This is a genomic window from Dokdonia ponticola (assembly GCF_042653865.1).
Lineage (GTDB): Bacteria > Bacteroidota > Bacteroidia > Flavobacteriales > Flavobacteriaceae > Dokdonia > Dokdonia ponticola.
In genome coordinates this window covers 1-57671 of the sequence record NZ_JBHSFV010000011.1, presented here as the reverse complement: position 1 = coordinate 57671, position 57671 = coordinate 1, and the positions used below count along the sequence as shown (strand labels likewise).

At 38.1% G+C, this 57671-nt stretch carries 46 protein-coding genes (1 of these 46 running past the window's edge); 14 read left to right on the top strand and 32 right to left on the bottom strand.

Translation table 11 applies throughout. The features are described from left to right. The 3 genes from ACFO3O_RS16675 to ACFO3O_RS16665 form a co-directional block, all read right to left on the bottom strand. Positions 1 to 237, bottom strand: the start of a protein-coding gene (locus ACFO3O_RS16675; RefSeq protein WP_379980888.1) for a Xaa-Pro dipeptidyl-peptidase. It extends 1605 nt beyond the left edge of the window; only the first 237 of its 1842 coding nucleotides appear in the window; its start codon is at positions 235 to 237; its stop codon lies beyond the left edge, outside the window. A gap of 67 nt (positions 238 to 304) precedes the next feature. Next, positions 305 to 607 (bottom strand): peptidyl-tRNA hydrolase, encoded by a 303-nt coding sequence (locus tag ACFO3O_RS16670; RefSeq protein WP_379980886.1) that lies wholly within the window; start codon positions 605 to 607, stop codon positions 305 to 307. Positions 608 to 616: 9 nt separating this feature from the next. After that, positions 617 to 1573, bottom strand: a complete 957-nt coding sequence (locus tag ACFO3O_RS16665) for an ion channel (RefSeq protein WP_379980884.1) — start codon at positions 1571 to 1573, stop codon at positions 617 to 619. A 325-nt stretch (positions 1574 to 1898) separates the two neighbouring features. Between ACFO3O_RS16665 and ACFO3O_RS16660 the strand changes: the two genes are divergently transcribed. After that, the gene (locus tag ACFO3O_RS16660) at positions 1899 to 6539 is read left to right on the top strand and encodes a M36 family metallopeptidase (protein WP_379980882.1); all 4641 of its coding nucleotides are present in this window, start codon (positions 1899 to 1901) and stop codon (positions 6537 to 6539) included. 185 nt (positions 6540 to 6724) lie between these two features. On the opposite strand, the gene ACFO3O_RS16655 is transcribed toward ACFO3O_RS16660, so the two are convergent. The 6 genes from ACFO3O_RS16655 to ACFO3O_RS16630 all read right to left on the bottom strand — a co-directional run bounded on the left by ACFO3O_RS16655 (position 6725) and on the right by ACFO3O_RS16630 (position 17248). Then, positions 6725 to 6964 carry a DUF1059 domain-containing protein gene (locus ACFO3O_RS16655; RefSeq protein WP_379980880.1) on the bottom strand — a complete coding sequence of 80 codons (240 nt, stop codon included), beginning with the start codon at positions 6962 to 6964 and terminating at the stop codon, positions 6725 to 6727. Positions 6965 to 7019: 55 nt separating this feature from the next. Further along, positions 7020 to 8324: a threonine synthase gene (thrC, locus tag ACFO3O_RS16650; protein ID WP_379980878.1), complete on the bottom strand. Its 1305-nt coding sequence runs from the start codon at positions 8322 to 8324 to the stop codon at positions 7020 to 7022. Positions 8325 to 8671: 347 nt separating this feature from the next. Then, positions 8672 to 9628, bottom strand: coding sequence for a homoserine kinase (locus ACFO3O_RS16645; RefSeq protein ID WP_379980876.1), 957 nt, complete (start codon positions 9626 to 9628; stop codon positions 8672 to 8674). 317 nt (positions 9629 to 9945) lie between these two features. Then, on the bottom strand, positions 9946 to 12387 hold the full coding sequence (thrA, locus tag ACFO3O_RS16640) for a bifunctional aspartate kinase/homoserine dehydrogenase I (RefSeq protein ID WP_379980874.1): 2442 nt from the start codon (positions 12385 to 12387) through the stop codon (positions 9946 to 9948). 374 nt (positions 12388 to 12761) lie between these two features. Continuing rightward, complete coding sequence (locus tag ACFO3O_RS16635; RefSeq protein WP_379980872.1) at positions 12762 to 16379, bottom strand: metallophosphoesterase; 3618 nt, start codon at positions 16377 to 16379, stop codon at positions 12762 to 12764. Between the two features lie 491 nt (positions 16380 to 16870). Beyond that, positions 16871 to 17248 carry a hypothetical protein gene (locus ACFO3O_RS16630; RefSeq protein ID WP_379980870.1) on the bottom strand — a complete coding sequence of 126 codons (378 nt, stop codon included), beginning with the start codon at positions 17246 to 17248 and terminating at the stop codon, positions 16871 to 16873. Between the two features lie 258 nt (positions 17249 to 17506). On the opposite strand from ACFO3O_RS16630, the gene ACFO3O_RS16625 reads away from it, so the two are divergent. Beyond that, positions 17507 to 17629 (top strand): hypothetical protein, encoded by a 123-nt coding sequence (locus ACFO3O_RS16625; protein ID WP_379980868.1) that lies wholly within the window; start codon positions 17507 to 17509, stop codon positions 17627 to 17629. Positions 17630 to 17673: 44 nt separating this feature from the next. Here ACFO3O_RS16625 and ACFO3O_RS16620 read toward each other — a convergent pair whose 3' ends face one another. Then, entirely contained in the window at positions 17674 to 18426 is a 753-nt protein-coding gene (locus ACFO3O_RS16620; RefSeq protein WP_379980866.1) for a tyrosinase family protein, read from the bottom strand. 417 nt (positions 18427 to 18843) lie between these two features. Between ACFO3O_RS16620 and ACFO3O_RS16615 the strand changes: the two genes are divergently transcribed. The 3 genes from ACFO3O_RS16615 to ACFO3O_RS16605 are packed head-to-tail and all read left to right on the top strand — an operon-like array spanning position 18844 to position 21492. After that, complete coding sequence (locus ACFO3O_RS16615) at positions 18844 to 19536, top strand: hypothetical protein (protein WP_379980864.1); 693 nt, start codon at positions 18844 to 18846, stop codon at positions 19534 to 19536. Between the two features lie 11 nt (positions 19537 to 19547). Next, positions 19548 to 20654 carry an AraC family transcriptional regulator gene (locus tag ACFO3O_RS16610; RefSeq protein WP_379980862.1) on the top strand — a complete coding sequence of 369 codons (1107 nt, stop codon included), beginning with the start codon at positions 19548 to 19550 and terminating at the stop codon, positions 20652 to 20654. Between the two features lies 1 nt (position 20655). Next, on the top strand, positions 20656 to 21492 hold the full coding sequence (locus ACFO3O_RS16605) for a DUF2911 domain-containing protein (RefSeq protein ID WP_379980860.1): 837 nt from the start codon (positions 20656 to 20658) through the stop codon (positions 21490 to 21492). A gap of 179 nt (positions 21493 to 21671) precedes the next feature. On the opposite strand, the gene ACFO3O_RS16600 is transcribed toward ACFO3O_RS16605, so the two are convergent. Then, positions 21672 to 21872 (bottom strand): hypothetical protein, encoded by a 201-nt coding sequence (locus ACFO3O_RS16600; protein WP_379980858.1) that lies wholly within the window; start codon positions 21870 to 21872, stop codon positions 21672 to 21674. Positions 21873 to 21877: 5 nt separating this feature from the next. After that, the gene (locus ACFO3O_RS16595) at positions 21878 to 22606 is read right to left on the bottom strand and encodes a hypothetical protein (protein WP_379980856.1); all 729 of its coding nucleotides are present in this window, start codon (positions 22604 to 22606) and stop codon (positions 21878 to 21880) included. A 278-nt stretch (positions 22607 to 22884) separates the two neighbouring features. Between ACFO3O_RS16595 and ACFO3O_RS16590 the strand changes: the two genes are divergently transcribed. Continuing rightward, positions 22885 to 24075, top strand: coding sequence for a T9SS type A sorting domain-containing protein (locus ACFO3O_RS16590; RefSeq protein WP_379980854.1), 1191 nt, complete (start codon positions 22885 to 22887; stop codon positions 24073 to 24075). Positions 24076 to 24159: 84 nt separating this feature from the next. Here the strand turns inward: ACFO3O_RS16590 and ACFO3O_RS16585 are convergent, their stop codons facing one another. Then, positions 24160 to 25569, bottom strand: coding sequence for a Gfo/Idh/MocA family protein (locus tag ACFO3O_RS16585; RefSeq protein WP_379980852.1), 1410 nt, complete (start codon positions 25567 to 25569; stop codon positions 24160 to 24162). Positions 25570 to 25892: 323 nt separating this feature from the next. On the opposite strand from ACFO3O_RS16585, the gene ACFO3O_RS16580 reads away from it, so the two are divergent. Then, on the top strand, positions 25893 to 26498 hold the full coding sequence (locus tag ACFO3O_RS16580) for a hypothetical protein (protein WP_379980850.1): 606 nt from the start codon (positions 25893 to 25895) through the stop codon (positions 26496 to 26498). Positions 26499 to 26719: 221 nt separating this feature from the next. Here the strand turns inward: ACFO3O_RS16580 and ACFO3O_RS16575 are convergent, their stop codons facing one another. The 8 genes from ACFO3O_RS16575 to lysA all read right to left on the bottom strand — a co-directional run bounded on the left by ACFO3O_RS16575 (position 26720) and on the right by lysA (position 32966). Beyond that, on the bottom strand, positions 26720 to 27034 hold the full coding sequence (locus ACFO3O_RS16575) for a hypothetical protein (protein WP_379980848.1): 315 nt from the start codon (positions 27032 to 27034) through the stop codon (positions 26720 to 26722). Between the two features lie 219 nt (positions 27035 to 27253). Beyond that, a complete protein-coding gene (locus ACFO3O_RS16570; protein ID WP_379980846.1) occupies positions 27254 to 27556 on the bottom strand; it encodes a hypothetical protein in 303 nt (100 codons plus the stop codon). Positions 27557 to 27713: 157 nt separating this feature from the next. After that, positions 27714 to 28076 (bottom strand): transposase, encoded by a 363-nt coding sequence (locus tag ACFO3O_RS16565; protein ID WP_379981135.1) that lies wholly within the window; start codon positions 28074 to 28076, stop codon positions 27714 to 27716. A gap of 299 nt (positions 28077 to 28375) precedes the next feature. Next, on the bottom strand, positions 28376 to 28837 hold the full coding sequence (locus ACFO3O_RS16560; protein ID WP_379980844.1) for a hypothetical protein: 462 nt from the start codon (positions 28835 to 28837) through the stop codon (positions 28376 to 28378). A 101-nt stretch (positions 28838 to 28938) separates the two neighbouring features. Beyond that, positions 28939 to 29193 (bottom strand): hypothetical protein, encoded by a 255-nt coding sequence (locus ACFO3O_RS16555; protein ID WP_379980842.1) that lies wholly within the window; start codon positions 29191 to 29193, stop codon positions 28939 to 28941. A gap of 433 nt (positions 29194 to 29626) precedes the next feature. Further along, complete coding sequence (locus tag ACFO3O_RS16550) at positions 29627 to 30754, bottom strand: serine hydrolase (RefSeq protein WP_379980840.1); 1128 nt, start codon at positions 30752 to 30754, stop codon at positions 29627 to 29629. A gap of 128 nt (positions 30755 to 30882) precedes the next feature. Further along, positions 30883 to 31683 (bottom strand): M23 family metallopeptidase, encoded by an 801-nt coding sequence (locus ACFO3O_RS16545; RefSeq protein WP_379980839.1) that lies wholly within the window; start codon positions 31681 to 31683, stop codon positions 30883 to 30885. 59 nt (positions 31684 to 31742) lie between these two features. After that, a complete protein-coding gene (gene lysA, locus ACFO3O_RS16540) occupies positions 31743 to 32966 on the bottom strand; it encodes a diaminopimelate decarboxylase (protein ID WP_379980837.1) in 1224 nt (407 codons plus the stop codon). 147 nt (positions 32967 to 33113) lie between these two features. Between lysA and ACFO3O_RS16535 the strand changes: the two genes are divergently transcribed. The 3 genes from ACFO3O_RS16535 (at position 33114) to ACFO3O_RS16525 (ending at position 37000) form a co-directional block, all read left to right on the top strand. Further along, on the top strand, positions 33114 to 33752 hold the full coding sequence (locus ACFO3O_RS16535) for an LON peptidase substrate-binding domain-containing protein (protein WP_379980835.1): 639 nt from the start codon (positions 33114 to 33116) through the stop codon (positions 33750 to 33752). A gap of 487 nt (positions 33753 to 34239) precedes the next feature. Further along, the gene (locus tag ACFO3O_RS16530) at positions 34240 to 35295 is read left to right on the top strand and encodes a M57 family metalloprotease (RefSeq protein ID WP_379980833.1); all 1056 of its coding nucleotides are present in this window, start codon (positions 34240 to 34242) and stop codon (positions 35293 to 35295) included. 799 nt (positions 35296 to 36094) lie between these two features. Then, positions 36095 to 37000, top strand: coding sequence for a M57 family metalloprotease (locus ACFO3O_RS16525; protein WP_379980831.1), 906 nt, complete (start codon positions 36095 to 36097; stop codon positions 36998 to 37000). Positions 37001 to 37078: 78 nt separating this feature from the next. Here the strand turns inward: ACFO3O_RS16525 and ACFO3O_RS16520 are convergent, their stop codons facing one another. The 11 genes from ACFO3O_RS16520 to ACFO3O_RS16470 all read right to left on the bottom strand — a co-directional run bounded on the left by ACFO3O_RS16520 (position 37079) and on the right by ACFO3O_RS16470 (position 54157). Further along, on the bottom strand, positions 37079 to 38092 hold the full coding sequence (locus ACFO3O_RS16520) for a pirin family protein (protein WP_379980829.1): 1014 nt from the start codon (positions 38090 to 38092) through the stop codon (positions 37079 to 37081). 263 nt (positions 38093 to 38355) lie between these two features. Beyond that, a complete protein-coding gene (locus tag ACFO3O_RS16515; RefSeq protein WP_379980827.1) occupies positions 38356 to 39882 on the bottom strand; it encodes a S10 family peptidase in 1527 nt (508 codons plus the stop codon). A gap of 1027 nt (positions 39883 to 40909) precedes the next feature. After that, positions 40910 to 44230, bottom strand: coding sequence for an amidohydrolase family protein (locus ACFO3O_RS16510; protein ID WP_379980825.1), 3321 nt, complete (start codon positions 44228 to 44230; stop codon positions 40910 to 40912). A 167-nt stretch (positions 44231 to 44397) separates the two neighbouring features. After that, the gene (locus ACFO3O_RS16505) at positions 44398 to 45810 is read right to left on the bottom strand and encodes an amidohydrolase family protein (RefSeq protein ID WP_379980823.1); all 1413 of its coding nucleotides are present in this window, start codon (positions 45808 to 45810) and stop codon (positions 44398 to 44400) included. After that, on the bottom strand, positions 45810 to 47057 hold the full coding sequence (locus ACFO3O_RS16500; RefSeq protein WP_379980821.1) for a metal-dependent hydrolase family protein: 1248 nt from the start codon (positions 47055 to 47057) through the stop codon (positions 45810 to 45812). The genes ACFO3O_RS16505 and ACFO3O_RS16500 overlap by 1 nt, the downstream gene beginning before the upstream one ends. A gap of 231 nt (positions 47058 to 47288) precedes the next feature. Continuing rightward, positions 47289 to 47885 (bottom strand): YdeI/OmpD-associated family protein, encoded by a 597-nt coding sequence (locus ACFO3O_RS16495; RefSeq protein WP_379980819.1) that lies wholly within the window; start codon positions 47883 to 47885, stop codon positions 47289 to 47291. A 171-nt stretch (positions 47886 to 48056) separates the two neighbouring features. Next, positions 48057 to 48644 (bottom strand): superoxide dismutase family protein, encoded by a 588-nt coding sequence (locus ACFO3O_RS16490; RefSeq protein ID WP_379980817.1) that lies wholly within the window; start codon positions 48642 to 48644, stop codon positions 48057 to 48059. Positions 48645 to 48728: 84 nt separating this feature from the next. Continuing rightward, the gene (locus ACFO3O_RS16485) at positions 48729 to 49217 is read right to left on the bottom strand and encodes a YdeI/OmpD-associated family protein (protein ID WP_379980815.1); all 489 of its coding nucleotides are present in this window, start codon (positions 49215 to 49217) and stop codon (positions 48729 to 48731) included. A gap of 11 nt (positions 49218 to 49228) precedes the next feature. Continuing rightward, positions 49229 to 51739 (bottom strand): M14 family zinc carboxypeptidase, encoded by a 2511-nt coding sequence (locus ACFO3O_RS16480; RefSeq protein WP_379980813.1) that lies wholly within the window; start codon positions 51737 to 51739, stop codon positions 49229 to 49231. Positions 51740 to 51935: 196 nt separating this feature from the next. Next, on the bottom strand, positions 51936 to 52328 hold the full coding sequence (locus tag ACFO3O_RS16475; RefSeq protein ID WP_379980811.1) for a PUR family DNA/RNA-binding protein: 393 nt from the start codon (positions 52326 to 52328) through the stop codon (positions 51936 to 51938). A 77-nt stretch (positions 52329 to 52405) separates the two neighbouring features. After that, on the bottom strand, positions 52406 to 54157 hold the full coding sequence (locus ACFO3O_RS16470; RefSeq protein WP_379980809.1) for an ABC transporter ATP-binding protein: 1752 nt from the start codon (positions 54155 to 54157) through the stop codon (positions 52406 to 52408). A gap of 136 nt (positions 54158 to 54293) precedes the next feature. Here ACFO3O_RS16470 and ACFO3O_RS16465 point away from each other — a divergent pair, with 136 nt between their 5' ends. The 4 genes from ACFO3O_RS16465 (at position 54294) to yajC (ending at position 57348) form a co-directional block, all read left to right on the top strand. Then, positions 54294 to 55394 (top strand): Glu/Leu/Phe/Val family dehydrogenase, encoded by a 1101-nt coding sequence (locus tag ACFO3O_RS16465; RefSeq protein ID WP_379980807.1) that lies wholly within the window; start codon positions 54294 to 54296, stop codon positions 55392 to 55394. Between the two features lie 99 nt (positions 55395 to 55493). After that, on the top strand, positions 55494 to 56438 hold the full coding sequence (locus ACFO3O_RS16460; protein WP_379980805.1) for a transcription antitermination protein NusB: 945 nt from the start codon (positions 55494 to 55496) through the stop codon (positions 56436 to 56438). A gap of 160 nt (positions 56439 to 56598) precedes the next feature. Then, a complete protein-coding gene (locus ACFO3O_RS16455; protein WP_379980804.1) occupies positions 56599 to 57060 on the top strand; it encodes a DUF1573 domain-containing protein in 462 nt (153 codons plus the stop codon). A 3-nt stretch (positions 57061 to 57063) separates the two neighbouring features. Beyond that, positions 57064 to 57348 (top strand): preprotein translocase subunit YajC, encoded by a 285-nt coding sequence (gene yajC, locus ACFO3O_RS16450; RefSeq protein WP_379980802.1) that lies wholly within the window; start codon positions 57064 to 57066, stop codon positions 57346 to 57348. The last annotated feature ends 323 nt before the right edge of the window (positions 57349 to 57671 follow it).

The following is a 57671-nucleotide window of genomic DNA, read 5'->3' as shown; positions in this document are numbered from 1 at the left end:
TGGGCGTGTCACCGACACGTGCATGCGATCCATTGTGTCATCACCATCGGTATTAAAATCGGTTTCTACCCATAAATCATGGCGTATCCAGCTACTTGGGTCTTCAAAAGCAGGAACTATTTGGGCCTCTCCATCTTTAAAAATAGGTGTAGCTTTAGGTTCTTTTTGTTGTGCACACGCTATGGTGAAACTTGCAAGTAGTATTAAAAGGAAATGGATGTTTCTATATTTTTTCATAAAAATAATTACGGTTATAAGGTGGATAGAAAGATAGGAATATTCCGCGGGAATTTAAAGAAGCTAGTTATCTGTATAATTTATAAAACCTAAAAGGCTTCGGCCATTCTTCTCTTGGTTTAAAAGCAATTGCCACTTCGGTGTGATCCAGCGCAGACTCTGTTAGTACCACATGGTCTTCAACTGTTTTTGCTTTTTGAAACTCTTTGTTAGTTACTTTACAAACCACTTTATAAAACGTTCCTGATATCCAATGCTGCATATCAGGATCTTCTTTAAATTTTAAATAAGCCGCTAGTGAGGCATGTGCTGCTGCCAATATCGCAAAGCCTTCAGGAACATCATCTTTAATAAGAATGTACATTTTCATAGCGTAGGTTTATGAGTTTAACGGTGCTTCATAGGTTTCATCCAGTCGTTCGATATCAATAGCGATTTTATCATTCTCGTAGGCAACTAGGTATACAAATTTTTGTCCCCATTGGATTTCTGCAGGTTTGTAGGAAGTTCGCGAATAGACAGTTTGTGAGAAGGACTCATCAAAAGCTTTCATGGTAATAATGAATTCGGCATCTCTCTCTTCTAAATCCTCTGGGGTAAACGCATGCAACGGACTCGTCTCGCTAATAGGATGTACCACCGTCCATACAGAAGGTAAAAAGACGACTTTAGATCGCTCTAAATCTAAACTGAAGAAATCTCGGAGCTGGGAGTTGTCTCTGCGTAAGGATATGGATACCGTTACTTCAACCTCCAATAACTGATTCTCTTGCACATTTACGACTCTAAACATAAAACCATTCATCTCATGGTATGGTGCTATGACGGCGTGTTCACTGAATTTCACAGTAGCTTTTGGTTTTGAAAACCGCCCATATAACATCCCCGTGGCCAGTGCAAAGGCTAATAACCCTAACATAGATTCTGTTGCGGCAACAATATTTGCCAAAAGCCCTAAAGGTGCCACACGCCCATATCCCAAGGTGGTAATGGTTTGTGCGCTAAAGAAAAAGGCTTCCATGAATTGTTCAAAAGTACCACCTACTTGCTTCATGCCTGTAAGATTCTCTATGCCAATAGCCATGTAGATCGAGGCAAATAGTGTATTTATGACAAAATATCCTAGTAGGATAATCCCCAAAAAGCGAGGCCAAGGCATCGAAACCAATGAATGGAAAAAATTGATGCGTTCTAAAAAGGGAATATTTGTTTTTCGGACATTAAATGTACCATCCTTATTAAGCGTGCGATATACACCAGACGTCTCCTTAACACCTAAACCTAGATCACTATATTCTTTTTTACTGTACTTTTTTGAGTTTTTCTTAGAACTCATGTGATGATGGTATCTATTAGTTCAAGGTATGAAGATATTAAAAAGTAGCATTACTATTTAAATACTAAAATAGTATTTTGATAGAACATATCATGTCTTGTTATAGAGGCTCTCTAAAGATTTTTTTTATATCATAAGAAGCTACGCTGTTATCATTTTGATAAAAAACGTATTTACTGCAAATTTTAATGTTATTCATGATGTACTCTGTCGATCATTTGGATTTTGTTAAAAAAAACATAATGTAATTGTTACTTTATCGTTGCTTTTGTGTATTTTGCAGATATTTTTTTAATTTTTTCTTAAAAGCCCCTTAAAAATGAAAATGAAATTATTTGTAATAGGATTTATTTTTCTGTGCAGTTCAGTGATTGCCCAGCAAAGACATAAGGGAAGTATTCCTTCAACTAAACAACGAGCTTCAATACCTATTAATGCGGTAAATAGCGCTCATCAGATTAAAGAAAACCCTCGCAATGTACGGGAGTTTTTAACTACGTTAGAACAGAATAACTCGCTTACTTCGGAAGATACAGCGTATGTAATTACCAGTGAACATGTAAGTTCTTTAAGTGGAGTTCATCATATTTACTATAGACAGGCAATTAATGGTATTGAAATACAGGGTACCGAATCTAGTTTGCATATTGCAAACGATGGTACTTTAGCTAAAGCACACACTAATTTTATTTCTGGTGTTACTTCACAAATAAAAAGTAGTGGAGCATCACTTTCTGCTTCAGATGCCATACAAGCTATTGCAGGTCAAATGAATTATGGAACCGTAGAAAATCTCACTGAAATTAGTTCAAAGAGTTCTGACAAGTCAAAACTTTTTAGTAAAGGTGGTATCTCTGGGGTAGAAATTCCAGCAAAACAAATGTATTACTTAGTTCCTAATGATGGAATTAGAATGGTATGGGAAATATCGATACAAGAATTAAATTCATCAGATTGGTGGAATTTTAGAGTAGATGCTAGTACAGGAGTCATTATAGATAAATATAACTTTACGCAGTCGTGTAATATCGTAGGTGATCATAGTGAGCATGTTCATACAACCACTACTGATGAAAATTGTGAGGAAGACTTTTCAGTAATAGAAACTCCAAGAACTCCCGTTGCAAATGAGGAAGATGCCTTTGTGGGTTCTTATTTGGTATATCCTGTATCTATAGAAAGCCCGTATTATGGAGCTAGACAATTAGTAACCAATCCAGAAAACCTAACAGCTTCTCCTTTTGGATGGCATGATACCGATGGCGTTGCAGGATCAGAATTTACAGATACTAGAGGTAATAATATTGAATCTCACCTAGATTTAAATGCAGATAATACTATAGATGCTAATTCGCAAGCAGATGGTGGTGCCGGGTTAAATTTTAACTTTGCCTTTGATGCCACTACGTTTGATGCTGGTTCAGGGCAAACGATCCCTTTATATTCTGGTGCTAACCCTTCTTTTGACGCGGCAGTAACCAATGTGTTTTATTGGTCAAATATCATACATGATATTACCTATTTGTATGGATTTGATGAAGCTAGTGGTAATTTTCAAGAGAATAACTACGGAAATGGAGGTTTAGGAAATGACAGCGTCATCGGAGATAATCAAGATGGTTCAGGAACGTGTAATGCTAATTTTGGAACTCCACCTGATGGTAATTCGCCACGAATGCAAATGTTTGTATGTAATGATGCAGATGGCGCTTATGATAATTTAGTAATTGTTCATGAATATGCACACGGTATATCTACACGTCTTACTGGAGGTGCTGGAAACTCAGGCGGATTAAACAATCAAGAGCAGCAAGGAGAAGGTTGGAGTGATTACTATGGCTATATGTATACCATGAACACTAGTAACGCAACAGCTGATAGAGCCGTGGGTACATTTCTAATAGGACAAGGAATTAATGGTTCAGGAATTAGATCGTTTCCATATAGTACCAATATGGCTACCAATCCTCAAACGTATCAATCGTTAATTAATCTTGGAGATGGTGCTGGAGTAGCACCACATGCTGTAGGAGAAATTTGGGCTACCATGTTGTATGATTTAACGCAAGCACTTATAGCTGAATATGGATTTGATTCAGATTTATATACAGGAACAGGCGGGAATAACATTTCACTTGCTTTAGTAACAGAAGGATTAAAATTACAACCAGCAAGCCCAGGATTTATCGATAGCCGTGATGCTATTTTACTTGCAGATCAATTACTGTATAATGGAGATAATCAATGTCTTATTTGGGAAGCATTTGCTGCTAGAGGATTAGGATTTGACGCGACTCAAGGGTCATCAAATCTCAGATCTGATGGAACAGCAGGCTTTCAGGTACCACCTATATCATTAACCGTATCTACTACTAATTTTTGTAGTATCAACGGACAAGAAACCTTATCAGGAGGTTTAGTCGGTGGGGGTACCTATAGCGGCCCTGGTGTAACAGATGATGGTAATGGGGCAACCTTTACATTTGATCCAGAAGTGGCAGGCATAGGAACACATACAATTACTTATACCGCCACAGACTGTAATGGTATGATGGGAACAGATACCGATACGATAACCGTAACAGAAGTATTACCAGAATTAAATCCGTGTGTCAATACGACCATTCCTATTGGAGCAAACGGTACGGCATTATTTGATCCTACTGCGCCTACAAATATTACAATTGTAGGTGGTAATAATGGTAGTAATGCTCAAGGAGATTCTGTCTTTGCCATTACCATTACAGAAGATGTGACCTTAACTTTTGATTGGAATTATACGACTACAGATGATCCTGGATTTGATAGTTTTGGATATGTGATAGATGATCTTGCCGCATATACGCAATTAACTAGTGATGCTATAGGAGCACAAAGTGGATCTTCTAATGTATCTTTAACTGCTGGTCAAATATTTGGATTTACAGTACGTACTGATGATAATGGATTTGGAGCTGCAACAGCCACTATTACAAACGTAATGCCTACTTTCTCTGGTGCATTAGACCAAAGTAATTGGGAAGAACTATTGTTTACATCTGATGGCTCTGCTACTTTTGGAGGAAGACCTGTATCGCTTTTGAATAGTTGTGGAACTATCAATACCACCCTAAGCCAAAGCGTATTTACGTGTTTAGACATTGGAGTGAATACTGTAACAGTAACAGTAACAGATGCTAATGGAAATACAGACACCTGTACGACAGACGTGACTATAACGGGAAGTGCGCTGAATACAACCACATTCTCAGCAGGAAGTTGGGATAACAGTGTGCCAACAGGCACCTCCATGGCTATCATTGATGATACCTATGATACTGCTGTGTTAGGAGATATTACCGCATGTTCCTGTCAAATTAATTCTACAGAAACCGTAACTGTAAGAGCAGGCGATTTTATGAACATTGCAGGAAATATTACAGTCAATGGAACATTGATCGTAGAACATGAAGGTAGTGTCGTACAAATAGATGAAAATGCACAAACTATTAATAACGGAAGTATCAGCGTAGCAAAAATGACCCCTCTCATAGATGATCGTAATTTTGTAGCAATGAGTAGTCCTGTGAGTGCAGAAGCGAGAGATCGTGTGTATGGAAACTCAAGAGCTGTATTTAGTATTATACCAAGTAATTTTGTTCCTTATGCGATAGATCCAGTAGCGTTCCCAGAATTTGTAGATGCAGAAAACTTCTTAGATGATAATAATGATTATTTAGCACCTGTAACAGGAAGTACAGCATTACCAGCCCCAGGTATCGGACAATTAGTATTTCCGCAACCAGCACCTAATGTTGGAGATGGAGCGTACACACTTACCTACACACAAGATGCTACACATCCAGGAACATTAAACTCTGGAACCATTACAGTTCCTATCAACTATAATGGACCTGCAACTATAAACAATTATAATATACTAGGTAATCCCTACGCATCTGCGATAGATGTTACTGCGTTTATTACGGCCAATGATGCCGTAAGTGCGGTATACTATTGGGATCATATTACAAACCCTACATCAGATTTACCTGGAGCGGGGACCAGTAATTTTTCTATGAATGATATCTCTATGCGTAATGCCCTCATGGGAGTAGCAGCAGTAAATGGAGGCACAGCACCAAGTCAATTTATGGCATCTGGTCAAGGTTTTGGAATAAAAGCAGAACAAGCAGAGATGATGAATAATACGCCTGTTGTATTTACAAACACCATGCGGGTCACTGGAAACAATGATGGATTTAGAAATAGTGAATCAGAGGAGGTAGATCCATCTGAAAAACTATGGTTGAATCTTACCACTAGTGCTTATGATGAAGCTATATCACAAGTAGGCGTCGGGTTTACTGATCAAGCAACTGCCGCATTTGACCCTGGATATGATACTAAGAGATTAGGTACGTTCCTATCATTATTTACAAACCTAGAGGGTGAATATCTAGCCATTCAAGGACGTGAAGCTTTCCATAATGAAATGGAAATACCTTTAGGCTTTTCAACAACTGTCGAAGAAGAAGCTATTTACACGATTAATATAGATCGTTTTGAAGGTTTACACCTAGAAACAGCACCTGTATACCTCGTAGATCATGTCTTAAATACGGTGACAAATTTAAAGGAAACCTCTTATAGCTTTACCGCTACAAAAGGAATACAACCCGATCGTTTTATCATTGTGTTTAAAGAAAGAGAGGTGCTGAGTACGGATGATGGAATCATTAAGGAAAATGAAATCACACTTTTCCCGAACCCTACATCGCATACCGTAACCTTAGGATATGTTGGAAGTAAACAATTACAAAAAGTGATGATTTCAAATATAAATGGACAATACGTGCAACAAATGAAGGTTACTGGATTTAATCAATCTCAATCATTTGATGTGCAGAAACTTTCTACAGGTATTTACTTTATGCAAGTAATCTTTGAAGACCAAATAGTCGTTAAAAAGCTTATTGTTAATTAAAAATATAGGATAACTATAAAATAAAGAGGTTGCTTTAAAGTAGCCTCTTTTTTTATACGCTTTCGCGAACCAGCCTGCCGGGAGGTAGGAGCGTATATAACATAGTTTTAAAATGGCTAAAATACGTGTGTTTTTATAGAGTAACTATTATATAAGCACAGGTATTCAATACGTGTTTTTTTGTATTAACCTTCTTCAGGCAAGGTTTCAAAGAGTTTGCGCTTACTTTCAAACCAAGCCTGCATCGCCTCTGGAGAACTCATAAGTGCTTTCATATTATCCATGGCCTCTAGATGTGCTTTGTCTTTTGCTGCTAGCATCTCCGCCCCGTGTTGTTTACTCATTCCCACAATTTCTTCAAAAGTATGTGCTTGAAATGTGGTCTCGCAAGCACCCCCCAATTGTTTGCAAGTCATAGTTTTCATAAATGGTTGTTTTTAAATCTTATTCAGATTGGTGTCAAATATAGAACAAATGTTACTATTCTTTTAGGGTAAAATACCCCTTTAATTGGTTATAGGCAGTAATTTTTAGGGTATTTTTCTTTTCACCCATAAGCTCTTTTACCTGTTCGGGAAGTGTTTTGTAATCTCCCACAATAGGGGTTATAGCTGGCAAAAACTTTACAGGATGTGCTGTTTCTAAGAATATACCATAGGCTTCGGGATGTTCTTTTAAATACGCTTTTAACCCTAGGTATCCCACGGCTCCGTGAGGATCTAAGATATAGTTATGCTTTTCATGCACTTCTCGTACGGTAGCACGAGTCGCTAGATCGCAGTAGGAATAGGAGGTAAGCTTTCGCGAAAGCGTACCCAGATCATTTTCAAATAATTGAAGCACCCGTACAAAATTACTCGGATCACTCACATCCATCGCATTACTAATGGTTGGGACTGTTTTTGTAGGCGCATAGATCCCAGATTGCATAAACCGCGGAATGGTTGTATTGCTGTTGACTGCCGCTACAAATTGCTGCACTGGCATTCCCATACGATGTGCCATCATCCCAGCACAGATATTTCCAAAATTGCCACTTGGGACAGAAAATACTAAGGGTTTTTGGTGTTTTTTTAAGGCCTTATAGGCAAATAAGTAGTATAGCAATTGGGGTAACCATCGCGCTACATTGATACTATTGGCAGAGGTGAGTTGGTGTACATCTGTAATTTCGGTATCTAGAAACGCCCGCTTAACCATCGCCTGACAGTCATCAAAGGTACCATCTACTTCAAAGGCGGTAATATTTTCTCCAAGGGTGGTTAACTGCTTTTCTTGAATATCACTCACTTTTCCGGATGGGTAGAGGATGACTACTTTGATCCCTGGCACCTTGTAAAACCCACGTGCCACGGCGCCTCCTGTATCTCCACTGGTGGCAACAAGCACCGTCACTTCTTCCGTTTGGTTGCGTTGTTTTAAAAAATGACCCAAACAACGCGCCATAAAACGAGCTCCCACATCTTTAAATGCTAGGGTAGGCCCGTGGAAAAGCTCTAAGGTAGCCACTTGATCTTCAATTTCAATAATGGGGAAATCAAAGGATAATACATCGGTAACAATCTCTTTAAGAGACGCATCATCAATAGTATCTCCCACAAAAGGCTTCATGGCAATACAGGCAATTTCTTCCTTAGATAACTCTTCGATGTTTTCCCAAAAAGAGGCAGGTAACTGCGGAATTTCTTCAGGAAAATACAATCCCTTATCTGGAGCAATCCCTCTGATGACTGCTTCGTCAAAAGAAACCATTGGTGCTTTTTTGTTTAGGCTGTAGTAGTTCATAATTATGCCCGTGTGGGCGGTTTTTTTTATTCTTCTCTAATCGGTCATTTCGATACTATTTTAATAGTTCGCTGCCGCTACCTACTAAAATCACTCAATGTCCTTTGTTTTATTTTTTTCATGTCATCTCCGCGAACCTGCCTGTCGGCAGACAGGGGCGGAGATCTCATTCTTAATAACTAAATCATTATCAAAGCTCTATCTCAAGAGGCTAAAGACTAAAAGCCAATAGCTACTTTTTACACCTCCCTCAATCCCTCCTTTCTAGGAGGGAAGCTATTTCCCTCATCCTAATCTTTTCGCAAAGGGAGAAGGAATTTTTTGGTTTTTCAGTTCCTCTCCAGAGGTTAAGGGACCTGTCTACACCCCTCATTGGCTATTCGGCTGGAATAGGTATCTACGTCTAGGTTTTGTTGTTTGTAATAGGCTTTACTTGCAGCGAGGTAGTTGTCGATATCCGCTTTCGCGAAAGCGAATGCAAACATACTAGGACCACTTCCTGAAATACCAAATGCCATACACCCATACTCTTTTGATACTGTTTTGATTTTGTCAAAATGCGGAATCAATTGCTTTCGGTGTGGCTCTACCAATACATCCTGAATACTCTCCACAAATAATTGTTTATCCCATTCATACAGACTTGCTACAAATCCAGCGAGTCGTTGTGCTTGGGTAATCGCATCTTTGAGTGGTACATTTTTGGGCAGAATAGCTCTGGCATCTTTGGTAGCAATCTTGATATGGGGATGTAAAATCCCGACGTATACGGTCTCCATGGGCGGAAGTGCAATAATGCGTAAGGGAGCGTAACCTGTGATTAGGGTCGTGCCTCCATAAATGCACGGTGCCACATTATCTGCATGCTCGTTTCCACTCGCAAGCGCTTCGCCTTTCATGGCGTAGGTTGTTAATTCTAGATTTGAAATGGGTGTGTCCAATAACTGATTGATTCCATAGACCGCACCCGCCGCACTGGCAGCACTACTCCCAATACCACTACCACAACGTATGTTTTTGTGGATTTCCATAGTGATTCCAAAATCAGCTTGAATTCCTTCTAGCATGGCCATAGCCGCAACACCAGCGACATTGTTGTGAGCTTCCATGGGGAGTTTTTCTCCAGTGATCAGCTCAATGGTAACCCCAGGCGTAGTCACCTTTCGGATGACCATCTCATCCCCAATACCTTCTAGTGCAAATCCTAAGGTATCAAATCCACAGTTGACATTGGCTACCGTGGCAGGGCAAAATACTTTTACTTCCTCTCCACGAAGGCGGAGCTCTTTATTCGTTTTTTCCATATGTATGTCCGCGTAAGCGGCTTTCATTTCATCTCCGCGAACCTGCCTGTCGGCAGACAGGGGCGGAGATCTCATCATATTTAACTCAATCAACCTCAAAACCCTAACTCAAGAAGCTAAAGACTAAAAGCCAATAGCTACTTTTTACACCTCCCTCAATCCCTTACTTCGACAAGCTCAGTACAGCGCCTTATTAGGAGGGAAGTTAGTTCACATTCCCACGAAGGTGGGAATCTCATTCTTAGTAACTCAATCATTCTCAAATACCGTAGCATCCTATTTTAGAGTAGTAAGCTATTTCATTCCCCCTTCGGAGGTTAGGGAGCTTGTCTTAATCTAATAATATCCGAAAACAAGCCGCTCGCAGTGACATCACCTCCCGCGCCAGCACCTTTGATAATTAACGGTTGATCAGGATAGCGTTCTGTGTAGAAAAGTACAATATTATCTTTTCCTTCTAAATGATAAAACGGACTTTCTGCCGTTACCGATTGCAAGCCAACACTCGCTTGATTGTGTTCTAATTGTGCAACGTATTTTAAACGACGTCCTTGCGCGCTTGCTTCACTAACCAAGGCTTCAAAATGACTTGCATCTTCTTTCAGCGTTTCAAAAAAGTGTGGGACATCGGTACTTTCTAGGTTTTTCTTGGTTAAGAAAGGCGTATTGACAACATCCTTCAGTTCTAGTTCTAAACCTGCTTCACGTGCAAGAATTAGTATTTTTCGGGCGACATCAACACCACTTAAATCAATCCGCGGATCGGGTTCTGTGTAGCCTTCTGTTTTGGCTTGTTGTACCACATCATGAAAACTATCTCCAGATGCAAAATTGTTAAATACAAAGTTAAGACTTCCCGAAAGTACGGCTTGTATTTTGGTAATACGATCGCCAGATGCCATTAGATTTTTGAGCGTGTCAATAATGGGAAGTCCCGCCCCTACATTGGTTTCAAATAGAAACGGAGCATTGTATTTTTTACTTAAACGCTTCAGCAGGCTGTAATTTTGCATGGCACTGGCACAGGCGATTTTATTGCAGGCCACCACGGCAATGCTATTGCGTAAATAGTGAGGATAGGTCATGGCAACGTCTTCATTGGCCGTAATATCGACAAAAACGGAGTTGCGTATGTTGAGGTTTTGTACGCTTTCGCGAAAGCGTACCATGTCTGCTTTTTCTCCTTTATCGAGTGCTGATGACCACGTAGCTAGATCAATTCCTTCTTCTTCAAAAAGCATGGTTCTACTATTAGACATTCCAATGACACGAAGGTTGAGTTTTAGATTTTCTAAGAGATATGCTTGTTGTTGTTTTATTTGTGCTAGCAGACGGCCACCGACATTTCCTACCCCCATGATAAATAGGTTAATTTGCTGACTTTGGTCTTCAAAGAAGCGTTCATGCAAACTATTGAGGGCTTTTGCCACATCTTTTGACGCAATCACTGCCGAAATATTCTTTTCACTAGCGCCTTGTGCAATGGCTCTGATATTGACATTGTTTTTTCCTAACGTACTGAACATTTTTCCAGAAATCCCCTGATGACTTTTCATCCGTTCGCCTACCAACGCGATAATAGCCAACTCTTTTTCGATGATAACGGGATCTATTTGGTGTTTAGAAATTTCATAAGCAAAGGTGCTTTCTATCGCTTCTTTTGCTTGTTGTGCGTCTTCTTTGGCAATTCCCAGACAAATGCTGTGCTCACTGGAGGCTTGGGTGATTAAGATCACATTAATAGCCTGTACAGATAAGGTTTCAAAAAGGCGTTTGGAAGTCCCAGAAATCCCAATCATTCCTGTTCCTTCAAGGGTCAGTAATGCAATATCATTTATATGACTGATTCCTTTAATAGGATTATTTCTTCCGTTTACTTGATTCGAAATACAGGTGCCTTCTGCTTCAGGGTCAAAGGTATTTTTAATATATAAAGGGATGTTTTTTTGCATCACAGGCGCAATAGTAGGTGGGTAGAGTACTTTAGCACCAAAATGCGATAATTCCATCGCCTCGTGATAGGAAATCTGTGCAATAGGCTGCGCCTGTTTCACGAGTGTTGGATTGGCACTGTACATCCCGCTTACATCCGTCCATATTTCTAGAGCGTCTGCATGAAGTGCTGCGGCCAAAATAGCCGCTGTAAAATCAGAGCCTCCACGTCCTAATGTAGTGGTTTCTCCTGTTTCTGATCGTGCGATAAAGCCTGGCAGAATGGTAATGGCTGCTTTACTATCTTTAAAATAGGCTTGAATAGCCTGGTGCGTTTGCTTTGTATACACCGTAGCCTTGGTGTGTGTAGCATCAGTGATAATTAATTGACGGCTGTCTTTGTGTTGTGCAAGGATATCACGCGCTGCAAATGCAGATGTAATCATCACCGAAGAGGTACGCTCTCCAAAAGAAGTCAGTTTATCAATGGTTTTGGGAGACAACTCATTAATCAAGAAAATTCCTTGTAATAAGGCTTCTAAGTCGCTCATTAAGCGTTGCACCTGTGTAAGGGTTTCTTCGCTTTTTGTCAATACTTTTGTGTAGGTGAGGTGTGTGTCTTTAATCTCTTCAAAAACAGCTCTATAGGTATCGTCTTTTTTTGCTGCAAGCTGTCCAGCAAGGAGTAGCTTATTTGTGATACCACCTATGGCAGATACCACTACTGCTACATTTTCTTTTTGTGCACGTTGCGTAACAACGGCGATGACTTTTTGTATGTTTTCTGGACTTCCTACAGAAGTCCCTCCAAATTTGAGTATTCTCATAATGCTTCCCACAAAAGGGTGATTTTAATATCAAAATGGTTTGATATTATAAGGTATTAATACTGATGTGAACGTGATACCGATGTACGGGTATAGAAATGGATGATATGAATAGTTTATAACCCCAATGGGGTCGTCGTGCCAATAGTAGAAATGGTGCGGGTGTATACAGATATGTTATATGTTGTATTCATAATGCAAATTAAAAGTACTCTTTTTAGATAACTAGGCAAGTAAAGCGGTTCATTTTTATGGAATTAAAAATAAACGGCTGTTATTTTATGAGAAATTTAAGTGAATAGAGGTTTTGTTGCGTTTTTTAAAAAAGCGATTGTACCCCCTCAATGTATCAACGACGTTTGTTTTGAGCTGCGCTACATCCCAATAAAGAACCCAAAACCAAGTCTTCCGCCTTCGGGACCATTAAAATAACTTAGTTTAGCTTTGAAAACAGCGGCCGTTGTTACTTGTATGCCTCCTCCATAACTGTAATGAAAGGTGTTATTTTGTTCTTGAGTGATCCATACGCGACCTGTATCAAATCCTACATGTCCTTGTAATCGAATAGGGAACAAAGGGGTTTTGATAGGTTTGAATTTATAGGCTATATCCAATAAACCTGTAAGTGCTTGCTGTCCTCTAAAACGCCCTTGTCTGTATGAACGTAAGCCACTATCGGCACCTATGGTTGCTAATTTGTAAAAAGGGATTTCGTCTCCAAACCTTAGCTGTCCTGTCACTTTTGTCTTAAACACTAACTTTCTCGATCTATCAATGGCATTCCAAAAGGTAATTGCAGGATCTAAAATACCGATGATGTTTGTTCTTGTGAGTTCATCAGAGAATGCGGTATGAAGTTTAAAATTCATACCTCTCGTTACAAATCGTTCGTCGTCTACGCTTTTGTACTCATATTTTCCTGCTATTGTTAGATACGACGCATCACTTAATAATGGGACATTTGTACTTGCGTTAGCCAAATCTATATTTTCATAAAGAATGTCGACTTCGGCAGCGGTACCGTATTCACCTTGATAGTAGGTACCTATTCCTGCGGTTAGGTATTGTAATCCAACTCTATTTGCATCAAACGTAGAAGCTATGTTTGTAGATTTATTTCCTAGGTCAAAAAAGTTTTGTGTATAATTTGCTGTTGTCGCTCGTCCAAAGGCTTTAAAATTCCAATCCTGAAAAAGATGCGAACGATGCCATGATAGGTTGACATCTGCGGCTTGCGTTAAGGAAAAATACCGAGCGTCAAGTTCAATTTTGGAGGTAAACGGATTTCGTTCAAATCCCATTTTCATAGAACTGTATTGGATTCTTGGAGTGATTCCGTCGTCAGGGTTATACGTGGTTTCTAGACCAAAAGCCGCTTTTGAGTCAGGTTTGTGTTCGCTATTATAAATATGATTTTCATAAATATCATCTATATGAAAGTTGGCTTTTCCTTTTTTTATGATGGTATTTTTGTACGATTTTTGATCAAATACAGCTATGTTTTTCCCCCCTTCAATGGTATAGGTGTCATTTTCAAGTCCGCCTGAAATCACAATGTTTATAGGACTCACATTTATTCCTTTTACGTCAAATATATCTTGATCGTCTAGACCATATATCCAAAGGTGTTTGGTTTCCGTTGCATAAAACGTTCGGTCAAAAAGCAGTGTTTCTTTGACCCCATCTTTCATGCGATAGGCTATTACGTGAACATCACCTTCGACGGTATTTTCTATGCTAAAATAATCTTCTTTGTCGGTTCCTTTTAGGGATTGAAAAGTAGCAAAATCATCATAAAAGCGTGATACGATATCTGGCAGGTTACGCTTTCGCGAAAGCAAATCTTCCTGTATTCCCATCCATACGCTATCCTGTATTTCGATAGGCGCCTGACGGAATGCGTGTGCAACAATTTCTGGGGTAATGTGTTGTTGAATGTAAGCTACTTCTTCCAACCAAACCGATTTATCAGATCGTTGAACAAGGGCTCTATCTAGGTTGATAGCGCTTTGACTAAACTGTTTTATATGTGGTATGTCAGGGCCATATTTACCAAACTGTCTTGCGCCGCTCATGACTTTTTGTGTGGTTTCTAGGATCTTTCCGTCAAAATTTGCAAATACTTGATCCCGATCTCGTGGTACTGCTATATACTTGGTGATCCCTTTTTCTTCATCTACTTTATCTTGTGCCCATCGCCATTGGTCTTCATGACGATCCCAATCCCCTATGAGCATATCAAAAATACGAGCACGGATATAACTGCGTTCGTCAAGCTGTAGTTTTTCATTTTCACGGAGTTCTTTAAAAAGGTCTGATGTGCTTTCTACTTCTTTACTGTAGTTAAACATATGCGATTTGTCGAAATCTTCATCAGGTTTTTCAACAATCATATACAGCCTATTTCCGTGGGTACTATTGAAGTTTCCTAAAGCCTTTTGTTTGGGGACATAATACAATTTAGGATGTGTGTGGTTTAGCTCTATTGCTTCGGCAAGTAAGGGAATAGCAAAAGCGCCATAGGGATGTGCGGCGGTATAAAAATCTTCAATAACAGTAGCAGGCACTGTTCCTTCAAAATAGTCATCGGCGTCAAGGTCATTGTATCCAGATGATTTTAAGAATGCGATAGGATCTTTGGCAATAGCCCGCATATTATATTCTCGGTCATCTTTAGAGACGAGGCGTAGTCCCATTGTTTGGTTTCCACCTCCTGCACGTTCTACGGTAAGACCTCCATAAAGGGTATCAAGAATAGCGACGGGCGCTTCGACTTCAATACCGTAGGTATATCGGTAATGGGCGCCCCAAGATGTTACGTATTTTTTACTTTTTACCACACTTTCTGGTGGGTACACTGAAGCTTTCATCGTTTTAGGAAATGTAGTGGGGAGGCTATCAATATTATAGGCTTTGGGTTTGCTGAACGCCTGTGTATTGTAAAGTTCTTTAAAGGTACCGTTTGAGAGTTCAAAAAAGTGAACGGAGGATGATCCGTCTTTGTAGCGTCGTATTTCAGAAAAACCTGCTTTTGAGGAAGAGAATTGTCCTCTTTTGCTAAGTCTCCCCGGTTTTACACTACTAGCAGTTCCAGCGATGACCTGTTTTATGTTATCGTGGTCTATGTATTGCATCACGCGTTCATGACCAGAAAGTATGATGGCGCGAGGTGCTTCTAGTAAGGCTAATTCTATCGCACTCATTAATTCATTCATGAGCGGGTTGTACCTATCTTGCTTAGATAGCCCTCCTTGGGAGCGTAAAAATGCCCATGCGATACCAGCTCCGGGTATGAAAGCATTTTCTGCAGTGGGTCTATATACCACCTCTGCGGGAATTTCCCCTCCATAGACGCCATTAGTATACAGCGGGTGATGCATCGCAATAATTATGGTTTTATGTCTTGCTTTACGCAGTCCATCAGCCAAAATAGCTTTAAATTGTGTTCGAGTTTTGATCTCACATTTATCATTGAAACCTTTAAATTTATTCCAGTCTTCAACATACCATTGTGAGTTGATCAATACAAGTTCTGTAGTAGCATCAACATCAATAAATTCTAATGGGCATCCGTTTTTGGGTAAAAAGTGATCTTCTTCTTTGTAGAAAGATTCTATAGACTCTTCAATACTTTCAAGACCTTCTATGCCTTCTTCATTCCAATCAAGTTCCCCTGGAATGAATAAGGTCGTTCCTTTAAAATCTGTAGAAACTTGAAGTTGCTGTTGGAGTTGTCTTTTATTACGTGTGTTAGTAAGATCATTGTCATGAACATTATCCCCTACAAAAATCAAAAAATCATCTTCTTTGCTTCTAGCGGACACATAATCTTTTAAGCTGTAAAGAAGTTCTTCATTACTACCTTTGGCATATGCACCTGCGTTTGCTAGCGCATATATACTGCTATACTCGTCAAGGTTTTTGTTTGTAACGGGTGTTTTATCTTCAGTGTTACGGTATAAATCGCTATGAAGTCCGCAGGACTGGAACATAAGAAATACGATACCTATATAGCGTATTATGAAAACTGATAAATAATATTTTTTTTTAGACACCTAGTTATTGAATTTCATCAAAAATAGGATATTTCTTTTTTTAAGATGCTATATTAAAATGGAATATCGTTTTATAATATTCATGTAAGCGTGTATTATTTTACGAGAGTGTACATCTCTTTCCATGTACGCTACTACGACGCTGCTTGATCAAGCTTTCGCGAAAGCAAACCAAGAAGACCACTATTTAATTTAAATGTTTATCAACTAATTAAATAAGCTATCACTAGCTTTCAAATAGCATAGTTTCTATATTTCAGAATTTAGGAATTTAGGAATTTATCTGAAAGGGCCTTTTTAAAAGAAACTCGTTATTTGAGAATGGTTTGTACTTATCTGAGAGATATGAATGAAAGAACTCAAACCAAAAAATCACCTTTCATAGATTTAGTAGAAAGATGATTTTTAACTATTATTTATAGCGCTATTTATATTCTGATATATTCTTTATTAAGGTTAGCCTCTGCGATCATTTCTTTGGTAAAACGCAGATGTCCTTTGGTGGTTAAGATTTTAAAACGATGGTCTTTCATTTTTGTTAGTGTGTCAAGTAATAACCATTTAGATTTTAATAAAGTTGGTTTTGCTGACTTTAAACTAATTTCAAAAAAGTATTTAATACCTCGCTTTTCGGCGACAATATCAGGGGTGAGTGTATTGCCTGTTTTTTGGCGTGTGTAGGAGATGGGAGTTTCATAGCCTTCGACGTCTGCTTTAATGTTTTCGAATCCTTTGTTCTCTAGGTATTCAATGGCTTCTGTTAAAAATGTGTTGTTAGTTTCTGTTTGCTTATCTAATTGTATCATAACTCATAATATACGTTTTTAAAACAAAAATTGTCATAAGAAAGGGTTAAAATTAAAATATGAAGGTAATCAAGGTTATGAATTATAAGGTATTTTACCTCTTCCTGATCAGCATATACGTTTAAACATCAACACTGGAGGTACCCATGGTGTACTGTCTAATTGCTTTGGTTGATATGTATCGTGCAGGTTTGTTTTGGAATAAAATTAGGAAGGACCTCTTTTAAAAAGAATTGATATTATTCTACTTTTACCCCTATGTATGAATTGGATCTCAATGTATATAATATAGTCATTATCGCATCTGCTTATGGGGCTCCTTATGCCCATTTACAAGCCGATCAAATCATGGAGCGGTATATTTTACCTGCTATCTTATGAAGGGGAAGTGGGAAATACATTCAGAGACTGAAACAGTCATACACTTATCTAAGGTATGTGTACCCAAGTATTTTGGTGTTCAAGACATCTTTCCCATAGAGCGGTTTTCCTTCATCATTTCTAAAAGGAGTTAGTTCTTCTTGTAAAACAGTGTCTGGAATGGTTGTATTCATTTCTTTATTTTGCTGAAACTTCCACCAGTATCGATCTAAATTACAATGAATAAACCAAAATAAAGGATCTAGGGTAGCAATGGGTACATCGGTCATGGTACCGCCTATCCAAACATGGGCAGTTGCATCCATCACCCAAATACGTTTATTGAAACTCGTATAGTTTTTCGCGTCAAGCGCAAGGATACGCCTGCGTCTTGCCTCTACCAGCAGTGTGGTGTCTGAATTGTCATTCGTTCTTGAAGTGCAAAATCGTTGTTTTGTCGAACGATATAGTGGGTTGGCTTTTTCCTTTCCCCCTTCCTTAACCACATAGGTAGGATCAGAAAATAGTGCTGGCATACCGTTTTTGATAGCTTCTTCACTCGTATAGTCCCAATAGGGTAGAAATAAATCAGGATTTTTAGAACGTAAAAAATCTTCAAAACTCAGGAAAAAAGCGCGATTCCAAGTGAGGAAGTTTAAGTCTGTGGCCGTGGCATGTCCATTGTTTTCTAATATATCAGAAAATAAAAGATAGTCGGCAAGGGCATTTTCAAAAATGATATCAAAGGCACTACGAATGGCAAGGATTTCTTGGTCTGTGAGTGCGTACACACTTTTCCGAATTCTTAGATAGCTCATAACAATCGTATTTGTAAAGCAATATAAATAAGAATAATATGTCTTATATAGGTACAAATACGCATTTTCAACCAGAACGTGATGAAAGGTTTTTCCGCTTTCGCGAAATAAGTTAAAGGAGTGTTTTAAAAATTTGAAGTAAGGTTTAAATATCCAGTAAATGGCAGTAGATAATTATTTCATAATGACTATCTGTTTCCCAATTTTATGAGTGAAATGCTGTTTTGTAAAATCTGAAAGGCGCAAATAAAAATGGGTAGTTGAATTCATTTCTATTTTTCAATAGGATCTATAATTTGACGCGCTTTTTTATGTTTTCTGGTACATATACCGTATGTGTACGCTTATTAGAAACAAACTCTTTGTTATATCTAAAAGGACATATTCTTTTGTAGTCTAAACTTAAATTTATTTTCTATGAAGATTTCATTCGTACTGTTCTTATTTTTTGGCTTTACCCTTTTTCAAGTACAAGGGCAAGAAAACGTAAAGACATATACCTTTAAAGAAGGGGAGGTGTTGGATATCGTTCTGATACATAAAAGCGAAAATGCAGACACATTATTTAACAGGTATAAAAAAACAGTGTTTCCTGTAGGTTTTGAATATAGTTATCAACCACAGTCTGGATTTACAGTTTCCAAGTTGACACTAGGAACCAACAAACCCGACGGCGTTTTATTTGGAAAATGGGAAAGTAAAAAAAAACGGGAAGGTTTTTTAACCACGATCACAAAAAGAGTACCTGATTTCCATCAGCAACGCCGAGCATTATTTCCTTATTTTGGTTTGACATATTATGAAATTAAAAAAGATGTAGCATTTTCTGTGGATGCCTCAAAATATAATGTGATGACTGCCTTATGGCAAAAATCACAACAAAGCGAACCAAATTTCTTTGAACAATGGAAAGCGGAAGTACTAGCACTTGGAGGAGAGGTAATTATCACTCTTGAAAATGGGACTTCACCAACAGGCTATTATTATAACCCAGATATTTTATGTATGGTAGCATGGAAAGACGAAAAGGCTTTTAATACTTTTGCCCAGAAACACCCTTTGAGTACATATAATACGTTAAAAAATGTACATCAATTTGCGATTCAGTAAATGGCTCCCGTATGCAGACACTATTAAATCAACTTGTTTATTTTGGCTTCTTTCAAAGCCTACTATTACTATTTATCTATTTTTTTTCAGGTAAAAAGAGAAAACACATTAATGGATATATCGTATTTTTTATAGGTGTTGTCTCCATAGGCTTGGTTGGTAAAGTATTGCATAGTGCAGGTGTATGGGATCGCGATTTTAGACTAATCTCACTATCAGAACTTTCGGCGTTGCTTTTTGGTCCTACGATCTTTTTATTTACACGATCCATATTGAAACGAAAAGAATTCTCCAAACAAGATCTCATACATTATATTCCGGCATTAGCATATTCTATTTTTGTAACTGTATATTTTGTCATACCATCAGATTTGGTGATACGAGAGCGTATAGGAACAGGAGAATTAATGAGAGTTATCTATACATGTCATGCGGTAGGCTTAGTCGTAAACATTACCTATTGGGTAAAGGCATGGCGACTACTAAAAGCCTTTTCTTTAGAGATGTTAAATGAAGTATCATATAAATTACACACGCGTTTTCTTAGTAATTTTTTAATCATTACAGGGATCTGTTTGCTTGTGTGGACTTCACTATTATTGATTAGTTTTTTTGGTTTTGAAATGCTTGAACGCAATGCACGCCCATATATTTGGATCTTACTGACTATGGTTATTTTATTTATAACCTATTATAGGATGGTGTATCCGCATGTATTACAGATTGCACCTGATCAAGAAATTAAGAAGTATACACAATCCAAATTAAGCGTAGAAGATTTAGATAGGCTGAAAATAGAACTTGAAACCTTAATGATTGAGAAGAAACCTTATTTGAATAGTAAACTTCTTAAAGCAGAACTCGCAGAAATGCTAGGCGTCAGTAATCCTGAATTGGCGCGATTACTCAATGAAAATGTCGGGATGAATTTTTTTGAATACATTAATTACTATCGAATTAAAGAATTTGTCGATTTAGCAAAAACAAATAAAGCACAACAATTCACCTTTTTTGGTTTGGCGCAAGAAGCAGGCTTTCATTCAAAAACAACATTTAATAAATCTTTTAAAAAACTGATGGGAACCTCTCCATCAGACTATTTTAATAAAAACCTTTAACATGAAAACATATTTTTTATCAATGGCTATTTTAGTAGTCATGACGGCTAGTGCCCAATTAAGAATTCCAGCACAGAGTCCGTCTGCAAGTATAAAACAGACGATCGGCTTAACAGATATAGAGATTGATTATTCCAGACCTAGTACAAAAGGGCGCACTATATTCGGTGAACAGGGGTTGCTCCCTTACGGAGAATTTTGGCGTGTAGGGGCCAATACAGCACTTAAAATAACATTTTCTGAGGATATAGAAGTAGATGGACAGCCATTGAAAAAAGGGAGCTATACGCTTCTGAGCATACCTGGAGCAAAAACATGGGAAATAAAATGGTATCCTTATGAAAATACAAATTGGAATTCTTATGTAGCTAAAGAACCCGTATTGAACTTAAACGTACCCGTATATAAAAGCAATTCGCATTTAGAAACGCTAGAATTCCGTTTTCAAGATCTTACGTTAGACAGTGCTACACTGCTGTTAGAATGGGAACAGATTTCGTTACAAATACCTTTAAAAGTGCAAGAAAAAGAACGCATTCTCAAAGCCATCGAAAAGACGATAATAGGACCGAGTTCTTCTGATTATTTTCAAGCGGCTGTATATCTTCACGATACAAAAACTGATTTAGATAAGGCGTTGGAGTACATTCAAAAAGTAACGCTCTCAGATAAGGCACTTTTCTTTCAAGTAACCAGAGAGGCGTTGATTTTAAAAGAGTTAAATCAGAATAAAGAAGCCTTTGTTGTAGCAAACCGTGCATTACTTCTTTCTAAGGAAGCGGGAAATAAGGATTTTATACGATTAAATCAAAAATTGATTAAGGAATTGAGTCTTTAATTGTTTTCACGAAAGTATGTCGTTTGATTTATATTTTTATATGTTATAAAATCACAGGTAAAAACATAAATCAAACGACTCTTTTTTACTCCTATTCAATGATGATGGTTTTTGTTTTAAGACAGTAATAAAAAACGTTGCTAATAATTTAGTTTATTCTATAATTTCATAATCAATACTTAGTTTCGCAAAGCTCTTAAAGCAAAACCAGCGTTTTTATCTTCCATCTTAACCGCTACAACATCTGCTTCTAAGAGTATAGTTGTAAGTTCATTTGAAAAGGATTCATTCATGTTATTTGAAATCTCCGCAATACATTTTGATATCGCTCTTCTATCTAGTCTCAGAGCATCACAAGACAATAAGTTTAATTTCATCATACCTTTTATTTGATGTTCTTTTCAGAAGTCAGTTGCGTTTTTACTTTTGGGTTATTCAGTATCATTTTTTTAAAATCTTCAAAATTTTCGTAGTTATTTGGTGAGTCTTTGATTTGTTGGTAAAAAAACGATTTGTCTAATTGGGGATAAATGATAATCGTTTCTCCAAATCGTAAATCAAAAAGCTTCATATTAAGAAGTAACGTAGAAAACCCATCAGGACTTGCAGAAAAGACCCAGTCAAAGGTATTTTCCCTTGTTTTAAATGTTCCTTGGGCTGTTAAATAGGGGTGATTTCGAGAATCAACTAAGGTGGTTTCTTCCGCTTCTTTGTCGTTTATTAAAACAAGTAAAGTTAATTTATCTGTCACTTTTTTACAATCGGAATCTTCACATTCTCCGACTTTAATCCCTTTAATTAGTGTTTCTTGATGTTCTATAGTAAAAGGGACATAGGAAACAGCATAGTCATATACTGCTACTGGAAAGGGAGATTTGTTTAATGGATAGCTCTGAAAAACTTCTTCGTATGCAGTGTATGTTTCAATGTCTTGTTTAAAAAGTGGTAAGTCCCATTTTGTACTGTCAAGGTGTTGCGTAGCTTTATCGCTTAATTTTTTGATGTTCCATGGATGCATTTCTCTAGATTCAGAAGTTTCAACAGCGCTTTGCTCCTTTTGGCAAGAGGTTAAAAGAAATCCAAGCGTTACGAATGTGAGTAGTTTTAGTATCATTTTAAAAGGATGAAGCGTTGTTTAGATTGGGTTAAATATTCATAATAATAATAATAAGTTTACATTACATAGACCTAATTCTGCAAATTAATTACAGGTAAAAAGTATATGTGGTTTCTCGAAAGGGTAATTTCATTCCTATTTTTTTTTTTTTGATGAGTATGTAACATATACATGTATTATGACCTTTTTTGACTTCGTAATAGTGTAACATTTTGATTTTAACGATTGATTAAGAGCCAACATGACATTTTTTATTAATTTTAATAAAAAATGTCATGAAAAAAATTCTACTCATTATTTGCCTATTTTTTGTCTTACCCAACTTCGCACAAAACAATCAAATATATGGCATATCCAGAAATAATAATCCTAATGTAACATACCTAGCGACCGTCAATACATTTAACGGTCAAATTAGCGATATCTCTACTACCTCCTATGCCATTGGTGTGGCTAATTTTTCATTTACAGTAGACCCAATTCTCGGTATTTACTATTTTTCAGATATAGATTCTTTCATTGGTCTCGATATGAATACTGGAGCACTTGTTCACCAAAACCCTATCACCACAAGTCAAGAGCCTATTTTTCAAAATTTCATGTATAACGAAATCACCCAAGAAATTATTGGGATAGAACGCGGGGGTGCAGACAGCGGAGTGTATTTGTCAAAAATAGATCCAGCGACAGGAATCGTAACACCTATATCGACGAGTCCTTTTGCCGATACCAATACCATAACAGTAGCGGGGAGTGCTTTAGATTTACAAAAACAATGGTATCATATTTTTTCAGATGGTAGAATTTTATCGGTTGATATTACCACAGGAACCGTAGTTCACGACCCTGTCGTAGATACCTCTGAATTTGCATATTTTAATAATCTATTCTTTAATGCCGCCGATAGAAAGTTGTATGCGATTGGTAGAAATAGCACGCCTGCCGAATTATTTCTAACTCAAATAGACCCTATAACAGGAGACGTTATCACGATATCACCCACTTCTTTAGGCGAAAGCCTCGCTCTGGAAGGGAGTGCTTTAGATCCTATTAGTGGTATCTACTATTTTAAGCGCCCTAACCCCATTTCGATGGTTGGTGTTGATGTGATAACCGGAGAAGAAGTGAGCGAAACTCCTTTTGATTTCACACAATCCAACGGCGCATTTTTTGGGCATTACTATTTTGGGGGCGAGACTGCACAGTTATTAGCAACCGATGAATTTTTAATCGAAACGGATGTTACAATTTTTCCAAATCCGACGAGTGACATTTTACAAGTTGATGGAAATAATATCTCAAGAATACAAGTGTATGCTTTCACAGGACAAGAACTAGTCAACAGCGATTATACCAATGAAGAGCGTATTCAATTGGATGTGAGCGCCTATCCTGAGGGCGTATATTTCTTAAAAGTATTTAACAACAATCAAGCTTCCAGCACCTTGAAGTTTATTAAAAATTAGGGATTGGTCAACAATTCACTCCTGCCTGCCGGCTAGGCAGGTTCGCGAAAGCAAAAAAAATCATTCCCATATCAGGATCGTATGTTATGTTAAAGAAATGGGAACCGTCTGTTTTGTCTTTCGGCTTTTCTCTGCCATAAATCCCATGATATGACTCTCTATAGAAGCATCTATGGTGGAGGTAAGCAGGCTGGCATCTTGCTTTTTGACAGCTCTAATCCAGTCGGTTGCTAGTGCCCAATCGCCGCCGCCATGACCGCTATTTTTATAATTGCTTACATCATCAACCGTGCTGTCCCATTTGGTGACTTTACCCGATAAGAAATCAGTATGAACAAATTCATTCATATCGCCTGTAATGTCTCCATGAGATCCCATAATACGGGTTCTTCTCCCATGATAGGAGGTAAAGGCTTCCATCGAAAAATTGACCGTAATATCATCTTCAAATTCCATAGAGGTCACGTAATGATCCGGTTGATCATTTTCCATTTTATACACACAACGCCCGTAATTAGTGGTTTTTAATTGCTCCAAGATAAAATCCCCATGCTTTGTTTCATCTTCTGGGAAGTCAAAAACATAGGTGTAAGATCGATCCCGATGATAAATTTTTAGCGCGGAGTAGGGGCAGCTTGCTTCTACGGCACAGCCATCGGTGCATCGGTTGGTACTTCCTTCGGGGGCATTGGCTGCTTTGAACCATGTTAAATTTCCGAAGGCAGAAATACGTTTACAAGGCTTCCCGACCATCCATCGTAAGATGTCTAAATCGTGACAGGATTTCGCAAGGATAATCGGCGTGGTTTTTTGGGAGTTATGCCAATTACCGCGCACATAGGAGTGCGACATGTGGATATGTTGGATCGGCTCTAGGTGTTGGATACTCACCAGTTCTCCTATAATCCCCGATTGAATCATTTCGCGTAGCTTGATAAAATAAGGCGCATAGCGTAATACGTGGCATACTGCAACGATTCTCCCTGTTTTCTTGGCGAGTGCAAGGATATTTCGACATTCTTCTTCGGTAGGAGCAATTGGTTTTTCTAATAAAACATCATAGCCCATTTCGAGCGCTTTCATACAAGGACCATAATGCAAATCATCTGGAGTGGTGATGATAATGGCATCTGCAAATTTAGGACGCTCAAATACCTGTTCCCAAGTGGTAAATCGGTTTTCATCGGGAATGGCATGCTTTTTTGCGTAGCGTTCGTTTCGTATCGCTATGGGTTCGGCAACGCCGATGATGTCTAGTTCTTTGGGAAATTGAACTCCATAATTCCCATACACATTTCCCCTTGCGCCGGCGCCCAAAGTGATCGCAGTCACAGGTTCTTCAATATCCTTGTTTCCGTATGCATTTGCAGGGATTGTTTTTCCTTTGGGATCTGTAGTAGTAGCTAAACCAGATAATGGCGTGGACAATAAGGAGGCGCCTCCAAGGCCTGTAGCTAAATTTTTGAGGGCTTTTCTGCGATCTATTTTTTTCATTGGATTCTTTGTTTTTTAAACTACAACAAGCTGTTTGTAGGGGATGTGTGCTGTGATTTATGCATCTAAATGTAGCAAAACATTTTTAAAGCATCTTTAGGTGGGGTACATCTGTTATACGCTTTCGCGAAAGCGTACCATAAACAGTACCCTAAAAAGAGGCGGATGTTAATCTAGGTCTTTGTAGGCAATAGTTCGCTAATACGCTTCTGAATTTTATGAGAGCGAATTTGAATTGGGTGTAATCGGATAAAGAGTGTGTATTGTGGACACTTTCATTAAGTGCTATCATTGTTTCCTATTCATTCTTTAAAATAAATATCATGAAAAAATTAATGTTATTCCATCAGAAATTATTTCTAGCGTTACTAAGTAGTTCGCTCTTTTTGTTAGCTAGTTGTGAAACCGAAAGCGTAGAAAACAATAGCGAACGTTTAGATATTACACAGGAGTCTTTTAAGATCATTGTTGACGAAACAGCAAAGACCAGTGTAGCTGCTCAAAATTATTTCTGTTCAGAAGTTCTTGAAGGGTATGATTCTGAGTTATATATAAATCGGGATGTGTATATAAGTGAGTTTTACATACCTGATACTATTGGAGGTTCACCCAATCGAATTGCGACATGGATGACCAACTTGGAGTCATGGTTAAATCATGATTTTAATGATCCAAATCCTTCAGGTTCTAATAGCTATTCTATCTTTATGGAGTATCAAATTTATAATGTTAATGGGAGCACTATTATCCCAGCAGTAGAAGCTAATCGCGCTTATAATGAATTTGTTTGTCAGTTAATGAGTCAGCTGTCCATTTCTGATGTCAATGACATTAATAACTTTGAATTGGATCTGGATATTTATGTCGATTATCTGTTGTGTGGTTGTAATAATCCTACGGTGTCAGTTACCGGTGTTGCGTATTATTAAATAAAGTTTCAGTGTAATTCACCCACTACCACACGATGTTTTCATGTGGTAGTGGGTATGTTTTGTTCGTTGGAAATGATTTAATGAATTGGTAGCTTAGTGAGTTGTTAGGTTGAGGATGAAATTTCTTTTACCTACTAGATGTACCTGTCATTTTAAACGATACTTCGTTTTATTTTTTTCTCCTATTTTATCAAATAGGTCTAATTCGACTCCTTTTTTTAAATCTCGACTCGCTGTTGCTCTTTATTCATCCAATCTTCAGCTTTGGTCAATTCAGTAACTCCAAACGTTTTAAAGCTATTTTTGTCAAGTACAGCTCCGACAAATCCATTTCCTAGTTCGTCTGTATGAAGGTAAGCTTTCCAATTTTCATTGGGTAGAATGACTGTAAATCGATCAAGATTGTCTGTGACTTCAATTCCTTTTGAGAGACCATTTTTTTTACATGCACAATCAGAGAAAAATTCTGACTTCTCTAGGCAAGAAGTCATAGTAAGAATGAAAGCTAGTAAAAGTAATTTTCGATGTATCATGGTTCGTGAACTTTTCAACGGTGCTTTTAGTATTCTATTCGCTTTCTGTTTTCAAATTGTTTGAATTCCAATGATTAAAGTACCGATAATGATAAGTAAAAGTCCAAATGAAAATAATTTATCAGATTTTTTCACATGGGGATTTTTAGCTCTAAATCCGTCATTTATTTCTGTCGAACCCAGCTACCGCACGATTGTATCGTGTGGGATGGGAACTTATTATCTAGCATAGTTTACACTGAACTCAATAATTTCTTTGTAAGAATACCCTTCGAAAAGTGATATTTCTTTGTTTAATTTATTTATTAATTCCATATCAGGTTCTAATTCTGAAGCGTAAGTTTTAGCTAGTGAGAGTCTGGTTTTTAGGTATCTAATTTTAGCTAAACGAACGGCTTCTGCCTTTTTTAATTGTTTTTCTTGCGTTGCCTCTAACTCTCGTGATTTAAGAAATTCAAATACCCTCTTATCAAGAATTTCTCGTTTTTTAATGGCACTATTTCTTGGAGGGTATATTGGCATTTTCTTGTAAAAATTCAATTCAATGAATTGTACCTCCGCTACCGCACGATTGTATCGTGTGGTGAGTTAAAAGTACATTCTAAATACGATAACATCATTTAATAAACCTTCTTCCCCAGCATAGTCAACAGCACTGCTATAAATGTAATCTTCTGCTTTATATACCAAACCTGCTTCTACAGGATTTTGATGTATATACTTTATTTTCTTTAATAACTTTATTGCTCAACAACTCAATAGGTTTATTATCGTGCCTCCAAAATTGATATTGCGTTACATTTGAAGTATTTTCTCCAGCCTTTTTAAACTGATCTAGTAGAAATTCTTTTCTACTTTCTCTTTCATTTTCTTTAATAGCTTTCACCAATGCTTTGCTTGTAAAACGCTTAAAATCTCCTAATACCATTTGTGGTTTTCCTTCATTTGTAATTCTAAAAATCAAATGGACATGATTGGTCATAATACACCAAGCTATGATTTCCATACCTTTTTCTTTTTGACAAAATGATAAGCTATCTATTAAGATATCCTTGTATTGATTTCTTGTAAAAACATCAAGCCAATTTACGACTGAAAACTTACAAAATAGAGTCCCTAAGGATTATGAAATTTGTAATTACGGCTCATTATTTTTAGCGCTACATTATGAAAATTTAATAACCGTTATTTTTTAGAAAACGATTCAGTAATGAATTGTATTTTAGGACTATAGTTGCTTTTGGAACGCGATACAATCGCGCACCAGCGGGGTCTTATAGGCACTTGCTTTTTAGAAAATTATAGGGTTGTGCAACGGTTACCAATGTTAGGCACTGGTTTTTAATCCCAACCATTATTTTCATTAGTCCAGTCAAAAAGAAAACATACGTGTTCAAGTTCATTTATTGCTTTCCAAAGTATTCTCTTGTTTTTCGAAAACCCTCCTTGTACATTTAATTTATTCATCATTCCATTCATAAGTGCCTCATTCGCTAGAATTTCATGTGCTATATGATTTCTTGAATCCGTAACTCCTTTGAGCAGAGCGATGAAATCTTCTCTCAATCCTTTTCTTTCAAGTTCAACTCTAGTTTTCCCAAGAGGCCATCTTTCCATATCGTCAAGATTTCCTCCAAATTTCTCTTCATATAACTTTTTCAGTCCAAATTCAAGTAATTGTGCAATTCCCATATACATAGCATATTGCTCAATAAAACTCAAGTTTTCATATTTCTTTAGTCCTTTTTGAGTTCCTTCTCTAATTTGTTCAGCGTTTAGGTGTGGTGGTTTTTCTTCGCTCATTTTTATCTGTAATCTGGTAAATCATTCCACTTATCAAGCAATTTAGCAAAAAAGTTAGCGGAATAAGTCGATTCGTAATTCAGTCCTAGATTTCCAACTTCTTAATCTCCAAACATAGAAACTATGATTTCAATTTGGTCAGAGTTTAAATCAATTAGAAAAAAGTCAGTTTCTGTACTATTCGGTTCGTTGTGCAATTCGGGCTTTTGAATTTTGTTTTCCTTTATTATTCGGTCAATTTCAGATTCAAGTTCGGTCAATTTGTTAATTCCGAGTTGCTTTTTAGTTTCTTTTAGCGTTCCAAAATCAAGTACGTTTCCTTCTTTCGTTATTCTATTATATTCTTGTGTTCGCATTTTTGGTCAACTTGTGCCTAACTCGTTTATATCGCACATTCATGATATTTTTCATGTATATGCTTACCTACAAACTTACTATATATTTTAAGAATAAAATACCCTAATCTATTGTTTATGAGTTGTTTTTATAACAAGTTCCTTTTTGATTTTAACATGTACAAACGATTACAAACAGTTATACACGTTTGTAATTGGCACTAAACATACTCATTTGCATTCACTGTTTGTTACGGTTTCCCATATCTTTCTCTAAATTCTAGACCACTTCGCTTATAGACGTAAGACCGCTGCGCTATAAGACGTAGGACGTAAGACACGTTATTAAAACTCTTAACTCCTAACTATTAAATCTTTAGTCGTGATTCGCGTTTCATTTTTTACTTATCAAAAAACTTTACACTTTATACTTTACACTCACAGACTCAAAGACTCACTGCTTCCTACCTTTCTCCAGCGCATAAATCTCCCGTCCTAACTGAGCCAAAAAAGGAATCCCAACGGTGTCATACTCATAGGTGTCATCATTAAAAATGCCGTTTTTATTGACCAGAATGGTAGCAGAGAGTAAAAAGTGAATCCCCGCTTTTTCATCGACCACATAGGCGGTTTCGGTGAGCGTACCGTAGGCGTAGCCGACTTTATTATAGATTTTTATATGCTCGGGTATCGGGTCTTTGCTGTCTCCGTACAAGAAGAACTTTCCGTAGCTGTCGTAATACGTTTCGGGGTCGTATTTGGCTTTTCGCGGAAGCGTGTGCATCATCTTCTGAATCCGTATTTTATCGGTATACGAAATCGCAAAACGCTCATCAGCATCAAATTGATCTTCAAAAAAGAAACGTTTCATGAGTTCGTGTTGCGCCTGTAATGGGAAATAGTTTTTCTTAGAAAAATCAAAAGGCGTTTGCATTAGGTTTCCATCTTTAAAATACCCAGTCCCTTTCTGCTGATGTTTCGCTTTTACGTCGGCTATCGGCCCATCAGTTTGATTTTCGATAGTCACGACATCCCCTTCATAGGACGGGAAGAATTTAATCGTTGCTCGCTCGGCTGCATCGGCATTACTCGTGGAAAGCCGATGAGAAATCCGCGTAGGAGCGAGGCCTAGGGCTTTCAAACGGGTATTGATCGCATCTCTGCCTAACAGATCATACAGCCGATTATACGCTTCATTATCGCTCACGGCGAAAATCTGACGCATATCATCAGCAACACTATGCAACACCGAATCTCTCTTCGAAATATAGGGCGTGTCTAAGTCCAGCTCAGGGTGCGCAGTGACATATTCGGAAGCGAGTAGGGCAATGGGTAACTTGACGGTACTCGCAGGATAGAAATAGGTTTTTTGGTTTTCTTGAAAGGCATAATCTTTAAACTTCACAAGCCCTTTGGAAGTCGTGTCTATTTGGGTGTATAGAATCTGCACTTCATAGGTGTCCAGACTATCCATGACTTTTTGAATCGCAGGATGCTCAGACGTCAATACCGTATCAATGGGTGTTGTGCAAGAGCATACACAGATACTTATAATAAGAGTTATAAAAACAGAATTACGCATTTTTAAAAATACTGATTTTTAAAACATAGCCCTTATTTTTACTCGATAATTGAGATTACATAGCCCAAAAATTGCGTTAAAGTCAATAGTGTTTCTAAAAAAAACATCGAGGTGTATCCTGAGGGATGTTATTTTCTAAGGTATTTTTTTCCGCTTTTTAATTTCTTTTTTGGGCGGATGTTAAAGTAAAAAGGGAGTGAGATTCCATTCCCATCCTTGACGACTAGGTGTAAGTGGGGTCGCGTAGAAAACCCTGTATGCCCAGATCGTCCAATATACGCTCCTTGTTGGATCACATCACCCACTTCCACATCAGCACCATTGTAGTCCAAATGGGCATATTGTGCATAGGTGCCATCGCTATGTAGAATAAATATATTGTTACTCTTATCTATAAAATCTCTTCCCCCATGCTCGGTATTGTGTTCTGTGACCAATACGACAATACCTCCTCGTATTGCATGAATAGGGGTGCCAATGGGCATTTTGAAATCCACCGCATAGCGAGATGTAGGGGTATTATGACTAAAGGACTGCCCATGTGTCTGGATGACTTCATATTTTTTGCCTTTTGCGTAGGGTAATTCGTAGGCATAGGAGTCATCATGCTTTGCTCTAGGATTCGCCCTGATAAATCTATAGTTGATATATTCCTTCAATGAAATATCCGATGTGTCCTTGATAGCACTTACAGGAATAATAGCAATAGGATAAATGGAATCTTTGGGTTGGATCACTGCAAGATCAAATCGCTGCGAACTATAATCTACAGTGTCTTTCTTAAGGGCTTCATACCAAATAGGGATAGGAGATTGGTTCCGAACACCCACATAAAGGGTGTCGTTTTGGTATTTTTTTATAGATTTTAATTTGATCTGCTGTCCAAAACACCAGACGGGTATCAAACATAAAAATAGACTAAAACGCATTGTGTTTTTTAAAAAAAGACACATGACTAAAGACTTTGTTACACTTTGTAATATAGTGATTATTGAGGTATCGTTGCTAGTTCCTGTAACGGAATCTGATTGTGCAGCAAATCATCAAAGGTTTCTCTTTTACGAATCAAATGCGCTTTTCCGTCTTTCCAAAGCACTTCTGCCGGGCGGTAACGACTGTTATAATTGCTCGCCATTGTAAAGCAATACGCCCCCGCATTACTAAAGGCAAGCACATCGCCTTCACTGATTTCTGCAATGCGTCGGTTATTGGCAAACGTATCCGTCTCACAGATATAGCCGACCACGCTGTAAAAACGTTCGCGTCCTTCAGGATTGCTTATATTTTTGATCTCATGGGTACTTCCGTAGAGCATCGGGCGGATTAAGTGGTTAAAACCGCTATTGACTTGCGCAAAAACAGTCGAGGTGGTTTGTTTCACTACATTGACGTTCACTAAGAATTTTCCCGCTTCACTCACAAGGAATTTCCCAGGCTCGAAGGTGAGTGTTAAGGGTTTTTTATACGCTTTCGCGAAAGCGTTAAAACGTTCACTCAACTTATCTCCTAACTCCTCGATATTGGTTTCGATATCTCCCTCTTTATACGGCACCTTAAAACCACTTCCAAAATCAATAAAATCTAAATCGTGAAAGTGCTGGGCAGTATCAAAAAGGATTTCTGACGCATATAAAAACACATCAATATCCAAAATATCACTTCCCGTGTGCATGTGAATCCCATTGATGTTCATTTTTGTATTTTCTACAATACGTAAAATATGCGGTACCTGATGGATGCTGATGCCGAATTTACTGTCAATATGCCCCACAGAGATGTTGGTATTTCCCCCTGCCATCACATGCGGATTGATACGAATACACACGGGAACTTTTGGATATTTGGCACCAAATTGTTCAAGGATGGACAAATTGTCAATATTGATCTGAACACCCATTTTTGACACGGCTTCGATCTCTGCAAGAGAAACGCCATTTGGCGTAAATATAATGCGGTTTGCAGGGCACCCTGCCGCCAATCCTAAGCGGACTTCTTGGATAGATACAGTATCCAATCCTGCCCCTAGACTATGAATGTGTTGTAAAATCGAAATATTACTCAATGCTTTTACAGCATAATTTAAGCGTAGTTGTTTGACCTTCTTAAATGCAGCGGTTAATCGTTTATATTGTCTTGTAATCGTTTCTGCATTGTATACATATACAGGACTCCCAAGTTCCTGAACGATTTGTAGAAGATCTTTGTTTGTCATCGTCACCATTTTAGCCAACGAAATTAGTAGACTATTTTTAATACACAATACGTAAAAGGTAAAAAAGTTCAACAAAAAGGTTAAATTTTGTAATTTAGATAACAGTTGAAAACTTCTTTTGTAAATTTCCTTTAAAATAGCATTTAGATGATAGCGACATTACCCATGTTTCCCCTAGAATTGGTAGCGTTTCCTGGCGAAGAACTTCCGTTGCATATATTTGAACAACGGTATCAGCAACTATTAGAAGATTGCGAAGATGATAAGATCACCTTCGGAATTCCTACCTATATCAATAAGCGTCTTGAGTATGGAACGGAGATGAAGGTTCTCAAAGTGGTAAAGCGATATCCCTCTGGTGCTAGTGATGTGATCTGTAAAGGAGTGCGTGTTTTTAAGTTGGTTGATTTTTATAATAAGCTTGGAGAAAAGCTGTATGCTGGAGGTACGGTACAGTTTTTTGAGGGAATAGATGATGGCACAACCGCATTACGAGCAGAATTTATCCGTTTGCTTACCGCGTTTTATGATGAATTAGATATTGTAACTCCTGTTGTTGATGTAAAAACCATCACCACCTATACACTGGCTCACAAAATGGGACTTTCATTAGATCAAGAGTATGCGTTACTACAAATCGTATCAGAAAAAGAACGGTATGAATTCTTGATCCAACACCTTTCATCCATTTTACCAACCATACGAACGGTGAACAGAACGAAAGAAATTATAAAAATGAATGGTCATTTTAAAAATTTTGATCCGCTAGATTTTGAAGAATATTAACGTTTTTACCTGATTCTTCCGTACGTAATCCAAACATCACTTTCTGCATTTAATCAATGCGTATGGTTAGCAGGTTGTAAGCTTTTTAGTTTAAAGTAAACTATCTCGGGGCAAGCCCACAAGGTATTCATAAGAAACTGCATTTTAATTTCGAGGCAAGACTCGGGGTAGTAAACCCTTTGGCGGTGCCAATAAAAGAGCAACCTAGAATCGTTTGTAAAAAAACATATTACAATCATTTCTAGAGTATTTACATGTTCATTTGGAACATACGCGAGGTGCTTTTTCTTTTGAATTTTAGTCAAATTCTTTAATTCTACTATAATATATCCGTAAAATCGCTTTACGGAAAAACCATAAAATGATGTTTTTTTATGGTTTTACCGCATATTTTAGCATAATTTATGTTAATTTTTTATATTATTATCATAATTTTCACATTTGTATTTATATTTATGCCATTACTAATCCAAAATATATATTAAATATGAAAACAAATCTTAAATCAGCTTTTAGTTTAATGGCAGTAGTGATGCTATTGTTTGCAAGTTGTGATCGTGATGAAGTTTCTGTTGAAGACAACGCTAACTTTCAAACGGAAGTTACAATTGTTGATACTGATATTGTAAACGATCAAACATCCTCTAGAGATGTTGTTACAGATCAAAGAGTATTAGATCTTATTGATAATCTACAATTAGATGTTGCTTCTGTAACAAAAGGTGATTTCCATTTACCAGATGGGACTGTTGAGCAACGTATTTATATCGGAGATGATATTGTTGTTACTAAAGAAGAGTTAGTGGCAATGCAAACGCTAAATGATTCTCAAGGAAGACAGTATCGTACTAACAATCTTGTGAATACGAATGGAGGAAGCAGAGTGATTAGTGTGATAGGGTATACAGGAGCTCCATTTGCACTTACAAGTAAGGGACAAACGGCATTGCAACGTGCTATCGATAATTATAATGCTTTATACAACAATGGTACAACAACTTTACGTTTTAGTTTAACGTTTGCAACGAGTACAAATGCAGATATGGTTGTATACGATAATTCTGTAAACAACAGTGGTTCTGGTGGAGTTGCTGGATTCCCATCAGGAGGTAATCCTAATAAATTTTGCCAAATCTACAATTTAGAGGGATTCTCTACAAATGTTAATGAGCATGTAATTACACATGAAATGGGACACTCTATTGGTTTCCGTCATACAGATTGGTTCTCAAGACAAAGTTGTGGGCAAAATTCAAATGAAGGAGATGCAGGAGTAGGAGCAGTACATTTAGCAGGTACCCCTACGGGATATGATTCAACGTCTCTTATGTTAGCTTGTTTTAATACAGGTGTAAGTGGTAATTTTAATGGAAATGATATTACTGGTTTAGGAGTGATGTATCCAACGTCATCAGGAGGAAGCCCTTGTGATGGTGTGCCAGAATGGCAACCAATAAATTATCCTATAGGAGCTCAAGTTGTCTACCTAGGTAATCTCTATGAGAGAGTTAGTGGAGGCTGGATACTCTTAGGACCTTGTTAATAAGAATATAGAGGCTGAATTCTAGGTTAAGAAACAAGAAATTCCTTCTCTCATAAATTTTCAAATCCCAATCGTTTTCGGTTGGGATTTGCTTTTGTTAGTACGATAACTTTCCTATAGTAATTGTTTTTTCAACTCTAAACATCTTTTTCTGAAATTTTATTAGTAAAACGTTGTTTTGTAAAGTCTAAAAGACGCGTTTAAAATAGTTGGTTGCACCTGCCTATGTTGGCAGACAAGCTAATCCCGATTTTAAACGGGATCTATGCTTTAACATCTCGACCCTTGGGTCTTTAATATCCTTTAGTAAACAACGCATCGTAATGTTGATGTTGATCATCTTCTTCATGATGATTTTGCTAGTACTAGTTTTCAACAATTCATTTCATGTAACGACAATTTCAATTGTATTACTGAAATACTTTTTTAGTTTTCAATAGACCATAAAATGCTAATCGTGCCTTAGAAGAATTATAGTCAAATCAAAAAAAGGGATCAAGTGAAGTTATTTGTTTCACTATTATTTTAGTTCATTTGGTATTAGTTCTATTTACAAAAAATCCAACGGTTTGTTTGAGTCGTATATTAACTACTTCTTCTTTAGAATACTAGTCAAATTATTCAAGTTTCCAGTAATTTACTTGTAAAATCACTTTGCAAAAAAAACAAAAAAATGCTATTTTTTATGGTTTTACCACATATTTTAATATAATTTATGTTAATTTTTTATAGTTTTCATAATTTTTTCACATTTGTGTCTATATTTATACCATTACTAATCCAAAATATATAAATGAATATGAAAACAAATCTTAAATCAGCTTTTATTTTATTGGCAGGAGCTACGTTACTCTTTTCAAGCTGTGAACGTGACGAAGTTACAGTAGAGGACGATGCAAACCTTGTAACTGAAGTTTCTTCAGATATTGTAAACGCTGATACTCCCCCTAGAGATGCTGTTACAGATAAGACCGTATTGGATCTTATTAGAACATTAGAAATTGATGCAGGTGCTATTACAAAAGGAGATTTCCATTTACCTGACGGAACCGTTGAGCAACGTATTTATATCGGAGACGATATTGTTGTTACAGAAGCAGAGCTAAAAGCAATGCAAGCTATTGATGCACAAAGTCGTCAGTATCGCACATTTAACCTAGTGACTGGTAATAACAGAACTATTGACATTATTGGGTATACTGCAAATGATCAGTTTGGACTATCTTCCAAAGGACAAACAGCTTTATCTTGGGCAGTAGCCAATTTTAATCGCCTTAGTGGTGTTTCATTACAGTTCAACTTAACGTTCGGATCTAACTTTTCAAACTCAGATATGGTTGTATATGACAACTCTACAAATAATAGTGGTTCAGGAGGGGTAGCAGGATTCCCAAACAGTGCAGGACAACCTAACAAATTTGTACAGATTTACAATCTTGATGGTTTTTCGACAAATGTAAATGAGCATGTAATTACTCATGAGATTGGTCACTCTATTGGTTTCCGTCACTCAGATTGGTTTGACCGTTTAAGCTGCCCAACATCTTCTCAAGGAAATGAAGGTACAGGTTCTGATGGTGCTGTTCACGTAGCAGGAACACCAACAGGAAGAGATTTAACGTCTATCATGCAAGCTTGTTTCTCAAGTAATGAAGATGGAGAATTCAATAACAACGATATTACAGCATTGCGTAATATGTATTAAGAGAAGTTTGGTTGTCTCTTTTAAAGTGAGAACGCTTCCAGAAATGGAAGCGTTTTTTTATATACGCTAGTAACGTTTTTAATCCCTAATTTCTTCTGTACCATCAGCATGTATGGCAAATCGACCTCTTTTTTTATCATGCGTATGATCATGTGAGGGCCAGGGCCATCCCCCAAATTCTGTCTGGCGATACTCTGTAATCGCATCGTTAATTTCTTGGTACGTATTCATCACAAAAGGGCCTTGTTTTGCCACGGGTTCTCCGATCGGTTTTCCTTGAATAAATAAGAAAAACCCTTTTTGATCTCCGTTCTGGATGATGATCTCCTCAGTAGGGACGAGGTCGAGTCCGTGTCCTTTTGGGATTTTATAGCCTTCGGTTGCGATCTCATGACCTTCATAGAAATACAACGTTCTATTAAGACCGGCTGCCGCTGTAGGAACCGACCATGTAGCGTTAGGAGCCAATGTGACTAACCACACTTCAACACCATTTTCTTTTTTAGCCGCCCAGCTATCAGGTGCGGGTGATAATGCACGCGTCCCTTCATAGGTCCCTGCAATCACTTTCACTCGTATCTCACGATCTTCCTCATCCAGATGCGTAACTACAGGAATATCCTCATGCCATAGCATTTTATAATGTGCAGGTACTGTTTTACTCGCCTTAGGGAGATTCAGCCATAATTGAAATAACAGTAGCGGATTCTCCTCTTCAGTATTTAATAGTGGAAACATCTCACTGTGCTGCACACCTTTGCCTGCCGTCATCCATTGTACATCACCTTCGCCAAATCTCCCAGCTGCTCCTAGTGAATCACTATGATCGGCGAGGCCTCTTTCAACAATGGTAATTGTTTCAAAACCTTTGTGCGCATGTGCAGGAAATCCGGGCACCGTACGTCCGTGGTACATATTCCATCCATCTTTTCCGTTAAAATCCATGCCTATATTACGACCCGTTAAAGAGGCATCTGGTCCCATTTGATCATTTCCTTTGGGATACTGGTCTAAGTGGTAGGCACAAAATAAAAATGGATCTTGTGTTTCCCATTGGGAGCCTAATTGTCTTACTTTTTGTATTGCTTTCATAACTTCTTTTTCATACCCACCCTTCGACTATCCTATCGTTCAGGATAAACTCCAGTGGGTTTCTCATTTATTTCATACCCACGAAGGTGGGTATCTCATGTTATTAATTCTTTAGTTCCTTTCATACTCCTAAGACCACTTTGACAAGTTCCGTGTGTCATTTGAATATTTTTTTATTCGCTCCTGCCTGCCGGCAGGCAGGAGCGAAAGCGTACTCATAAACATCCTCACTTTATTGTAAAATGAGTGATGTTATTACACGTCTAGTACCTTGCTCCCTGACTGATATTTGCTGATGATTTTTGGATAAAATCACGAATATCGTCATTGGCTTTGATTAAATCTTCGTTGCGTAAATACATCATGTGTCCGCTGCGATATCCTTTAAAACTCAAGCGGTCAGAAAGCTTACCAGAAGCATTAAGTTGCCACATCACATACTTTGCGTTAAAGTAGGTGGTTGCGCCATCAAAATAGCCACTCTGAATCATTACATGTAGATTTTTATTCACCCCCATCGCTTCTCGTAACGCAGCTCCTGTATTGTTATTGGTACGATCCCACGGACGCACAGGACCAAACATATTATACGTTAGATCTGTAGTAAGCCCTAATTCCTCCTGATAATAATAGTTAATCGCTGGCGTGAAGGAATGTAACCAAGAGGTGAGTTCGCTATTGTAATCAGGGCGATCTCCTGCTTCTTTTACATCCAGTCCTTTATAGCGAGAATCCAATCGACCGATGGTCATACCGTCGCGATCTCTCAGTAAGTCTTTCCAGAAATATGCTTTAGGCACTTCTAAGTTGTGTTGTCTAATCGTACGTTCTGACAATCCAGAATAATACGCCATTTTTTTGATGACAGCTTCTTTTTTCGCAGGATCAATATACCCCGTGTTCACCATGACAGGCAGGAGTTCGTTGACAGCATATTGCTCACTTTCGGCTAGTACTTCTGGAAGGTCTTTATTTTGCAAGGCAGGAGGTAACATCTTGTGATACCAAGCCGCTGCGGTAAAATAGGGAAGACGATTAGCGACTTCCACAGGCCCATCAAATTCAAAACCGATTTCTGTAGGTGATACTAAAATCACACCGTTGATATACATCCATTGACTGTTTTGAAGTTCGGCAGCAAGACCAGATACACGCGTTGTACCATAGCTTTCACCGATAAGGTATTTAGGTGAGCGCCAGCGATTATTTCTGGTAACAAATGTATTTACCCATTCGGCTAAATATTTGACATCTGCATTTACTCCAAAAAATAGTTTTTTATCAGGCATTTTCCCGTCTTTATCAGGCACCATACGACTATAGCCCGTATTTACAGGATTGACAAATACAATATCCGCCACATCTAGAATCGAATTCGGATTGCTTTTGATCCCATACGGCTGCACTGCAAACCCTTCGTCATCAATCTTTAAAATTCGCGGACCTGTATAGGCAATGTGCATCCATACCGAAGCAGAGCCAGGACCACCGTTAAACGAAATCACCAACGGTCTGTTTTCATTATTTTTGATGTCGGTACGTTTGTAATAGGTGTATAGGAGCGAAGCGATGGGATGCCCCTCTTCATTCCACACCGGTTGAAATCCAGCCGTAGCTGTATACGGAATTGTTTTTCCTTTGATGGTCGTTGTGTGATTGGTCACCACCGTTTCATCAACGGGGACACTTACGTGATGTGATATTATATTTTTGGACATCATTTTGTCTTGTGCATACGAGCTAGTGCTCAATACGCAGGAGATGGCAAGTAAAAAGAGTGTTTTTTTCATGGTTATTTAGTATTCATTTTTACCTCCACGAAGGTGGAGATCTCATTTTGATTGGTTATTTAGTTCATTCCGCCCTTCAACTATCGCACTTCGACAAGCTCAGTGTGACACTCAGGATAAACTCCGGTGGGAATCTCATTATGGTTTATTTATTCATCATTCCAAAATAGAGTATTACTCTATTTTAGAGTACTACTCTATTTTTATTTACTTCATTCCCCCTTTGGGGGCTAGGGAAACCTACTGATGTCTTTAACTTCACAGTAACGGAAAATTCAAAACTGATGTGTGCTAAATGCTACAAATCTTATGTCTTGAAGTAACGGAAGATCTATTTTATTTTGTAGGGAAAAATTACAAAATAAAATAGATACACCACCGCCTAAAGGATGCTACGTACACGTTATTCAATCGGCATTCGTATTTCTACTTTCGTTTTTCGTATTTATTGATGCCTTCAACTTCATAGTAACGGAAGATTCAAAACTGATTTGTGCCAAAAGCTACAAATCATTTTGAATACACCACCACCTAGAGGATGCTATGTACACGTTATTCAATTAACATTCGTACTTCCAACCTACTCATGCCTTAAGCTTTATACTAACGGAAGATCTATTTTATTTTGTAGGGAAAAATCACAAAATAAAATAGATACACCACCACCTAAAGGATGCTATATACAAGTTATTCAATCGGCATTCGTATTTGTACTTTCGTTTTTCGTATTTATTGATGCCTTCAACTTCATAGTAACGGAAGATTCAAAACTGATTTGTGCCAAAAGCTACAAATCATTTTGAATACACCACCACCTAGAGGATGCTATGTACACGTTATTCAATCGGCATTCGTATTTCTACTTTCGTTTTTCGTATTTATTGATGCCTTCAACTTCATAGTAACGGAAGATTCAAAACTGATTTGTGCCAAAAGCTACAAATCATTTTGAATACACCACCGCCTAAAGGATGCTACGTACACGTTATTCAATCGGCATTCGTATTTCTACTTTCGTTTTTCGTATTTATTGATGTCCTACATGACACCCGCATCCTGGGATTGTAAAACTATTACTTTCTTCATGCCATGGAAACGCTTCACTCTGCTTGGTATTCTCCCACCAGAACTGTCCGCGTTCCTTTTCGGTATTGCCCACTTCATTCATGGTAGAGGTATCGTATAGACGACCATTCACCATCGTATGGGTGACGTTTTCTGTATCTCTAATGTTTTCTAACGGATTCCCATCGATGATAATCAGATCGGCGAGTTTACCCACTTTCAACGAACCAATTTCATCGCCTGCACCAATGTATTCCGCGCCATTGATGGTAGCGGCTTGTAGTGCCTGTAAATTCGTCATTCCCCCTTGTTGTAACATCCACGTTTCCCAATGGGCACCAAGACCTTGTAACTGTCCGTGAGCACCCATATTGACTTTCACGCCTTTATTGGCCAATGCGGTTACGGTTTCAGACGTAAGGATATGGCCATTTTGATATTCCTCATCAGGAATCATCGTGCGGTACCGCGCTCTTGAATCGACGAGTGTACGTGGCGTGTATTTGAGAAGCTTTTCATTTTCCCATACCTTATCATGTTGGTAGAAATAATATTCCCCATTGATGCCTCCGTAATTCACAATTAAAGTCGGTGTGTAGCCCGTGTTGCTAGCACTCCATAATTCCAGTACATCCTTATACACAGGTGCTACGGGAATATTATGTTCCACACCTGTATGTCCGTCCATAATCATGGTCATATTCGTATAAAATGTGGAACCCCCTTCAGGAACCACGTTGATACCGAGTTCGCGTGCTGCTTGCATCACTTGCTGACGTTGCTCACGTCGCGGTTGATTATAACTCTTTACTGATTTGGCTCCAAAGGCTTTGGTGCGGCGGATCGCAGAGCGAGCATCATCTATATTATTAATTACGGCTTTAAAATCGCCATCCGCTCCATACAGAATAAAACCAGTCGAGTAGAGGCGAGGTCCAACCATATCACCGCTTTTTAAGAGTTCACTTAGCGTGAAAATTGTCTCTGTATTTGCACTTGGGTCGTGTGAAGTCGTGACGCCAAACGCGAGATTGGCATAAAACGGCCAGTGCTTTTGAGCGGGTAATCCGTAGCGGAAAGCACCTACATGTGCATGCGCATCCACCATGCCGGGCATGATGGTTTTTCCAGATACATCAATGATTGTAGCTCCTGATGGAATCGTCACATTCTGACCGATCGCTGTGATTTTATTATCCGTCACGACAATAGTTCCGTTTTCGATGACTTCATCACTTTCCATGGTAATGATACGAGCATTGGTAAAGGCAGTGATGCCTATGGGTTTGTCTGTTTTCGCTTTAAGCGAAATAGCAATACCGCTCACATCCATGTCGGGTACTTTGTCTGGTGATCCCGGTAAGAAGGTGAATCGGTTTTTAATGTCGTTAGCGAAATATTGATCTCCGAGCGTCCACATCACTTTCTGACTGTTGGGCGACCAGTGAAGATTGATTCCTGCATCTTTGGCGATTTGCGAGACAGGAACATATTTAGAGTTGTTATCCAGATCGATGGTTTGTCCGTTCATCACCAAAGGGGCGAGGTAGGCTTTGTGAAGATTGGTATAGGCAATCCATTTGTTATCGGGACTTGGTACGAGTCGGTTGGCGTATTTTGATTTGACGTGTGTTTGCTCATCATTTCCTTCTAGGTTCACCGAAATCAAACGCTTGGTCAGATTCCCAAAATATGTACCGCCCGTTTGTAAAAAGATACGTTTCCCATCGGCGCTGTACATCGGGTATTCCCCTTTTTGTGTGATCAGTTTCGGTTTCTGCCCTTGTGTCAAGGTGTAAATCCCAGGTTTTTTCGCGAAAGCGAGCCCCTGATCGGTATTACGAGGTTCTTTGCGGTAGATAATCTTTTTCCCATCTGCCGAGGCAGGAGCAAAAGAAGGCGTCCGATAAATTCCTTTTTCGGTCGTCCATTGCTGTGATGCTCCTCCATTAATCGAAATCGAGCGAATGCTTCCGTAGTTTTCATCATTCCATGTCACATAGACAAGCTGTTGCCCATCTGCCGAAAAGGAAGGCTCAAATTCAAAATCGTCGTTTTGGGTGGTGATGCGTTGTGGGATTCCGTTAGGTAACGCCTTTTTATAGAGTTTTCCGAGCGCACTAAACACCACTATTTTTCCATCGGGCGAGGTGGTGGCGTGACGAATCACTTTGACATCAAACTCCTCAGGTGCGACTGGGGATTTGAAATGTACCGTTTCGGCGATTTGTAAGGTCACATCTGCGGTAAACGGAATCACGGAATGGTTATAATTTTTGATATTGACTTTATTGATTTTTCCAGCCGACCAGAAGACAATCTCTTCGTTATTGGGCATCCAATCAAAGTTAGGATACACCCCAAAAATCGCCCAGGCTTCCTGCTGATCTTTATTTAAGGCATCATACACCGGCCATTCTTCTCCTGTACTCAAATCATGAATATATAAGACTGTTTTTGTGCGAACACGCTTGATGAATGCTAACAGTTTCCCATCGGGCGACACCGTAGGACGCGCAGCACCTCCGGGACCATTAGTGAGTGTTTTGATATCCCCATCCTTAAAATCATAGCGTTGGATCACATAAATCTGCTTATTTGGATCTTTATTGTACTGGAAGTTTCCGCCCGGATAGACATCTTCACTGTAATAAACATATCTCCCATCAGGCGAGACCGAAGGTTCGTTGACATCCTGCTGATCGTTTTTGCGTTTGGTGAGTTGTAACCCACTCCCGCCTGTGATATGATATTGCCATAATTCCCCAGCCCCTAATGAGCGTCCAGAGGTGAAGTGTTTACGGGCAATGAGGTATTGACCATCAGGAGTCCATGCAGCGTTATTGAGGAGTCGAAAACTCTCTTTGGTCACTTGTTTGGCATCACTTCCATCGGCATTCATCACCCAAATATTATCACCACCGCCTGCATCACTCGTAAACGAGATTTTAGAACCGTCAGGAGAAAATTTAGGTTGTACCTCAAACGGAATTCCGGTGCGAAGCGCCTTCGCTTTTCCTCCAGAAATCGGCATGGAATAAATGTCACCCATGAGATCAAACACGACAGTCTTTCCATCAGGACTGACGTCAAGGTTCATCCAGGTTCCTTCATCTGTGGTAAAGGAGTGCGGTTGATAGTTAAAGCTATCCCCAGGATTGGCGACATCCCACTTGGCTTCTTTTTCGTCTTTATCTTTTTTATCTTTCTTCTTTTTCTTTTGGGCGGTTGCAGGAATTGCCATGGCTATCGCGATACAGGCAATGAGGAATTTTTTGGTCATTATGGTTGGTTTAAATACGGTTTCTAAGGTACGGAATTGGGTAGGTTGGGAGTGTTAAAGGGGTGTTAAGGGGAAAGAGTGTTATTTGCTTTAGTATCATGTAAAAAGCTTTTGATACGTCTGACGGAGTCTAGTCATTTCAACTTCGATTTCGATTTCAACTTCACTTACTCCTCCATCGTATGTAACCTCCCATTTTTAATCGTATGCATCACACTTTGGGTATTTTTAATATCGTCGAGTGGGTTTTTTGCGAGTACTACAAAATCCGCTTGGTTGCCTATAGCGATGCCGTAGCCTTCTTTTTGGAGGAATTGGCTTCCGTTGTATCCAGAGGTTTGTAGGGCTTGTAAAGGGGTGAGTCCTGCGATTACTAGTTGTTCTAATTCTTTGTGAAGCGAAGGTCCTGGGTAGGTATAGGAGTTGAATGCGCCACAGTCTGATCCTGCGAGGAGGCGGACGCCTGCATCTTGTAGGGATTTGGTGAGTTGGATAAAGAATTGTTGGAGTTCTTTGCGGTCTTTTTTTGCTTTCGCGGAAGCGTTTAAAGCCCCATTCACCCGTCCTTCATAGGTTTTTACAAAGGCATCTTCTAGATGAGCGAGATAGGCATCTTGGGAGTGATCGACTTCATCCAAATAGCTGAGAATATCACCAATATGGAGGGTAGGGGTGACAAATACGTTATTGGCTTTGAGTCGGGTAAAGGTTTGCTGGGCGGTGGTTTCGTCATAGGTATCGATGAGTTGTGCCATACTTCCCCAGAAACCGAGTTTGCCGTCTATAATTTGTTGGGTGATTTCTTTTTCTTGGGAGGAACAGCCTTTTAAGACATAGTATAAATGCTCCACATTATCGAGTCCGGCGTCAATCGCTTCTTCTAATTCGACGGTAAAGGGCATATGTCCAGAGGTGATCATATTTCGTTTTTCGGCGGCTTTTATGATGTCTAAATAGTGCTTTCGCGAAAGCGTACTATCATACAGTTTTACATAATCTGTCCCGAGTGCCTGCAACGAATCTAATGCGGAGACAATATCTTCTAGCGAACTCACAGGCAACGAACCTTCCCAGCGTGCCTTGGGGCCGTCTAGTTTGGGTCCTGACGTATAAATGGTCGGCCCGATACGTTTGCCATCTTGAATTTCTTGATTCCATTGTTGTACTTGGGTTGTGAGATCGCCACCTGCATCACGTACGGTGGTAATGCCATAGTTGATGTACTGTTCTAAGAATTTTTCGTTTTGAGCAATAAGTTGTTCGCCTCCGCGAAAATGTACATGGTTGTCCCAAAAACCTGGAAGCACATATGCACCTTTTACGTTAATATGTGTAAAGGTGTGGAAACCGGTTTTCATCTCAGGCGTGGTTTCTACAAGCATGCCTTTATTGATATACAAGGTTTGTTTGGTAATCGCTCCTGATTGCACATCGATGACATTGGCATTGGAAATGACCAGATCAAAACTTTCTTTATTGGATTCTTTGGGAGATTTTTTCAGGATTTCCTTTGAGTCATTTTTACAACTGGCAGTTAGAAAAACAATTGTAATACTCAGGATGCTTAGAAGTGTTTTCATTATTTTTCTTGTTTATATATTTTTCCGTTTTTCATCACAAAGGTTACGTTTCTTAGTGTGGTGATATCTTTGGTAGGATCGCCAGGCACGGCAATCAAATCGGCCCAAAAGCCTTCTTTGATGTTTCCTAGTTTTTCTAAGTGAAATACCTTTGCATTGACAGACGTTGCCGCACGTAATGTTTGAATGGGTGTCATCCCATATTCCACCATGAGTTCGAGTTCGCGATAATTTTCTCCATGCGTATACACACCTACATCTCCACCAAAACCAATGGTCACTCCTGATTGTAAGGCGAGCGCAAAGGATACTTTTTTATTTCGGATGCGATCAGGGTCTGTGTCTGTGATTTTATTCCATCCTTTGTATTGAGAGATCGCATCTCCTGCTGCCAGGGTAGGGTAGAAAGCGACTTGTTTTTCTTTCATGAATTGGAAGATTTCCAGCGTACCTCCATCACCGTGTTCGATGGTTTCAACGCCTGCTAGGACGGCTCTTCGCATTCCTTCGGGGGTGCTTGCATGTGCTACGGCATATCTTCCAGCCGTTTCTGCTGTGGCAATCATCGCATCGAGTTCTTCTTGTAAAAAGGTCGCTTGTGGGGTCTCTCCAGCACGCCAACGGTAGTCGGCGTAGATTTTAATAAAATCGGCGCCATTGCCTAGTTGTCTTCTTACGGCTTTGATGACTTCGGTGGTTCCGCTAGCAGATTCTGCACCAAGCGGAACGGTAACACCTTCATGAAATCCTTTGGGACCGTAGGCTCCTGTGGCGACAATGGCAGGCCCTGCCACCAATAATCTTGGACCAGGGATGATGCCTTGATCAATCATTTTCTTTAGGTACACATCGCTATATCCAGCACCTTCCGAACCGAGATCTCTCATGGTCGTTACTCCAGATACTAAAGAGTTTTTTGCATGTACTACACCTCGGATCGCTCTTTCGGTATGGGATTCTTTCAATACTTGATCGTTCCAATTAGTTTCGTTATAGGGATGTAATAACAAATGGGAATGCCCTTCAATAAGTCCCGGCATCAAGGTCATGCCTTCTAGTGGAATTCTAAAATACCGATCTGTTTCAGCTGTTGAAACCCCTGCATAGGTGATGATGCTATCTGTCACCACGACCACCCAATTTTTATGAAGTGTTTCTCCATCAAAAACGGCATCGGGTTTTAAAACGGTTTGGCTATATACACTAGTGATGCAGAGCGTTATTACGAAGATTATTATTTTTTTCATACAGGTATTGGTTTTGTGTACGCTTTCGCGAAAGCGGAAATCTTATAATTAGTCATTTGAATTAAGGGCTAAAAATTTAAACTCACTATTACTATTTTAATTTTATAATTTTAAATGATACATCACCCTTTGCGTCAATGATGCTGCTATCGCTTTACTATTGCCACCTTCCCTTAAAGGGAAAGGGGTTTTTACATATTTAAAATTTAACCTTTGACTCCTATTACTATATCACTTCTTTTTCTGTCCCCAGCCACCACTGTCTCTTGATTTTTGATTGGCTTCGCACAGCATAATAATTTCTTGAATACGTTTTTGTTTGGTTTCTGTTCGCTTTGCTTGATTTAGCCAGTATAAGTAGCTTTTCTGATAGCTTGGCGCGAAATTTTGATAATTTGTAAAAGCGACAGGGTGTGCATCAAAGGCTTTTTGTAAATCTTCTGGGATGATTCCATTTTCCACATCGTCTAGGTGTGTCCATGAGCCATCTTTTTTGGCTTGTTTGACCAGGCGTCTTCCGCTTTGATGCATCAGTCCTTCTTTTTCAAGGGTGATGATATAGGTTTTATTTAATTTACTCCAGACACTTTTGGGGTTTCTTTGGCAGAAATACTGTCTTCGTTTTCCATTTCCGAGGCTTTTTACAGTGCTATCGATCCAGCCATAACATAGGGCGACTTTTACAGCGTCTTCCCACCGCATGGATGGGGTTTTCATTTCTACTTTGTAGAAAATTAAATAGACACCTTTTACTGTTGTGTGATTGTTATGTAACCAATCACGCCATTCTACATCGCGAGGAAAATATAATTCTGGAATTGTGTTCATGCGTTTTAATAGAAAATTCTTTTTTTCTTATTACCAAGAATTTTCATCCTTTTTAAGATACATAAAATATGTCTTGTAGATCGTTTCTTTTGATTAGGTAATTTTCAAAATGAAAAAAGCCTTTAGGCTAAGGGTAGCATAAAGGCTTTTACATGTCGTTTACATAATTATTTATTGGATAATCCCACCACAGCTGATGCGTGCACCAGCAGCACCACTTGGTTGTGAGGTAAAATCGTCTGTTCCTTGATGAACGATAATCGCTTTTCCTACGATATCTTTCTTCTCATCACCGCATCCAATACACCATTCATCTGTTTTGAAGTTCACCACACCATTTCCGTTTTCATCGGCTTCAAAGTTACCAATATCTCCTTTGTGGTATCCTGTCTCAGCGCCCCATTCTCCATGTGGTTGTGCTGTAGGATTCCAGTGACCGCCTGTCGATTTTCCATCGGCAGAAGAGCAATCTGCTTTTTCGTGAATATGAATCGCGTGTGTGCCTTCCGAAAGTCCATGAATAGCAGCCATCATACTCACCATACCTTCTGATTCTTCAAAGACTACGCTTCCTGTAGCTTTACTATCACTTTTTGCATCTAGCGCTATTTTGATCTTTTCTACTTTTACTTCTTTGACCTCTTTTACGACTTCTTCTACTTCTTGAACGACTTCTTTTTCTGTCGTTTTTACATCTCCTTTACAGCTTGCAAATAATGCCATTGCGATCAGAGCACTTGCGATATATGTTGTTTTCATGTTTTTTTTGTTTAATGGTTTTTTAAAATGAACTCTAAGATACAGGTTTTTCTATTTACAAGAAAGTATTCCAGTAACTAGTGTTTATAATTGTTTAATTAATTCTCGTGGGTCTGTAATACCCCGTTTCAGATTATCAAAAATAAGTAATGATTTGTCGACTTGGGTTTGTTCATTTTTAAATCGTTTTACGTAGTAAATCAATCCTCTTTTTCTACCGTCTGTTAATTTTTCAAAATAGGAATATCCTTCTGTGTCACTTTCCATGACTGCTTTCATAGTTTCAGGAATTTCCACACCATAGGTAGTCGTGTTTTCGAAGAGTTGGAATTCAAAAAAATCAGTAGGGAAGACGCCTAATTCTTTTTGATATCGCTTTCCGAAACTTACGATGTAATTTCCCTGATACAATCGAAGGGCTCCATGAAATGCTATTTGATTGTCTTTGAAAAAAGCTTTTATGTGAATACGTTTATGACCTGCATCTGCAAAAACCTTTGCATGTTCTTCGGGTATGATGACGCCATGAGTTCCTGTGATATGAACGGGGAATTTAGGCGTCTGCAGTACCATGAATTTACACATTACATTTCTTCTCCGAAGAAGATCGCATTCATTAATAGTTTGTTGGTTCCGTACCAGAAAGCTCTAAAGTTGGTATTATCTGTAAAAAGAATCACTTCTCCTCTTCCTGAGCTTTGGTGTGCAAATGGTCTTGTTTCTGAAATGGCTTTCAAATTGATCTTGCTGATGTATCCTGATTGCAATGGGTTCTTCGTGTATTGAATAGGGTTCTTATAGCTTGTCGAATCTGCTTTGACAAAGATAGTCGTGTTTCTAAATAGCGAAATACGATCATCTTCATACCCAAAATTGATAGGATGCGAGCGATCTTGTTTGGCTTCAAAAATAGCACCTCCAATTACCTGAGCACCGCTAAAGTCTCTGCGTTGTTCAAACGTGACGTTTTTGGCAGGATTCTCTGTTTTTTCAAAAGTGATATCCAACATCTTGTTTCTCTCTAACCAATTGGCAGCATTTCGGTATCCAATAAGGGTACCTCCATCACGAACCCATGCTTTTAATTTTTCTGTTTTTCCTTTATCTAGCACGCCAAATGAATGTGGAATAATAATATCAGTATAGCGACTTAGGTCAGCACGGTTTAAGTTTTTGATATCTAATTTTGTAATTTTCATATCATAGCGTGTATCAAACACATGCCATATTTCTCCCGCGTCATGCGGATTGAATCCTTCGCCTAGAACGATGGCTACTTTTGCAGGTTTTAAGGCTCTAAACTGACCACTTCCTAGATCAATACCTTCGGTCAGTCCTGTGCTTACGGCGGTGATATCTACCTTTGTTTCTTTAGAAAGATTACTCAAGAAGGTACTCAATTCTTGGGTGTTCATATTTTGATTTTGAACAGGAATAAAGATGGTTCCGTAATCATAGTCGTTGCCTTCTAAGCTAAATCGTTCCATGCCTACTTTTGCACGTAGTCCAGCGTTTAGGATTTTGTTAAGTGCTTTGGGCGTGTAATATTCATGCCATTGCATTAAGTAGCCGTAGGTACTTGTGGACACTGCTTTTGGCGTGCGCATTTGTAATTCTTGAATCGCAGGCCCTGCATTTGAAAGCGATGCATTTTCTGTAAAGTTGAGTCCAAAAGAAAGCGGGAATGACCAAGCAGAGATATCATAAAAGAGGCTGTCCTGAAACGTGGTTCGTTTCTCAAACATGGCTTTGATGAGTCTGCTTTGACGCTGACTTTTTGGAACAATGTAGCTGTAGCCTTTTTTAAACTCTTTTCCGCTTTCGCGAAAGCTATTACCTACTTCATGCACTTCTACTTTATGTCTTTTTAATATTTCAGCAAGATGGTAGGCGCTTGCAGCATCTTTCTCACTTCCGAAAGCATAAGCACCTCCTTTTGCCTCATTACGGGCATTATTGAAGAAATCACGTTGGTAATCTAGTAATTCAACACGCATGCTTTGTGCTGCTTCTAGGGTAGATAAGAAGGCTGTAAACTGATTTCTGATGGTGAACTTAAACTCTAATAATCCATTATCTGTTTCTTGAGCATGCCCACGAGAGCTGGCTTGCTCAAATAAAATTCCAATACCTCCATTAATGTCAGGGAAGGTAGATCCTTTTCCATAATAAAAATCATCGAAGCTTTCTTCTGTATAATAAAGGCTTGCTATTTTGTCAAGTGCTTTTGCGTGATAGTTTCCTATTTTCTTTGTGAGTTCTTGATTGAGTTTTGGTGTTAAGGGATGCGTACGGGACTGTATTCCTGGTTGAAAGAAGAAAGAGGAGTTACTTCCCATCTCATGATGATCTGTTAAGATATTTGGGTACCAATGGTGAAATGTTTTGATACGGGCTCTAGATTCTGGTAATTGTACAGGTAACCAGTCACGGTTCATATCAAACCAATAATGATTTGAACGCCCTCTTGGCCACACTTCGTCATACTCACGATCTTGCGGATCTGCATTGATGTTTATACTTTTATTGGTATTTGCCCAATAGGCAAAGCGTTGTAATCCGTCAGGGTTAAATGAAGGATCAAAAAGAATCACGGTGTTTTCTAGTAAGGCATCTATTTCTGCTCCTTGTGCCGCAGCTAAATAATACGCAGCGACTAATCCAGCATTGGCTCCAGAAGGCTCGTTACCATGTATAGATAAACCCTGGTATACCACTATTGGCATAGTAGAAGTGGTTACTGAAGTACTTCCTTTTTCGAGAAGTTTTAAATGCTCTTTACGGATGTCTTCTATGCGATTGTGATTGGAAGGGGATGTGATGGTTAATAATAGGATAGGCCTACCTTCAAAGGTTGTTCCTCTATTTTCTATGGAGATACGATCACTAGCTGCAGCTAAGGTACGCATATACGCAGAGAGTTTATCATGGCTCACATGCCACTCTCCAGGGACAAATCCAATGATACTTTCTGGCGTAGGGATATCTTGATTGTAGGTGACCCCTTGTGGTAAGTAGTAAGACATATCTACTTCGCCACTTTGAGCGAAGGACGCGGAGATTGTAAAAAATAGAAAAACGTAAAGTAAACGCATAGTGTGTTGGTTTGAGTTTAGTGAGTTATTTTTGATTTGCTTGTTAGCCTTTAAAAATAAGGTATTTTTTTTGTGTTTGACAACCTTAAAATGCTTTTAACAGCTAGTGTGCTACTTTGTGACGACTTGTTTTATATCCAAATAAAAACCCCATCGTTTTGATGGGGTTCTTACTATATCTTATAAAATCAAGATTTTAGATGTCTTCAAAATTTACATTGGTAAAATCTTTTGCACTTGGCGTGTTATCTTGGTCTGGTGCTCCATCATTATCTTCGGTAACTTCTGGACGTTGATAGTCAGCTTGATGGCGGTCGCTGATGACTTCCTCTCCTTTTTCGTCAAGGATGTAGCTTGTCATTTCGTTAAGGATATCTGTAAATCCAGTAAAGTCTTCTTTATAAAGATAGATTTTGTGTTTTTTGAAGTGAAATGAACCATCATCATTTGTGAACTTCTTACTTTCGGTAATGGTTAAATAATAATCTCCAGCTTTTGTTGAGCGTACATCAAAGAAATAGGTTCTTCTACCAGCTCTTAATACTTTTGAGAAAATCTCTTCATTATCCCTCGAATCATAATCACCCATAATTAATTTGTAGTTTTAGTTTTTTAGTAATTCCTTGCTCAAAAATGATAAAAAAAAGAATGTCGCCCAATTTTTTTTTACATTTCTTTTTGATCTAGCTGTTTTAAATATAACTCTTTGTAGTAGCCTTCTTCTTTTACCAGTTGATTATGAGTTCCTTGCTGTGTAATTTCCCCTTCGTTAAGAATTAAAATTTGATCTGCATTTTTTGCAGAAGAGATCCTATGGCTTACGATTATAGTGGTTGTATCTTCATTTATTTGATGTAGACTTTCTAGAATTTGTTCTTCTGTTTCGGTATCTACAGCGCTCAAACAATCGTCTAGTAATATTAACTTTGGCTTACTTATAAGCGCTCTTGCAATAGAGACACGTTGTTTTTGCCCTCCAGATAATGTAATACCACGTTCTCCAAGGATGGTGTTGTAGCCTTCTTTAAAATCAATGATATTTTCATGTACAACAGCCGCTTTTGCATAAGTAATCACTTCTTCATCGGTAGCATTAGGTGCTCCAAACTTGATATTTTCTTTGATACTATCTGAAAATAAAAAGGCATCTTGCGGTACATATCCTATGGCGGCACGTAAGTCGTTTAGATTCAGTTTTTGAATGGGCGTTTCATCAATTTGTATTTCTCCTGAGGTCACATCGTACAATCTTCCTATAAGTTCTAGAATGGTAGATTTTCCAGAGCCTGTACGTCCTATAATCGCAAGTGTTTTCCCTTTTTCAATAGAGAAGCTTATGTTTTTAAGTGCTGTTATGTTGGTGTCTTCATAAGTAAAACTTACATTTTTAAATGCAATCTTTCCTTCTATGGGTGTTTCGGTTTCTACGGTGTTTTGAATTTCTGGTTCAATTTTGAGAAATTCATTGATTCTAATTTGAGAAGCCTCGGCGGCTTTTATAATGGAAGTAACCCATCCTACGGTTGCTACTGGCCACGTAAGCATATTTACAAACATGATAAACTCTATGACAGTTTCAAGTTGTATTTTACCATTGATATATTGATTTCCTCCTATATAAATTACTAATAAATTACTCGCGCCAATAAGTCCAATCATTAACGGAAAAAAGAACGCCTGTACTTTTACTAAGTCAAGATTTTTGTCTTTACTATCATCGCTTAAGTCTGTAAATCCTTCATGAGTATATCCTTCTAATGTATACGCTTTAATGACGGAGATTCCACTAAAGGATTCTTGTGTAAATGTTGTGAGTTTTGATAAGTACTCTTGAACAATGGTACTTCGTTTATGAATCTCCCTGCTCAACTTATAAATAGCGACCGATAGTATAGGTAAGGGTACAAGTGTGTACAAAGTTAAACTTGGTGCCGTAGAATACATATATGGAATCACCGTGGCAAAGAGTACCAACGCTGTGAGCATATACATGATTGCCGGACCTACATACATACGTACTTTCCCTACATCTTCACTGATGCGATTCATTAAATCTCCCGTTCTATTTTTTTTATAGAAACCTAATGATAATTTCTGGTATTGGGCATAAATATCATCCTTAAGATCGGCTTCTATATATCGAGATACCACAATGATAAGCTGACGCATGGCAAAAGTGAAAAAACCTGATAATAAAACAGCTCCTAATAAGAGTAGTAATAGCTGTTTTAATTCACTTTCAAATTGCAATGGTGTCATCTCATTTTTAAGATAAACTTCAATAACCTTTACAGAATTCCCCACCATTTTAACAACAGTAACGGCAAAAAATCGAGCGGCAATTATAGAAATAATACCAAAGATAAGTCTCCATTTATAGCGTAAGAAATACTTATTTAGCGTTTTAAGTGCATTCATTTATGGGTAGGAGCTCTTTCTTTTTTAGTAAATATTCATTTTAAGGGCATTTTAATACCAACAAATTGAACTATTCATTATTTTTGCTTACGATTATTATTAAATACATAAAACAACCACTTTATATACATATCTTATGATTGCTGACATACTTACTCCGCAAGAACTTAAAAAAGCAGATCCAGTTTTTGGACAGCTTTCTTTTAATGACCACGAACAAATTGTTTTTTGTAATGACAAAGATACAGGTTTAAAAGCAATCATTGGAATACACAATACAGTTTTGGGACCTGCTCTTGGAGGTACTCGTATGTGGAATTATGCCACCGAGTGGGATGCATTAAATGATGTACTTCGTCTTTCTAGAGGGATGTCGTTTAAAAGTGCGATTACAGGTCTTAATCTAGGGGGTGGTAAAGCCGTTATTATAGGAGATGCAAAAACTCAAAAAACGCCTGAGTTAATGAAGCGTTTTGGTGAATTTGTACATTCGTTAAGCGGAAGATACATCACAGCAGAAGATGTAGGGATGGAAACAGCAGACATGGATTTGGTACGTGAAGTGACCCCTTATGTCACTGGAATCTCAGAAAGTAAAGGAGGCGCAGGAAACCCATCACCTATTACCGCTTATGGCGTATTTATGGGAATGAAAGCAGCTGCAAAACACGTCTTTGAATCTGATCATTTAGAAGGACGTACGGTTCTTGTACAAGGAATTGGTCACGTAGGAGAAGTCCTTGTAGATCATATTACTAAAGAAGGAGGGAAGGTGATTATTAGTGACATTAATGAAGCACGTCTTGAAACCGTAAGTAAAAAATATGGAGCAGAAATCTATAGAGGAGATGACCTTTATAGCCTTCCGGTAGATATTTATGCACCTTGTGCACTAGGGGCAACTATTAATAACGATACGATTGATAAATTACAGGCAAAAGTCATTGCAGGAGCAGCCAACAATCAACTAGCAGATGAAAATATTCACGGCGCTCGTTTACAAGAAAAAGGAATTTTGTATGCTCCAGACTTTTTAATCAATGCAGGGGGCATTATTAATGTATATGCAGAACTAGAGAAATACGGTAAGGAAGAAATTATTCGTAAGACAGAAAATATTTATGATACTACTTTAGAAATCATAGAAAAGGCGCACACTAATTCGATTACAACGCATCAAGCTGCCCTTAAAATTGCACTTGAACGTATCGAAGCACGTAAAAATGAAAATAAGTAGGAATACTACTACCAAAAAAATGTATTTTTGCAGGGATTTTGTCAAAAACGATAAAATCCCTTTTTTAATTTCATTAAAAGAAAAAAGTTCTTTGTAGCTATGCTTAATAGAAGACACATTCGAGTGAAGGTGATGCAAACCATATATGCTATGGGTTGTAAGGAGAATAACAATCTCCAAGTAGAGAGTAAATTTGTAAATGAAAGTATAGCGCAAGTCTATAATCTGTATCTTTTGATGCTAGATATGATGGTGGAGGTACACGCTTTCGCGAAAGCGCACTCAGAAAAACATGCCAGGAAAATTCTGGCCACCGAAGAAGAAAAAAATCCAAACGAAAAATTCCTAAGCAATGAGGTACTTGAGAAATTGAGTGCCAATTCTTTATTGCAAGATGAGCTTAGCAAACGCAAGTTGAAAAATTGGCGTATGGATGATGAGTACGTGGCTGTTATTTTTAACGAACTTATTGCAAGTGAGCTTTATGAGAGTTATATGAACGATCCTGATTCAGGGTTTAAAAATGCAAAAAAGTTTGTCATAAAATGGTATACAGAACTCATTGCGCCTAATGACAAACTATACGATTATATAGAAGATAGTAGGTTGACGTGGTTAGACGATTTACCTATCGTCAACATGACGGTTTTAAAGAGGTTACAAAAGGTAAAGCCAAATTCTCCAGAAAGTCTTTTTTTACCTAGCCTTTTTAAGAATGAAGATGATAGAACCTTTAGCGTAGATTTGCTAGAACGCACGGTAAGTAACAATGAATTTTTAAGTGCCGAAATAGAGAATAACACACCCAACTGGGACAAAGATCGTATCGCCGATGTGGATCTGGTTTTGATCAAGATGGCCCTGTGTGAATTCTTAAAATTCCCCTCTATTCCAGTAAAGGCTACTATTAATGAATACCTAGAAATCGCTAAAGAATATTCTACACCAAAGAGTAGTATATTTATTAATGGGATACTTGATAAGCTTGTCAAAGAGTATCAAAAAAATAATAAATTTAAGAAAGAAGGAAGAGGGCTTGAATAATCTGTAAATACGCTGTTGGTTTACTGTTTTGATAGTCAGATTTTTAATTGGTTTTTGTTTTTTAAAAATGAAATTTGTTAGAAACCTGTTTTCTTAACTTTCCATTATAAGTATTTTTAGTATTTTTGTTCCTGAACTATATTAATTAAAAACTATAAAAATGAAAAAAGGTATTCTAGTATTAGGTGTACTAACTGCTATGATCTTTACATCTTGTAAAGAAGATGCAACAAGTAAAGTAAAAGAAGATAATGTAGAAGTAGCTGCAGCGCGTGATGCTCAAGCCACTGAATTTCCTGTGATGACTTTTGATGAGTCTGAATATGATTTTGGTACTATTGAAAAAGGAAACCCAGTAGAGCATAAATTTACGTTTACAAATACAGGAAAAGCTCCTTTAGTAATCGTTGATGCAAAAAGTTCTTGTGGTTGTACAGTACCTGAGTATTCTAAAAACCCAGTTGCGCCAGGAGAAAAAGGTGAATTACTTGTAAAGTATAATGCTAGTGGAGCAAATGCAATTACTAAAACAATCACTATCAAAGCAAACACTGAAAAAGGAACAGAAACTTTACGTATTAAAGCTTTTGTTAACGCACCAACTGCAGGTGTAAGCAAATAATATATGTCAACAGATTTATTAGGACCACTCTTGCTCTTTACGGTGTTTATCGTATTTTTTATAGTACTACCGCAACGTAAGAAACAAAAGCAAGAAAAAGAATTCGATAAAGCACTTAAGAAAGGTGATAAAGTAATTACCAAAAGTGGATTACACGGGAAAATATTAGAATTACATGATACTACATGTGTTTTAGAAACTGGAGCTGGAAAAATGAAATTTGAAAGATCTGCGATTTCTATAGAGATGAGTAGTAAACTTAATACTCCGGTTGTCGAAAAAAAATAGAGTACTATTACTCACTGAATACAAAAAGTACCACCTAATTTTTTAGGTGGTACTTTTTTTTGTAGTAGAAAGTAAATTGACTAATTAGTTTTAGATGTGTATAAAAGTTTAGGTATAGAGAAGATGACTTTTATAATAGTTTTGTAGAAGAAAATGCAATGTTTTTTGTTTTTACTTTTTTTAATACTAAAAAGTAATGGCTCAACACAAAAAGTTGTGGGGTAATTAAAATTGAGACAACTTTGCTTTAAAAAATTCTATGTCCTCAGATGCTCTATTTGCTGCCGCCAACTTATTACTTCCAGAAGTTCTTGTAACTTATT

Bases quoted from the DNA above. Each gene is read 5' to 3' on its own strand.
- ACFO3O_RS16665 (WP_379980884.1), bottom strand. From the start codon at position 1,573: ATGAGTTCTAAGAAAAACTCAAAAAAGTACAGTAAAAAAGAATATAGT.
- ACFO3O_RS16545 (WP_379980839.1), bottom strand. From the start codon at position 31,683: ATGCGTTTTAGTCTATTTTTATGTTTGATACCCGTCTGGTGTTTTGGA.
- ACFO3O_RS16460 (WP_379980805.1), top strand. From the start codon at position 55,494: ATGCTTAATAGAAGACACATTCGAGTGAAGGTGATGCAAACCATATAT.
- ACFO3O_RS16595 (WP_379980856.1), bottom strand. From the start codon at position 22,606: ATGATACTAAAACTACTCACATTCGTAACGCTTGGATTTCTTTTAACC.
- ACFO3O_RS16655 (WP_379980880.1), bottom strand. From the start codon at position 6,964: ATGAAAACTATGACTTGCAAACAATTGGGGGGTGCTTGCGAGACCACA.
- ACFO3O_RS16475 (WP_379980811.1), bottom strand. From the start codon at position 52,328: ATGGGTGATTATGATTCGAGGGATAATGAAGAGATTTTCTCAAAAGTA.
- ACFO3O_RS16590 (WP_379980854.1), top strand. From the start codon at position 22,885: ATGAAAAAAATTCTACTCATTATTTGCCTATTTTTTGTCTTACCCAAC.
- ACFO3O_RS16470 (WP_379980809.1), bottom strand. From the start codon at position 54,157: ATGAATGCACTTAAAACGCTAAATAAGTATTTCTTACGCTATAAATGG.
- ACFO3O_RS16560 (WP_379980844.1), bottom strand. From the start codon at position 28,837: ATGAGCGAAGAAAAACCACCACACCTAAACGCTGAACAAATTAGAGAA.
- ACFO3O_RS16660 (WP_379980882.1), top strand. From the start codon at position 1,899: ATGAAATTATTTGTAATAGGATTTATTTTTCTGTGCAGTTCAGTGATT.
- ACFO3O_RS16610 (WP_379980862.1), top strand. From the start codon at position 19,548: ATGCAGACACTATTAAATCAACTTGTTTATTTTGGCTTCTTTCAAAGC.
- ACFO3O_RS16605 (WP_379980860.1), top strand. From the start codon at position 20,656: ATGAAAACATATTTTTTATCAATGGCTATTTTAGTAGTCATGACGGCT.
- ACFO3O_RS16515 (WP_379980827.1), bottom strand. From the start codon at position 39,882: ATGAAAAAAACACTCTTTTTACTTGCCATCTCCTGCGTATTGAGCACT.
- ACFO3O_RS16630 (WP_379980870.1), bottom strand. From the start codon at position 17,248: ATGATACAATTAGATAAGCAAACAGAAACTAACAACACATTTTTAACA.
- ACFO3O_RS16505 (WP_379980823.1), bottom strand. From the start codon at position 45,810: ATGAAAACACTTCTAAGCATCCTGAGTATTACAATTGTTTTTCTAACT.
- ACFO3O_RS16645 (WP_379980876.1), bottom strand. From the start codon at position 9,628: ATGGAAAAAACGAATAAAGAGCTCCGCCTTCGTGGAGAGGAAGTAAAA.
- ACFO3O_RS16635 (WP_379980872.1), bottom strand. From the start codon at position 16,379: ATGTTCCAGTCCTGCGGACTTCATAGCGATTTATACCGTAACACTGAA.
- ACFO3O_RS16495 (WP_379980819.1), bottom strand. From the start codon at position 47,885: ATGAACACAATTCCAGAATTATATTTTCCTCGCGATGTAGAATGGCGT.
- ACFO3O_RS16455 (WP_379980804.1), top strand. From the start codon at position 56,599: ATGAAAAAAGGTATTCTAGTATTAGGTGTACTAACTGCTATGATCTTT.
- ACFO3O_RS16670 (WP_379980886.1), bottom strand. From the start codon at position 607: ATGAAAATGTACATTCTTATTAAAGATGATGTTCCTGAAGGCTTTGCG.
- ACFO3O_RS16625 (WP_379980868.1), top strand. From the start codon at position 17,507: ATGTATGAATTGGATCTCAATGTATATAATATAGTCATTATCGCATCT.
- ACFO3O_RS16520 (WP_379980829.1), bottom strand. From the start codon at position 38,092: ATGAAAGCAATACAAAAAGTAAGACAATTAGGCTCCCAATGGGAAACA.
- ACFO3O_RS16550 (WP_379980840.1), bottom strand. From the start codon at position 30,754: ATGCGTAATTCTGTTTTTATAACTCTTATTATAAGTATCTGTGTATGC.
- ACFO3O_RS16485 (WP_379980815.1), bottom strand. From the start codon at position 49,217: ATGGTACTGCAGACGCCTAAATTCCCCGTTCATATCACAGGAACTCAT.
- ACFO3O_RS16525 (WP_379980831.1), top strand. From the start codon at position 36,095: ATGAAAACAAATCTTAAATCAGCTTTTATTTTATTGGCAGGAGCTACG.
- ACFO3O_RS16490 (WP_379980817.1), bottom strand. From the start codon at position 48,644: ATGAAAACAACATATATCGCAAGTGCTCTGATCGCAATGGCATTATTT.
- ACFO3O_RS16580 (WP_379980850.1), top strand. From the start codon at position 25,893: ATGAAAAAATTAATGTTATTCCATCAGAAATTATTTCTAGCGTTACTA.
- ACFO3O_RS16465 (WP_379980807.1), top strand. From the start codon at position 54,294: ATGATTGCTGACATACTTACTCCGCAAGAACTTAAAAAAGCAGATCCA.
- ACFO3O_RS16615 (WP_379980864.1), top strand. From the start codon at position 18,844: ATGAAGATTTCATTCGTACTGTTCTTATTTTTTGGCTTTACCCTTTTT.
- ACFO3O_RS16530 (WP_379980833.1), top strand. From the start codon at position 34,240: ATGAAAACAAATCTTAAATCAGCTTTTAGTTTAATGGCAGTAGTGATG.
- ACFO3O_RS16585 (WP_379980852.1), bottom strand. From the start codon at position 25,569: ATGAAAAAAATAGATCGCAGAAAAGCCCTCAAAAATTTAGCTACAGGC.
- ACFO3O_RS16535 (WP_379980835.1), top strand. From the start codon at position 33,114: ATGATAGCGACATTACCCATGTTTCCCCTAGAATTGGTAGCGTTTCCT.
- ACFO3O_RS16500 (WP_379980821.1), bottom strand. From the start codon at position 47,057: ATGAAAAAAATAATAATCTTCGTAATAACGCTCTGCATCACTAGTGTA.
- ACFO3O_RS16620 (WP_379980866.1), bottom strand. From the start codon at position 18,426: ATGAGCTATCTAAGAATTCGGAAAAGTGTGTACGCACTCACAGACCAA.
- ACFO3O_RS16555 (WP_379980842.1), bottom strand. From the start codon at position 29,193: ATGCGAACACAAGAATATAATAGAATAACGAAAGAAGGAAACGTACTT.
- ACFO3O_RS16510 (WP_379980825.1), bottom strand. From the start codon at position 44,230: ATGACCAAAAAATTCCTCATTGCCTGTATCGCGATAGCCATGGCAATT.
- ACFO3O_RS16480 (WP_379980813.1), bottom strand. From the start codon at position 51,739: ATGCGTTTACTTTACGTTTTTCTATTTTTTACAATCTCCGCGTCCTTC.
- ACFO3O_RS16575 (WP_379980848.1), bottom strand. From the start codon at position 27,034: ATGATACATCGAAAATTACTTTTACTAGCTTTCATTCTTACTATGACT.
- thrA (WP_379980874.1), bottom strand. From the start codon at position 12,387: ATGAGAATACTCAAATTTGGAGGGACTTCTGTAGGAAGTCCAGAAAAC.
- yajC (WP_379980802.1), top strand. From the start codon at position 57,064: ATGTCAACAGATTTATTAGGACCACTCTTGCTCTTTACGGTGTTTATC.
- ACFO3O_RS16570 (WP_379980846.1), bottom strand. From the start codon at position 27,556: ATGCCAATATACCCTCCAAGAAATAGTGCCATTAAAAAACGAGAAATT.
- ACFO3O_RS16600 (WP_379980858.1), bottom strand. From the start codon at position 21,872: ATGATGAAATTAAACTTATTGTCTTGTGATGCTCTGAGACTAGATAGA.
- lysA (WP_379980837.1), bottom strand. From the start codon at position 32,966: ATGACAAACAAAGATCTTCTACAAATCGTTCAGGAACTTGGGAGTCCT.
- thrC (WP_379980878.1), bottom strand. From the start codon at position 8,324: ATGAACTACTACAGCCTAAACAAAAAAGCACCAATGGTTTCTTTTGAC.